The sequence below is a fragment of the Amycolatopsis azurea DSM 43854 genome (assembly GCF_001995215.1).
GTDB lineage: Bacteria > Actinomycetota > Actinomycetes > Mycobacteriales > Pseudonocardiaceae > Amycolatopsis > Amycolatopsis azurea.
In genome coordinates this window covers 1-44,060 of sequence record NZ_MUXN01000032.1, presented here as the reverse complement: position 1 = coordinate 44,060, position 44,060 = coordinate 1, and the positions used below count along the sequence as shown (strand labels likewise).

General features: G+C 69.6%; 38 protein-coding genes. 23 read left to right on the top strand and 15 right to left on the bottom strand.

The genetic code is table 11. The features are described from left to right. A partial coding sequence (locus B0293_RS39865) for a DUF6542 domain-containing protein (RefSeq protein WP_077241503.1) occupies positions 1-679 on the bottom strand: 679 nt, incomplete at its 3' end. 226 nt (positions 680-905) lie between these two features. Next, complete coding sequence (gene rmuC, locus B0293_RS39860; RefSeq protein ID WP_005157320.1) at positions 906-1,820, bottom strand: DNA recombination protein RmuC; 915 nt, start codon at positions 1,818-1,820, stop codon at positions 906-908. 178 nt (positions 1,821-1,998) lie between these two features. On the opposite strand from rmuC, the gene B0293_RS39855 reads away from it, so the two are divergent. Next, positions 1,999-3,150: an exonuclease SbcCD subunit D gene (locus B0293_RS39855; RefSeq protein ID WP_005157319.1), complete on the top strand. Its 1,152-nt coding sequence runs from the start codon at positions 1,999-2,001 to the stop codon at positions 3,148-3,150. Beyond that, entirely contained in the window at positions 3,147-6,098 is a 2,952-nt protein-coding gene (locus B0293_RS39850) for an AAA family ATPase (protein ID WP_005157317.1), read from the top strand. Before B0293_RS39855 ends, B0293_RS39850 begins: the two co-directional genes overlap by 4 nt. Before the next feature lie 5 nt (positions 6,099-6,103). On the opposite strand, the gene B0293_RS39845 is transcribed toward B0293_RS39850, so the two are convergent. Continuing rightward, positions 6,104-6,604, bottom strand: a complete 501-nt coding sequence (locus B0293_RS39845; protein WP_005157315.1) for a methylated-DNA--[protein]-cysteine S-methyltransferase — start codon at positions 6,602-6,604, stop codon at positions 6,104-6,106. Between the two features lie 11 nt (positions 6,605-6,615). Continuing rightward, positions 6,616-8,067, bottom strand: a complete 1,452-nt coding sequence (locus B0293_RS39840; protein WP_039917935.1) for a DNA-3-methyladenine glycosylase 2 family protein — start codon at positions 8,065-8,067, stop codon at positions 6,616-6,618. 105 nt (positions 8,068-8,172) lie between these two features. On the opposite strand from B0293_RS39840, the gene ychF reads away from it, so the two are divergent. Next, positions 8,173-9,255: a redox-regulated ATPase YchF gene (gene ychF, locus B0293_RS39835; protein ID WP_005157311.1), complete on the top strand. Its 1,083-nt coding sequence runs from the start codon at positions 8,173-8,175 to the stop codon at positions 9,253-9,255. A gap of 110 nt (positions 9,256-9,365) precedes the next feature. On the opposite strand, the gene B0293_RS39830 is transcribed toward ychF, so the two are convergent. From B0293_RS39830 to B0293_RS39820, 3 genes are all read right to left on the bottom strand, one after another. Continuing rightward, on the bottom strand, positions 9,366-10,727 hold the full coding sequence (locus B0293_RS39830; RefSeq protein ID WP_005157310.1) for a M28 family peptidase: 1,362 nt from the start codon (positions 10,725-10,727) through the stop codon (positions 9,366-9,368). A 91-nt stretch (positions 10,728-10,818) separates the two neighbouring features. Then, positions 10,819-11,193 (bottom strand): hypothetical protein, encoded by a 375-nt coding sequence (locus B0293_RS39825; RefSeq protein ID WP_005157309.1) that lies wholly within the window; start codon positions 11,191-11,193, stop codon positions 10,819-10,821. A gap of 86 nt (positions 11,194-11,279) precedes the next feature. Continuing rightward, a complete protein-coding gene (locus B0293_RS39820) occupies positions 11,280-11,744 on the bottom strand; it encodes a DUF2716 domain-containing protein (protein ID WP_005157308.1) in 465 nt (154 codons plus the stop codon). Between the two features lie 51 nt (positions 11,745-11,795). Between B0293_RS39820 and B0293_RS39815 the strand changes: the two genes are divergently transcribed. Both B0293_RS39815 and B0293_RS39810 read left to right on the top strand, forming a co-directional pair. Next, positions 11,796-11,999 (top strand): hypothetical protein, encoded by a 204-nt coding sequence (locus B0293_RS39815; protein WP_005157307.1) that lies wholly within the window; start codon positions 11,796-11,798, stop codon positions 11,997-11,999. Further along, positions 11,996-12,370, top strand: a complete 375-nt coding sequence (locus B0293_RS39810) for a type II toxin-antitoxin system death-on-curing family toxin (protein ID WP_005157306.1) — start codon at positions 11,996-11,998, stop codon at positions 12,368-12,370. The genes B0293_RS39815 and B0293_RS39810 overlap by 4 nt, the downstream gene beginning before the upstream one ends. A 389-nt stretch (positions 12,371-12,759) precedes the next feature. Here B0293_RS39810 and B0293_RS39805 read toward each other — a convergent pair whose 3' ends face one another. Continuing rightward, on the bottom strand, positions 12,760-13,050 hold the full coding sequence (locus B0293_RS39805; RefSeq protein WP_005157303.1) for a 4a-hydroxytetrahydrobiopterin dehydratase: 291 nt from the start codon (positions 13,048-13,050) through the stop codon (positions 12,760-12,762). A gap of 75 nt (positions 13,051-13,125) precedes the next feature. Here B0293_RS39805 and B0293_RS39800 point away from each other — a divergent pair, with 75 nt between their 5' ends. The 4 genes from B0293_RS39800 to B0293_RS39785 all read left to right on the top strand — a co-directional run bounded on the left by B0293_RS39800 (position 13,126) and on the right by B0293_RS39785 (position 18,016). Further along, positions 13,126-14,178: a thiamine ABC transporter substrate-binding protein gene (locus tag B0293_RS39800; RefSeq protein ID WP_005157302.1), complete on the top strand. Its 1,053-nt coding sequence runs from the start codon at positions 13,126-13,128 to the stop codon at positions 14,176-14,178. 47 nt (positions 14,179-14,225) lie between these two features. Continuing rightward, positions 14,226-15,803, top strand: coding sequence for an ABC transporter permease (locus tag B0293_RS39795; RefSeq protein WP_005157301.1), 1,578 nt, complete (start codon positions 14,226-14,228; stop codon positions 15,801-15,803). Next, on the top strand, positions 15,803-16,828 hold the full coding sequence (locus B0293_RS39790) for an ABC transporter ATP-binding protein (protein ID WP_005157300.1): 1,026 nt from the start codon (positions 15,803-15,805) through the stop codon (positions 16,826-16,828). The genes B0293_RS39795 and B0293_RS39790 overlap by 1 nt, the downstream gene beginning before the upstream one ends. A gap of 81 nt (positions 16,829-16,909) precedes the next feature. Next, the gene (locus B0293_RS39785; RefSeq protein ID WP_005157299.1) at positions 16,910-18,016 is read left to right on the top strand and encodes a serine hydrolase domain-containing protein; all 1,107 of its coding nucleotides are present in this window, start codon (positions 16,910-16,912) and stop codon (positions 18,014-18,016) included. 385 nt (positions 18,017-18,401) lie between these two features. Here B0293_RS39785 and B0293_RS39780 read toward each other — a convergent pair whose 3' ends face one another. Genes B0293_RS39780 through B0293_RS39770 form a run of 3 tightly spaced genes read right to left on the bottom strand, consistent with a single transcriptional unit; the run spans position 18,402 to position 21,360 of the window. After that, positions 18,402-19,280 carry an ABC transporter permease gene (locus tag B0293_RS39780; RefSeq protein WP_005157297.1) on the bottom strand — a complete coding sequence of 293 codons (879 nt, stop codon included), beginning with the start codon at positions 19,278-19,280 and terminating at the stop codon, positions 18,402-18,404. After that, entirely contained in the window at positions 19,277-20,272 is a 996-nt protein-coding gene (locus B0293_RS39775; protein WP_005157296.1) for an ABC transporter ATP-binding protein, read from the bottom strand. The genes B0293_RS39780 and B0293_RS39775 overlap by 4 nt, the downstream gene beginning before the upstream one ends. Continuing rightward, positions 20,269-21,360: a LolA family protein gene (locus B0293_RS39770; protein ID WP_005157294.1), complete on the bottom strand. Its 1,092-nt coding sequence runs from the start codon at positions 21,358-21,360 to the stop codon at positions 20,269-20,271. The genes B0293_RS39775 and B0293_RS39770 overlap by 4 nt, the downstream gene beginning before the upstream one ends. A gap of 144 nt (positions 21,361-21,504) precedes the next feature. Here B0293_RS39770 and B0293_RS39765 point away from each other — a divergent pair, with 144 nt between their 5' ends. Genes B0293_RS39765 through B0293_RS39755 form a run of 3 tightly spaced genes read left to right on the top strand, consistent with a single transcriptional unit; the run spans position 21,505 to position 23,957 of the window. Next, a complete protein-coding gene (locus B0293_RS39765) occupies positions 21,505-22,233 on the top strand; it encodes a response regulator transcription factor (protein WP_039917931.1) in 729 nt (242 codons plus the stop codon). After that, positions 22,230-23,558 (top strand): ATP-binding protein, encoded by a 1,329-nt coding sequence (locus B0293_RS39760; protein WP_005157292.1) that lies wholly within the window; start codon positions 22,230-22,232, stop codon positions 23,556-23,558. The genes B0293_RS39765 and B0293_RS39760 overlap by 4 nt, the downstream gene beginning before the upstream one ends. A 9-nt stretch (positions 23,559-23,567) precedes the next feature. Then, positions 23,568-23,957 (top strand): (deoxy)nucleoside triphosphate pyrophosphohydrolase, encoded by a 390-nt coding sequence (locus tag B0293_RS39755; RefSeq protein WP_005157288.1) that lies wholly within the window; start codon positions 23,568-23,570, stop codon positions 23,955-23,957. A gap of 65 nt (positions 23,958-24,022) precedes the next feature. Here B0293_RS39755 and trpS read toward each other — a convergent pair whose 3' ends face one another. Continuing rightward, entirely contained in the window at positions 24,023-24,988 is a 966-nt protein-coding gene (gene trpS / locus B0293_RS39750) for a tryptophan--tRNA ligase (protein ID WP_005157287.1), read from the bottom strand. A 335-nt stretch (positions 24,989-25,323) separates the two neighbouring features. Between trpS and B0293_RS39745 the strand changes: the two genes are divergently transcribed. Continuing rightward, positions 25,324-25,623 carry a YciI family protein gene (locus B0293_RS39745; RefSeq protein ID WP_005157286.1) on the top strand — a complete coding sequence of 100 codons (300 nt, stop codon included), beginning with the start codon at positions 25,324-25,326 and terminating at the stop codon, positions 25,621-25,623. Positions 25,624-25,644: 21 nt separating this feature from the next. Here B0293_RS39745 and B0293_RS43840 read toward each other — a convergent pair whose 3' ends face one another. Next, entirely contained in the window at positions 25,645-25,803 is a 159-nt protein-coding gene (locus B0293_RS43840; protein ID WP_007028942.1) for a hypothetical protein, read from the bottom strand. Between the two features lie 194 nt (positions 25,804-25,997). Between B0293_RS43840 and typA the strand changes: the two genes are divergently transcribed. The 5 genes from typA to B0293_RS39720 all read left to right on the top strand — a co-directional run bounded on the left by typA (position 25,998) and on the right by B0293_RS39720 (position 34,439). Then, entirely contained in the window at positions 25,998-27,920 is a 1,923-nt protein-coding gene (gene typA, locus B0293_RS39740; protein ID WP_005157283.1) for a translational GTPase TypA, read from the top strand. A gap of 593 nt (positions 27,921-28,513) precedes the next feature. Beyond that, positions 28,514-30,223: an ABC transporter family substrate-binding protein gene (locus B0293_RS39735; protein WP_052014441.1), complete on the top strand. Its 1,710-nt coding sequence runs from the start codon at positions 28,514-28,516 to the stop codon at positions 30,221-30,223. A 287-nt stretch (positions 30,224-30,510) separates the two neighbouring features. Beyond that, positions 30,511-32,316 (top strand): ABC transporter family substrate-binding protein, encoded by a 1,806-nt coding sequence (locus tag B0293_RS39730; RefSeq protein ID WP_005157281.1) that lies wholly within the window; start codon positions 30,511-30,513, stop codon positions 32,314-32,316. Positions 32,317-32,497: 181 nt separating this feature from the next. After that, on the top strand, positions 32,498-33,514 hold the full coding sequence (locus B0293_RS39725; RefSeq protein WP_039917942.1) for an ABC transporter permease: 1,017 nt from the start codon (positions 32,498-32,500) through the stop codon (positions 33,512-33,514). Further along, entirely contained in the window at positions 33,507-34,439 is a 933-nt protein-coding gene (locus B0293_RS39720) for an ABC transporter permease (protein WP_005157275.1), read from the top strand. The genes B0293_RS39725 and B0293_RS39720 overlap by 8 nt, the downstream gene beginning before the upstream one ends. Positions 34,440-34,844: 405 nt before the next feature. Here B0293_RS39720 and B0293_RS39715 read toward each other — a convergent pair whose 3' ends face one another. Further along, positions 34,845-36,626 carry an ABC transporter ATP-binding protein gene (locus B0293_RS39715; RefSeq protein WP_005157273.1) on the bottom strand — a complete coding sequence of 594 codons (1,782 nt, stop codon included), beginning with the start codon at positions 36,624-36,626 and terminating at the stop codon, positions 34,845-34,847. Between the two features lie 158 nt (positions 36,627-36,784). Here B0293_RS39715 and mshB point away from each other — a divergent pair, with 158 nt between their 5' ends. Genes mshB through B0293_RS39700 form a run of 3 tightly spaced genes read left to right on the top strand, consistent with a single transcriptional unit; the run spans position 36,785 to position 38,839 of the window. Then, positions 36,785-37,627, top strand: a complete 843-nt coding sequence (gene mshB, locus B0293_RS39710) for an N-acetyl-1-D-myo-inositol-2-amino-2-deoxy-alpha-D-glucopyranoside deacetylase (RefSeq protein ID WP_039917920.1) — start codon at positions 36,785-36,787, stop codon at positions 37,625-37,627. Next, the gene (locus B0293_RS39705) at positions 37,624-38,040 is read left to right on the top strand and encodes a hypothetical protein (RefSeq protein ID WP_005157267.1); all 417 of its coding nucleotides are present in this window, start codon (positions 37,624-37,626) and stop codon (positions 38,038-38,040) included. The genes mshB and B0293_RS39705 overlap by 4 nt, the downstream gene beginning before the upstream one ends. Next, complete coding sequence (locus tag B0293_RS39700) at positions 38,033-38,839, top strand: hypothetical protein (RefSeq protein ID WP_005157265.1); 807 nt, start codon at positions 38,033-38,035, stop codon at positions 38,837-38,839. Before B0293_RS39705 ends, B0293_RS39700 begins: the two co-directional genes overlap by 8 nt. Here the strand turns inward: B0293_RS39700 and B0293_RS39695 are convergent. Next, complete coding sequence (locus B0293_RS39695) at positions 38,823-39,584, bottom strand: site-2 protease family protein (RefSeq protein WP_039917918.1); 762 nt, start codon at positions 39,582-39,584, stop codon at positions 38,823-38,825. The genes B0293_RS39700 and B0293_RS39695 overlap by 17 nt on opposite strands. Before the next feature lie 171 nt (positions 39,585-39,755). Between B0293_RS39695 and B0293_RS39690 the strand changes: the two genes are divergently transcribed. Then, complete coding sequence (locus B0293_RS39690) at positions 39,756-40,139, top strand: WhiB family transcriptional regulator (RefSeq protein ID WP_007028952.1); 384 nt, start codon at positions 39,756-39,758, stop codon at positions 40,137-40,139. Between the two features lie 149 nt (positions 40,140-40,288). Next, positions 40,289-43,594 (top strand): glycosyltransferase family 2 protein, encoded by a 3,306-nt coding sequence (locus tag B0293_RS39685; RefSeq protein WP_039917916.1) that lies wholly within the window; start codon positions 40,289-40,291, stop codon positions 43,592-43,594. Positions 43,595-44,060: the final 466 nt, after the last annotated feature.

Below are 44,060 nucleotides of genomic sequence, written 5' to 3'. Positions count from 1 at the left end.
GTCGCTCGTCGTCGACCGGCGGTCGGCGGCGGGGCGGCGCACCGTCGCGCGGCGCGCCGTCCCGGGGACCGCCACGACGGGAAGGCGGGGGCGGAGTCTGACCGGTCCGGGACGCCGGACGGCCACGGCCCGGTGCGGCGGCGGCCGCGGGACGCGACGCGGGCTTGGCGTCGTCGCGGCGTTCCGGCTTGGCACCCGCCTTCACCTTCACCGGGGCGTCGGGGTCGCGTTCGCGGTAGATCCGGAAGAAGCCGATCGCCAAGGTGACACCGGTGGTGATGGCCATCGTCGGGAACCCGTTGATCAACGGGTTGGCGATGTCGAAGGCTCTTTCGAACATGCTCGAGCCGGCGCTGTTGTCCGAGGTCAGGAGGATGACTCCCGGGACGGTCACGGCGAGGACCAGGGGCGGCTGCACCATCGGGCCGAACAGCCCTCTGCGCTGGACGGCGACCACGGCGGCCACCGCGCCGAGCGCGTAGAAGATCTTGAACAGCAGGCCCAGGTCCTTCTGCGTCATCATGTTGATGAAGGCGCCAAGGATGGCGAGCCCGAAGCCCACCAGGACGGCGGCCCACCAGGGCAGCCCGCGCCTGGCGCCGACGAGCGGACGCTCGTCCCAGGCTACGGGAACGTCGTCGGCATCAGGATCGCTCTGGCGATCGCGAATCGCGGTCACAGGCCCCACCGTATATCCAAGCTGCGGACAAACCGCCAACAGGCGGTATGTCTATCGCCTGGTAGTGGTCATTCCGGACCACCCGGACGGACTGTCCGAGTGCTTTCCAGAGGTACTACGTGTAGGGGCGCGACAAGGTTGTCAGGCGGGTCGAAACGGAGCCTCCCATTCCGGAAATCGCAGGTAGGGAACGTCCTGCCGGGGGTGTTGGGACTGTTCCCACCACTCACGAGGCGGGTAGTTCGTCCGCCTTCCTGATCATGGGAACCGGCGCCGGGCTGCCCGACGCGTCGGTCAGCGGGGAGACCGTGCTCCGGAAGCTCTCGAGCGCTTCCAGCTCCCGCCGCCGGGCCGAGATGAAGCGCTGGAGATGGGTGCTCGACAGGTTCAGCGCGTCGACCGCGTTGCCCGCGGCCCGGTGCGCGGCCGCGGCGCCCGCCCGGACCTGCTCGACGTCCTCGACCAGGGCCCGCTCGGTCGCGGCGAACAGCGCGGCGGAGGCCAGCACGGCGAACCCGGTCGGTCCGCAGAGGAAGACCCGCCGGTCCAGCAGCCAGCGCAGCAGTTCCGGGTCGGTGTCCAGCGCGGCGACCACGGCCGCGTCGGACGGGACGAACATGATCGTCCCGTAGATCGCGTCGGCCCAGCGCTGGTAGCCCTTGCCCGCGAGTTCGGCCGCCCGCGACCGGATCTGCCGGACGTGAACGCGCAGCGCGTCGAGCCGCTCTTCGGGGTCGTCGGTCTCGACCGCTTCGGCCCAGCAGGCCATGCTCGCCTTCGCGTCGACAGGGACCGTCCGTCCGCCGCCGACCCGCAGCACCATGTCCGGCTTCGCCGCGCCGCCGCCCGCCAGGTCCGTTTGCAGCGTGAAGTGCAGCTCCTCGCGGAGCCCGAGCGCGCGTGCGGTCTCCAGGAGAACCTGTTCACCCAGTTCACCGCGGCCGCTGATCGAGGCGAAGGCGACCTCGTACCGGCGAAGCGCGAGCTGCTGCTGATCCGCCTTCGCGCGTTCGGCGGCGACCTGTTTCGCCGCCGCGTCCGCGCGCCGCATGCCGTCGTTGTACAGCCGCCACAGCAACGCGACGGCGACGAGCAGCAGGAGCGCGAGCACGACGGCCGCGGTGGTGATCACCGTCGCCACCGGTACCTCCCCTCCGGATCCGAGTCGGGGACATCATGGCGGAACCCACCGACAAAAACCGGACAGCGCGGTCGCGCTGCGTATCTGACCTGCGCCGTCCCCGGCGTGTCGGAAAGCGCAGCGGCTCCAAGGGCGCGCCTCCCCTTCCCGGCCGGTGCGCGGCCCTACCTTGGGCTGCGTGAAGCTCCTGCACACGTCCGACTGGCACATCGGCCGCACCTTCCACGGCGCCGATCTGCTCGCCGAACAGGAAGCCGTGCTCGGCCACGTCGCCGATCTCGCGGCCGCCGAATCGGTCGACGTCGTGCTCGTGTCCGGGGACATCTACGACCGCGCGGTGCCCTCGGCGGAGGCCGTCCGCGTGGCCACCACCGCGCTGGGCCGGATCCGTCAGGCCGGCGCGAAGCTGGTGATGACGCCGGGCAACCACGACTCCGCGCCGCGGCTGGGCGCGTTCGCCGAATTCGCCGCGGCGGGCGGGCTCTACCTGCGCGCCACGATCGACGGGCTCGCCGAACCGGTGCTGCTGCCCGACGAACACGGCGACGTCGCCCTTTACGGCATCCCCTACCTCGAACCGGAGCCCGCGCGCCACGCCCTCGGCGTGCCCGAGGCCCGCGGTCACACCGGCGTCCTCACCGAGGCGATGCGGCGGATCCGCGCGGATCTCGCCGCCCGTCCGTCCGGAACGCGGTCGGTGGTGCTCGCGCACGCCTTCGTCACCGGCGGCGAGCCGACCGAATCCGAGCGGACCATCGCGGTCGGCGGCGTCGAGCAGGTGCCGGGTTCGGTGTTCGACGGCGTCGATTACGTCGCGCTCGGCCACCTGCACGGCCCGCAGACCCTCGCCGAGCACCTGCGCTATTCGGGCAGTCCGCTGGCGTATTCGTTTTCCGAGACGCGCCAACGGAAATCGGTATGGCTGGTGGATCTCGGCGCGGACGGGCTCGCCGAGGTCCGGCGCCACGAACTGCCGGTCCCGCGGCACCTCGCGATGTTGCGCGGAGAGCTGGCGGAACTCCTTGAGGATCCGGAGCACGACGGGCTGACCGAACATTTCCTCTCCTTCACGGTCACCGACCGGGTCCGTCCGATCGATGCCATGCGCAAGCTGCGCGAGCGGTTCCCGTACGCCGTGCACATGGACTGGCAGCCGGAAGGCGGGCACGACGGCGCCGCGCTGAAGTACGCCGAGGCCGTCCGAGGGCGATCCGACGTCGAGATCACCCGCAGTTTCCTTGAGGACTGCCGCGGTTCCGCGCCGTCCGAAAGTGAGGAGCGGCTGGTGCTGGCGGCGCTGGGCGCGGCGGGCAGGGAGCGCGAAGTATGAGGCTGCACCGGTTGGAGGTCGCCGCTTTCGGTCCGTACGCGGGCCGTGAGGTGGTGGACTTCGACGTCCTCGGCGCCGACGGCTTGTTCCTGCTGCACGGCGACACCGGCGCGGGGAAGACGACGCTGCTCGACGCGATCGCGTTCGCGTTGTTCGGCACGGTCCCCGGCGCTCGCGGCGAGGTCAAGCGGCTGCGCTGCGATCTCGCCGAGCCCGACCAGGTCACCGAGGTCGTCCTCGAACTGACCGTCCAGGGCCAGCGGATGCGCATCGCGCGCAATCCCGAATACCAGCGGCCCAAGCGCCGGGGCGAGGGGATGACCCTCCAGCAGGCCAAGGCGGTGCTGAGCTGGGTCGGCACGGTGCCCGCCGGGCACGTGGCCGAAGGCATCACGCGGATCGACGAGGTCGCGCGCACGGTCGAGCGGCTCATCGGCATGACGCACGAGCAGTTCTTCCAGGTGGTCCTGCTGCCGCAGGGCGAGTTCGCGCGGTTCCTGCGGGCGAACACCGCCGAGCGCGAGGAACTGCTGGAGCGGCTGTTCGGCACCGAGCGGTTCTCCGATGTCGAGAACTGGTTCGCGAATCTGCGAGCCGAACGCGGCCGCGAGTTGCAGGCGAGGCAGCAGTCACTGCGGGAATGGGTCGCGCGGTTCGCGCAGGTCGCCCGGCAGGAAGCGCCCGAAGAAGGGCAGTCCGAGTGGGTCGAGGCGGTGCTCGCCGAGTCGGCCGAGCGCGTCGGCCAGGCTCAGGAACGGGACGCGAAGGCGCGCGCGGCGGCCGAGAAGGCCGAGGCCGTCTGGCAGGAGAACCGGTCCACCGCGGAGCGGATCCGCCGCGTGCGCACCGCGTACACGCGGCTCTCGGCGATCGCCGAGCAGGCGGATCAGCGCGCGGAGTGGGCGGACGAGGTCGAGGCGGCGCACCGGGCGGCCGGTGTGGTCGCGGAAGCGGATCTTCTCGAGCGCAGGCTGGATCAGCTCGCGGAGGCCGAAGCCACGGAGGCGCTCCGTGCGCAAGAAGTGCCTGACGCCGCCGACAATTCCGCCGCCGAGCTTCGCGCCCGCGCCCGCGGACTGCATGAAGAGGCGGGCGCGCTCGCCGAACTCGTGGCGGAAAGCGAGCAGCAGCAACGGGATCTGGTTCGCCGCGAGCAGCTGAGCACCGCCGCCGAGGAGGCGGAGAAGCAGTCCGAGGAGTTCGCCGCCGAACTCGAATCCACGCCGGAGAAGATCACGGCGTCGCGGGCCGAGGTGCTCGCGGCCGCCGAAGCCGAGGCGAAACTCGAAGGTGCCCGCACCCGGTTCGAAGAGTTGACGGCGCTGGTCCGGGACGCCGACGAGGTGCCTCGGGCGGAGCAGGCCGTCGAACAGGCGCGGGGACTGGTCCGCGACGCCGTCGACGTCCATCAGCAGGCGCGGCAGCATCGCTTGGACCTCCGTGAGCGCCGCCTCGACGGGATGGCGGCCGAACTCGCCGCCGGACTGGCCGCGGGTGAGGACTGCCCGGTCTGCGGGGCGACCGAGCATCCGGCGCCCGCCACGCACACCGGCGGTCTCGTCGATCCCGAGGACGAACGCCGCGCCGAAGCCGCCGAGCAGCAGGCCGACAAGCGACGGGAGAAGGCGCAGGCTTCGCTGCTGGAAGCCGAAGGACGGCTGAAGGTACTGGTCGAGCGGTTGCGCGGGCGCACCGCCGAGGCGCTGCGGGCCGAACTCGGCGAGGCGCGGGAGCTGGGCACGTCGCTGTCGGGAACGGCTCGTCGCAAGCCCGCCCTGGAGAAGCGGCTCCTCGAACTGGAACGCAAGGCCGAGCAGCTGGCCGAACGCCGTCGCGTGTCGGGGCAGCGGGCGGCCGAGGCCGCCACCGAGGTCCGAGGCCTCACGGAACGGCTGGCGGAACGGGAACGGCGGCTGGAGGCCGCGCGCGGCGAGTTCGCCGACGTCGCCGCTCGGCGGCAGCATCTGCTCGGCTTCGCGACCCGCTTGGACGTGCTCGCCGAAGCGCGGCTCGGCGTCGCGGGTGCTCGTGAGCGCCGTGACGAGCAGGCGAAACTGGTCAAGGAAGCGCTGCGGGCCAAGGGTTTCGCGGATCTCGACGAGATGCGCGCCGCGTCGCGGCCGGACGAGCAGATCACGAAACTGGAAGCGAGCATCGCCGACGCGAAGGTGATGGAGCAGGCCGCCCGACAGGAACTCGCTCAGCCCGAGTTGTTCGGCATTTCGCCGGAGGACGAGATCGACGTCGCGGCCTCCGAGGAAGCGGCGCGCGACACCCGTGGCGAGGCGGAACAGGCGCTCGTCGCCCTGCGGACGGCCACTTCGCGGCACAACGACCTGGCGAAAGTGGCCGACCGGATGACGTCCTTGTTGGCGGACCTTGCGCCGGTCGAAGAGCGGTACAACGAACTGAAGGCCTTGGCCGAGGTGGTCAACGGACGCGGGCAGAACGCGCGGAAGATGTCGCTGCGCTCGTACGTCCTGGCCGCGAGGCTGGAGGAGGTCGCGGTCGCGGCGACCGCCCGCCTTCGGACGATGAGCCAGGGCCGCTACTCCTTCGTGCACTCGGACGCGGCAGGCGCCCGGGGCACTCGCGGCGGGCTCGGTCTCGACGTGCTCGACGACTACTCCGGCACCGTGAGGCCCGCGAAGACGCTTTCGGGCGGCGAGTCCTTCCTCGCGTCGCTCTCACTGGCGCTGGGGCTCGCCGACGTCGTCGCCGCCGAGACCGGCGGAGCGCTGCTGGACACCCTGTTCATCGACGAAGGCTTCGGCACCCTGGACGCCGAGACGCTCGACATCGTCATGAACATCCTCGACGAGCTTCGCGCCGGTGGCCGGGTGGTCGGGCTGGTCTCACACGTGGAGGAACTGCGGCAGCGGATCCCGACCCGGCTTCGGATCCGAAAGGCGCGTACGGGCTCTTCGGTCGAGATCCACGCCGCCTGACTGGCTTAGGCTGTTTCGTGGCTCAGCAGCCACTGCTTCGCCGGTACACCCCACCGGAAGTTCCCCACGCCTCCGCCGGTCCGCACCACCCGGTGGCACGGCACGAACAGGGCCGCCGCGTTCTTCGCGCAGGCCGACGCGGCCGCCCGCACCGCCGACGGATTCCCCGCCAGCGCCGCGTATTCCGCGTAGCTCACCGGCTCGCCGGCGGGCACCTTCCGCAGGATTTCCCAAGCGTGCTCCCGGAAAGCGCCGGACCGCTGCCGTACCTCGATGTCGGCGACGGCGGCCAGATCGCCGTCGTGGTACCGGCGGATAGCGGTGCTCACCGGCCCCAGGTCCCGTCGCTGCTTCACCTCGCCGGGAAGCAGCGACGGCGAGATCAGCGGCGTCAGCTCGCCGACGTCGCCCGTCCAGCCCGAGGCGAGCACGGCCCCGTCACCCGCCACCACGGCGGTGAACGGGCCGATCTTCGTGTCCATTGTGGACCAATACGCGATGCTCATTTCTCTCCCTTTCAAGCGCGCCACAGGTACATGCCGGCGTACGAGGACCAGGGTTGCCAGGCCCGCCCTCGTTCGGCCAGCGTCTTTTCGTCGTCGGCGATGCCGAGCGCGGCCGCTCCCCGGCGCAGCGCGGGATCGCCGGTCAGCAGGACGTCCGGCGCGCCCAGGACGCGCATCAGGACGTAGTCCGCGGTCCGGGGGTCGATTCCCGGGAGTTCCAGCAGTTCCGCCCGCAACTCCGCGGGATCGCGGCCGACGTGGACCGAAACCCCGTCCGCCAGCGCGCGAGCCACCGCGGCCACTCGTTCCGGACCGTGTCCGGCGACCCGCTCCGCCGTCGGGAACAGCGTGGTCAACCCTTCGAGTGACTCGTCGCAGCTGGGCACGCGCTCGCCGAGGGCGTCGGCGAGCGACGCCGTCTCGGCGGGGGACAGCAACGCGCGCAGCACGAGTTCGTCGCCGTCGACAGCGCCGGGCACCCGGATGCCCGGGATCGCCTCGACCAGCGGCGCGAGCGCCGGGGCGGCCCCGAGCACCCGCGTGACCGCCTCGGGGTCGGCGTCGAGGTCGAGCAGCCGCCGCACCCTGGCCACCGCGCTGCTCAGGTCGCGCAGGTCGGTGAGCCGCAGGTCGCAGCGGACGTGGTCGTCCTTCGCGGTCAGCCACACCACGCCCGCGCCGTGCGCGAGCCGCAGCGTGCGTCCGTAGCCGGTCACGCCGGAATCGTCTCGCGTCACGTGCTCGACGCCCGGGACGGCCCGGTCGGCCAGGAAGTTCAGCACCCCGTCCGCGTCGAACGGTTTGCGGAACGGCAGCCGCAGGCTCAGCCGGGTCCCGGTCGGCGTCTCCTCGGCCTTCCGACGCCCGCGACGCAGGCTCGCCGCGCGAAGCTGCGAAGGCGTCGTCGCGAACACCTCGCGGATCGTCTCGTTGAACTGGCGGACGCTGGAGAAACCCGCCGCGAACGCGACGTCGGTCAGCGGGAGCCCGGACATCTCGATCAGCAGCCGCGCGGAGTGCGCCCGGTGCGCTCTGGCCAGCGCCAGCGGCCCCGCGCCGAGTTCGGCGGTGAGGACGCGCCCGAGCTGGCGTTCGGAATAGCCGAGCCGGCGCGCGAGCCCCGGGACGCCGTCGCGTTCGACGGTCCCGTCCGAGATGAGCCTCATCGCCCGCGCGGCGAGGTCGGCCCGGATGTCCCAGTCGGGCGAGCCGGGGACGGCGTCGGGGAGGCAGCGTCGGCAGGCGCGGAAGCCGTTGGCCTGCGCGGCCGCCGACGTCGGGTAGAAACGGACGTTCTGCTGCTTCGGCGTCGACGCGGGGCAGGACGGACGGCAGTAGATCCCGGTGGTGGCGACGGCCATGATGAACTGGCCGTCGAACCGGGAATCACGGGCGGCGACGGCGCGGTAACACCGTTCGGTGTCGCGCCACACGGCCCGTTCGGCCAGGGTCTGCTCGGTCATGACGTCGATCGTGCCACCAGGTCGAGGGCGCGGCTGGCGGAAATCCGACACGGCGATCAAGGCCTCGGCGGATGCGGTGGCGGGCGGCACGTAGACTTCTGGCCCGTGAGTCTCACCCTCGGCATCGTCGGCCTGCCCAACGTCGGCAAGTCCACCCTGTTCAACGCGCTGACCCGCAACGACGTGCTCGCGGCGAACTACCCGTTCGCGACGATCGAGCCCAACGTCGGCGTCGTCCCGCTGCCGGACCCGCGGCTGGACGAACTCGCCAAGGTGTTCGGCTCCGAGCGGACCGTGCCCGCCGTCGTGTCCTTTGTGGACATCGCGGGCATCGTGAAGGGTGCCTCCGAGGGGGCGGGGCTCGGCAACAAGTTCCTCGCGAACATCCGCGAGGCGAACGCGATCTGCCAGGTCGTCCGTGTCTTCGACGACCCGGACGTGATCCACGTCGACGACCGGATCGACCCGGCGAGCGACATCGAGACGATCAACACCGAGCTGATCCTCGCCGACCTGCAGACGCTCGACAAGGCGCTGCACCGGCTCGAGAAGGAGGCGCGGACCAAGAAGGAAGCCAAGCCCGCCCTCGACAACGCGGTCAAGGCCAAGGAGATCCTCGACGGCGGCCGGACCCTGTTCCAGGCGCAGAAGGAGGTCGACTTCGAAGCGCTGCGCGAGCTGAGCCTGCTCACCACGAAGCCGTTCCTCTACGTCTTCAACGCCGACGAGGGCATCCTCACCGACGAGTCCCGTCGCGAAGAGCTGGCCAAGATGGTCGCCCCCGCGGACGCGGTGTTCCTCGACGCGAAGGTCGAATTCGAGCTGCTCGAACTGGACGACGAGGAGTCCGTGCGCGAGCTGCTGGAGTCCGTCGGCCAGCACGAGCCCGGCCTCTACTCGCTGGCGCGCGCCGGCTTCCACACCCTCGGCCTCCAGACGTACCTGACCGCGGGCCCCAAGGAGTCGCGCGCCTGGACGATCCCGCAGGGCGCGACCGCCCCGCAGGCCGCGGGCGTCATCCACACCGACTTCGAGCGCGGCTTCATCAAGGCCGAGGTCGTCTCGTACGACGACCTGATCGAGAACGGCTCCATGGCCGCCGCCCGGTCCGCCGGGAAGGTGCGGATGGAGGGCAAGGACTACATCATGGCGGACGGCGACGTGGTGGAGTTCCGCTTCAACGTCTGAGCCGGCCAAGAAGGTGTTTGGCATTCGGGCGTCCCCAATGCCGCATTGGAGACGCTGAGTGTCCCCAATGCCGCATTGGGGACACTCAGCGACCGAGCCTTACGAGCGCGCTACTTCCGCAGCAGGTTGTAAGCGGCGGATCCGATCAGCTCAAGCGAAACCTGAAGCCGCTCAAGGGAAACGTTGTCCTTGATGGTGTCTTCAGGCGTGTGGTAGGTCGGCTCCAGCAGCGCCGGGCCGCCCTCGCCGCGCCAACTGAAGTTGCCCGAAGCGATGCCGCGCTCGAAGAACGGCACGTGGTCGCTCGAACCGCGTGCGACCGGGCCCTTCACCTGCGGGTCGTAGCCGAGCCGTTTGGCGGCGGCGTTGACGGCCGCGGTCGTGGCGTTGTCGGCGCCGTCGACCGAAAGCAGCCAGTAGATGTTCGCCGGGTCGTAGCTGGTGGCGACCATGTCGTTCTGGAAGCAGCCCGCGATCCGCTTCGCTTCCGGGTCGGACAGGTTCGAGACGTAGTGCCGCGAGCCGATCAGCCCGTACTCCTCCGAACCCCACAGCGCGAACCGCAGCGCCTTGTTCGTCGGCAGGTACCGCAGGACTCGCGCGAGTTCGAGGCACAGCACGGTGCCGCTGCCGTCGTCGTTGGCGCCCGGCGACCCGGGGACGCTGTCGTAGTGCGCGGTCACCATGACCACGCCGTTGTCCTTGCCGGGGAAGGTGGCGGGCCGCTCGGCGATGACGTTGTACGACGTCAGGTTCTTGTGGTGGGTCGCCGTGACCTTCGCGGTGACCGAGCCCTTGGCGAGCCGTTCGCGCAAGCGCTCCACCTGCACCTGCGCCAGGCCGAGCACCGGCACGGTGACCGGGGTGGCGAGCGTCGGGGAGAACGCGGACAGCTTCCGCGCCGGGTCCGCGCTCACCCGGCCGATCAGCACGGCGTCCGCTCCGCGCTGCGCTGCCGTGAGGTACGCGTCGGCCTTGTTCGTCACGGCGGCGATCAGCACGATCTTGCCGGTGAGGTCGTCGGGCAGTGTGTTCCCGTCACCGGCGTCGACGACGACGGCCTCGCGCGTGACGTCCTGCGCGCCCTGCGGCGAGGAGCCGGTCTGCCAGCTGTCGCGGCCGATCGACAGCCCGCCCAGGAACTTGTCGGCGATCGGGAACGGCTGCAGGGTGACCTGGTAGCGCAGTTCGCGCAGCACCTTCGCGATGTAGTCCTTGGCCCGCAGTTCGCCTTCGGTTCCGGCGATCCGGGGGCCGATCTTGTCGCTGAGCACCCGCAGGTGCTCCAGCGCCCGCCGCGACCGGACCCGCGCGATCACGGGGTAATCGCCGAAGTCCAGCGACGGCGGGAACTGCGCGCCCGGACGTTGCTGCGTGGCCGCGGCGGCGGTGCCGGGGTTCAACCCGATCGTCGCCGCGCCCGCCAGTGCCACCGCGCCCGCGAGCACCTCACGTCTGCGCAGACCTGCCATGGAACACCCCTCACTTCTCGGAGAACCTCGTTCGAGTAGCTAAGAGTCGGAAAGCCGCCGGAACAACCTCCGATCGTCCCCTTTTTCCGGTTCAGCGCACGGCGACCCGGTGGTAGGCCTGCGAGACGGCGACGACTCCGCTGATCGCCGCCGCGATCACCCCTCCGATCAGCAGGACGGTCCCCACGAACGGCCCGAAGTCGCCGACGTCGGCGAGCCGTCCCCAGAACGAGCCTTCGAGCAACGCGCCGACGAGGATGAACACCGGCGCGACGATGCCGAGGAAGAGGATCCAGCGGAACCGGGCGGACAACGTCAGGACGAGGATCCCGGTGATGCCGAGGATGAACGGGCCGGGCGGGATGTCCGGGAATCCGGGGACGCCCGACGCGATCTGGATGATCAGGCCGGCGACGCCCGCGAACAGGAAGAAGGCGTTGGCGACGGCCGCGGTGGAACGGTTCATGGCGGAACTCCTCACTGGATCGGATGACCACTGAAGAGTCCTCTTCGCGGACGCGGAGGGCGTCGGCCCGGAAGCGGCAATCGGGCCTACGCGGACCTGCGTAGGGGTTCGCCGAGGACCTCGGTGACCTCCGCCGAAATCGCCGTCACCAGCGCTTCGCCGAACACGCAGAGCGTGTACTCCCACGGATGCCCGAACGTGCCCAGCCGGAAGTCCGGCGTCAGGTACACGTAGTAGTCGCCGTCCGGGAACGGGCTGAGCGGCCAGTCCTTCGCGGACGTCGGGAACCGGTACGACTCGTGATGCCAGTCGAGCGCGTACAACTCGTCGGCGCAGGAGGCGAGGCCTCGCTGGATCACGGCGACCATCCGGTCCAGCAGGAGGTACCCAGGGTCGTCGTCGAGGGCGGACAGGCTCCAGGTCGCCGATCCCGCGGGCTCGTCGATCCCCGGCCACTCGAACCGGTCGGTGCTCGGCCGGAAGGCGAACTCCGCGTAGAAGCGGCTCCACACTTGCCGGTACTCGGCGTCCCCCAGCGTTTCGATGCTCACGCCGGGAAAATACGCGCCACAGGAGTGATACCAGAGTGGTATCATCGACGCATGGCCATGACCTTGAGGTTGAACGACGAGCAGGAGCGCGCTCTCGCCCTGCTGGCGGAGGCCGACGGTGTGAGCAAGCACGAAGCCACGGTCCGCGCCATCACCGAGACCGCCGCGCGTCGCGTCCGTGACGATCGTGTCCGGGCGCTGTCCCACGACGGCAGGGAGCGTTACGCCGCTCTGCTCGACCGTCTCGCCCAGTGATCGAGTACCTCACCGTCGAAGACCTCTTGGCGCTCGCGGAGGACCTCCGTGTGCCCAAGATCCGTGATCTCGGGCTGCTCGATTCCGCCGCGCATCGCCCGCAGGCTTCCCTGATGGGCAGGGACGCGTATCCGACGCTGCACGAGAAGGCGGCGGTGCTGCTGGAGTCGGTCGTCCGCAACCATCCGCTCATCGACGGCAACAAGCGCCTCGCCTGGATGGCGACGTTCGTCTTCTACGGGCTCAACGGGCACGACCTCGACGCGCCGGAGGACGACGCGTACGACCTGGTGATCGCGATGTCCATCGGATCGCGCACCTACCAGGACGCCGCGGTCGAGTTGGCCGTGTGGGCGAAGCCGCTCGGGTAGCTGCGAGCCGCTAGCCGAGAAGGCCGAGCACGACGATCGTCAGCAGCGTGATGGCGGCGGCGAAGGTGGTCACCCAGGCGCGCTGGGCGGCGGTGATGGAGGCGTTGTTCACGGCGGCTCTCCGGGGCGAGAAGCGACAGGTCCGCCGGGAACAGCGCGTTGATCAGGCTCCGCGTTACCTGTGAAACGTGAGTGTGATCAAGCTCACTGATCGTGCTGATGATGCCGATCGCGCGCCGTGTACCAGAGCACTCCGGCAGCGGCCGCCACCATCGCGCCGAATGCGGAGAAACCCACCACGATCGCCTGCGTCATCATTCGTCCTTTTCTCTTCGGTCGTATCCGGGAGACGTCCGAGAAGCGGTGTCGTGGCGCGGTCGTTGCGGACGTCACACAGCGTCGAGTACCCCGTCGATCTGCGACGCAAGCGCGAAGTCCTTCTCCGTCAGCCCTCCGGCGGAGTGCGTGCTGAGCCGGAACGTCACAGTCCGCCAGCGGATGTCGATGTCGGGATGGTGGTCGGCCGCCTCCGCCAGTTCGGCCACCTTGTCCACCGCTTCGATGGCCTTCGGGAAGCTCGGCAGCTTCGCCGTCCGCTCGATCGTGACGCCGTCACGCGTCCAGCCGGAGAGTTTGGTCACGGCCTCGTCGGCCTGCTTGTCGTTCAAGATTTCCGCCATGACTCCATGGTGGTACGCCGTCGGCTACGCTGCACGTTTGCCACGGGTCCCCCCTTGAAAACAGCAGGAGGCTAGATGAAACGCGCCCTCCGCACGGTCGTTGCGGCAGGCACGGTGGCCGCCCTCGTCGCGGGCTGCTCGCTCTCCGGGAACACGGGGAACGACCCGCAGGCGCCGTCGACGGTCACCCTCGTCACCCACGACTCGTGGCTCGCCCCGCAGGAGGTCCTCGACGCGTTCGAGCGGCAGTCCGGGATCAAGATCTCCGTGCTCAAGCAGGGTGACGCGGGCGCGCTGACCAACAAACTGGTGCTGACCAAGGCGAACCCGATCGGGGACGTCGCGTACGGCATCGACTCGACGTTCGCCTCCCGCGCGCTCGCCGAGGGCGTTTTCGAGCAGTACACCAGCCCCGAAGCCGATCGCGGCCCGCAGCGGTACTCGGTCGACCCCGAGCACCGGCTCTCCGCCGTCGACCTCGGCGACGTCTGCGTCAACGTCGACAGCCGGTACTTCGTGGACAAGGGGATCCCGGAGCCGAAGTCGTTCGCGGACCTGACCGACGCCAAGTACAAGGACCTGATGGTCGCCGAGAGCCCCGCGACGTCGTCGCCGGGCCTGGCGTTCCTGCTCGGCACCGTCGCCCAGTTCGGCGAGCAGGGCTGGCAGGCGTACTGGACGCAGCTGAAGGCGAACGGTCTCAAGACGGTCAGTGGCTGGGAAGAGGCCTACACCAAGGAATTCTCCGGTTCTTCGGGCAAGGGCCCGCGTCCGATCGTCGTTTCCTACGCTTCGTCGCCCGCCGCCGAACTCGGTGACGACGGCAAGCCGCGGACGAAGGCACTGCTGGACACCTGTTACCGCCAGGTCGAGTACGCGGGCGTGCTCGCGGGCGGCAAGCAGGTCGAGAAGGCCCGCAAGGTCGTGGACTTCCTGCTGTCCCAGCAGTTCCAGGTGACCGTGGCGAGCAACATGTACGTGTACCCGGCCCGTCAGGGCGTCGAGCTCCCGCAGGGCTGGGCGCAGGCCGCACCGCTGCCGCAGCAGCCGAAGACGCTCGAACCGGCCAAGATCCAGGCCGGGCGCGAGCAGTGGATCGCCCAGTGGCGCACGCTACTCGAAGGCTGAGCACGCCGAGGCTGACTTTCCGAGGAGCCGGGCTGGCCGCACTCGCCGTGCTGCCGCTCGGTTTCCTCGTGCTCTTCTTCGCCTGGCCGGTCGCGGCGATCATCGGCCGGGGCTTCGGTTCCGGCGGCGTCGGCACGGCCATCGGCGACCCGCTGACCTGGAAGCTCGCGGGATTCACCGTGGCGAGCGCCGGGGTTTCGACGATCGTCGCGGTGCTCGCGGGCCTGCCGGTCGCGTTCCTGCTCGCGCGGGTGAAGCTGCCGGGGGTCTCGCTGGTCCGGACGCTCGTGCTGGTGCCGTTCGTGCTGCCCACCGTCGTGGTCGGCCTGGCGTTCCGCGCGCTCTGGCCCGACGGGGGACTGCTGCCGCTGGTACTGGCCAACGCCTTCTTCAATGTCGCCGTCGTCGCGCGCACGGTTTCCGGGCTGTGGAGTCATCTCGACCCGCGCACCGTGGACGCGGCGCGGGCACTCGGCGCGTCACCGTGGCGGGCCTTCCGTACGGTGACGCTGCCCGCGCTCGCGCCCGCCATCGCGTCGTCGGCGGCGGTGGTGTTCCTGTTCTGCGCCACCAGTTTCGGGGTCGTGCTCATTCTCGGCGGGGCGAAGTACCGCACCCTGGAGACCGAGATCTACCTGCGCACGGTCGAACTGCTCGACCTCTCCGGCGCGGCGGCGCTGTCCCTGGTGCAGTTCGCCGCTGTTGTCGCCGCGCTCGTCGTCGGGGCGTTCGCGAGGCGGCGCCGGGAAAACGCGGTACGCCTGCGTTCGGGCAGCGAGACCGCGAGGCGGCCGAGGGGCGGCGAGTGGTGGGCCGCGGGCGCCGGGCTCGCGGTGATCGCGCTCCTGATGACGCCGATCGTGGCGCTGCTCGTGGAGTCCGTGTCCACTTCGGACGGTTGGAGCCTCGCCGGGTACGAAGCGCTCGCGGGCCGGGGATCCCGTGGCGCGCTCCAGGTCTCGGGCTGGGACGCGGCGTCGATGTCGCTGCGGACGGCGTTCGACGCGACGACGCTCGCGATGATCATCGGCGTGCTGGCCTCGGTCGTGCTGGTCGCGTTGCGCCGCACGCCGGGCAGGCTCGCGCGGGGCATGGGCGAGACGATGGACGCGGCACTGATGCTCCCGCTGGGGGTGTCCGCGGTGACCGTCGGTTTCGGCTACCTCGTCACGCTCGACGCGCTGCCGGGCGACCTGCGGACGTCGCCGCTGCTGGTGCCGCTCGCGCAGGCGCTGGTGATCATCCCGCTGATCGTGCGGATGGTGCTGCCGGTGCTGCGGTCGGTCGACGTCCGGCTGCGGCAGGCCGCGTCGACCCTCGGCGCGAGCCCCGGCCGGGTGTGGCGGGAGATCGATCTCCCGCTGACGGCGCGTTCGCTGGTCGCGGCCGCCGGTTTCGGTTACGTGGTCGCGCTCGGCGAGTTCGGCGCGACGAGCTTCCTGGCCAGGCCGGACGCGCCGACGCTGCCGGTCGCCGTTGCGACGCTGATCTCGCGGCCGGGGGAGCTGAACAACCAGATGGCCTACGCGGCCTGCGCGCTGCTCATGATCGTGACCGTGGTGGCGGTGGTGCTGATCGACCGGTTCGGCGCGGTCCGCGGGCAGAATTCGGTAGGGGAGTTCTAGTGTCGCTGTCGGTACGGGATCTGACCGTCCACTATGGATCCTTCGCGGCGGTGAAGGACGCGCGGCTGGACATCGCCGACGGCGAGGTGCTGGCGCTGCTCGGCCCTTCCGGTTCGGGGAAGTCGACGCTGCTGCGGGCGATCACCGGACTGGAACCGCTGACTTCGGGCACCGTGCGGTGGGACGGCGAGGACCTGTCCGGCGTCCCGGTGCACCGGCGGGAGTTCGGGCTGGTCTTCCAGGACGGGCAACTGTTCCCGCACAAGGACGTCGCCTCGAACATCGCCTTCGGCCTGCGGATGCACGACGTCCCCCGCACCGAGCACGCCGAGCGGGTCCGGGCGCTGCTGGAGCTGGTCGGGCTGAGCGGCTACGAGCGGCGCAGGGTCACCGAGTTGTCCGGCGGGCAGGCGCAGCGGGTGGCGCTGGCCCGCGCGCTGGCGCCGGAACCGCGGTTGCTGCTGCTGGACGAGCCACTGTCCGGTTTGGACGCCGGACTGCGGGAACAGCTGGCGATCGACCTCGCGGCACTGCTGCGGCGCAGCAAGATCACCGCGCTCCTGGTCACGCACGACCAGGAGGAGGCGTTCACCCTCGCCGACCGGGTCGCCGTGCTCGACGACGGCGAGATCCGGCAGGAAGGCGCGGTGCGCCGCGTCTGGCGGCAGCCGGTGGACGAGGACGTGGCGCGGTTCCTCGGCGTGACCACGTTCGTCGACGGCGAGGCGTCCGGCGGCGTGGTGCGGACGCCGCTCGGCGAGGTCACGCTGCCCGACGTCGAGGACGGCGCGGTGCAGCTGGGACTGCGGCCGCACGGGCTGCGGGTGTCCCAGGACGGCGTCGAAGGCGAGGTCACCGCCGTGGTGCACCGGCGGGAACACGTCCGGCTCGTGGTGGCGCCCGGCGGCGATCTGGCTGGAGTGTCCACTGTGGACGCCGTCGCGCCGGTGACCGCCGATCTGCGCCCGGGGGACACCGTGCGGCTCGCACTGGACCCCGACGGCGTCGCCCAGCTCCGCGATTAGTCCTCTGAATGCGGTAGTCCGGTCCGAACCTTGCGGTTTACCCCAGGGTTCGCCGGGCTCGCCCGCCATACCGTCGTCACCATGCTCCTGAAGACGATCTTGTCCCTCGTTCTCGCCGTCGGTCCGGTCGCCGCACCGGCCACGCCGGACATCCCGGCCGCCGAACTGCACTCCCGGCTGGCCGCCCTCGCCGCCGGCCGCGACATCACGGCCGGGCTGATCCACGTCCGGAACGGCCGCGGCCAGTGGTCGGACGCGGTGGGCGTACGTGACCTGTCGTCCGGGGCGCCGGCCGCCGCCGACGGCCATTTCCGGATCGGCAGCGTCACCAAGACCTTCGCGGCCACGGTGCTCCTGCAGCTGGTCGACGAGCGACGGCTGGCACTCGACGATCCGATCGAGCGCCACCTGCCCGGTGTCGTGCCCGACGGCGGGCGCGTCACCGTCCGGCACGTCCTGCAGCACACCAGCGGCCTGCACGACTACATGAGCGAACCGGGCTACTCGACCAACCGCTGGCGGGCCGATGCCCGCTTCGACGACTACACGCCTTCGCAACTGCTGAAGGTGGCGTTCGCGAAAGGCCCGGACTTCGAGAACCCGGGCGAGTCCTGGCACTACTCGAACACCAACTACGTCGTGGCCGGCCTGCTGGTCGAGAAGCTGACCGGACATTCGTACGGCGAGGAGGTCTCGCGGCGAATCCTGCGTCCGCTCGACCTCAGGAACACCAGCGTGCCCGGCCACCGTCCCTCCCTGCCCGCCCCGCACGCCCGTGGCTACGAACCGCTGCCCACGACCCCCGCGACGATCGTGGACGCCACCGACATGGATCCGTCGCTGGACTGGGCGGCAGGCGAGATGATCTCCACCACGCGCGACCTGACCACGTTCGTCACCGCTCTGCTTCAGGGCAGGCTGACGAGCAAGCAGAGCCTCGCGGAGATGCGGCGGATGCGGGACGCGGTCCCGTTGTTCCGCTACGGCCTGGGTTTGCAGGAGTTCGCGATCCCCTGCGCGGACGGCCCCAAGCCGGTGTGGGGGCACACCGGACAGCTGATCGGCTATGTCACCGTCGCCTTCACCGACGGGAAGGGCAAGTCGCTGACCCTGTCCCTCAATCCGTACGAGCAGGACCCGCCCACCGAAGCCGTGGTCTCCATGGCGGCGGCGGTCTTCTGCCGCTGAAGGGGACTTTCCCCTCAGCTCACGCGACGAAGGGGCCCTTCACCGCGTCGCATGCGGTGAAGGGCCCCCTCGGCCCCCTGTCGAGCGAGTCAGCCGTCCCGTGTGGTCAGGCGCGAGTAAGCGGGACCCGCGTGCTCGGAGGCGGATCTCGCGTGCTTGGAGGCGTGACTCACGTGATTGAAGGCGGAACTCACGTGACTGGGCGCCGAACTCGGGTGTGCGGCGTCTGATCACGCGAGTTTCGCTTCCAAGCACGCGAGTTCGGTCTCTGATCACGCGAGTTCCGCCTTCGAGCACGTCACGCGAAACCGTCCGGCAGCAGGTCCTCGGAAACATCGGCTCTGGCCCGAGTCGCCACTCACGGCCGTGTCGGCCCAGGTCAGGGTCAGCCGTCTCGGGTGGTCAGGCGCGAGTAGGCGATCGAGAGCCCGATGACGATGTAGCAGGCGGCCCGCAGGGCGCCTTCGCCGAGCAGCGTGGTGTCCAGCGGATCCATCAGCACCGAGGCCGGCGCCATCGACCAGTCCTTGTTGAGCAGGAAGGGATGCAGCCACGAGACCGCGTCCAGGAAGCCCAGGATGGTGAACACGATCGTCCCGGCCAGCACCGAGGCGACCACCAGCATCGGATGCTCGGTGAACGACGAGATCGCGAGCGCGACCGCGCCGACCGCCCACAGCTGCAGCGTGATCCACAGGGCCACGATCAGGAGCCTGCCCAGCGCGTCCCACACGCTCAGCGTCGAGCCGGTGAGGGTGAACATCGAGTCGGTGCCGCTGATGATCAGCCCGGTGACGAACCCGGTGAACGTCATGGCCAGCACCGCGAGCACCGACACCGTCGCGACGCCGAACGCCTTGATCGCGAGCAGCTTGCCCCGCCCGACCGGCGCGATCAGCCAGCCCCGCAGGGTGCCGTGCGCGGCCTCGCCGGCGATCGCGTCCGCCCCGGCCATCGCCGAAGCGAGCGGCAGGAGCAGTGCCAGCGTCATGGTCAGCGCCGCGACCGGCAGGATGAACCCGTTGTTCATCGCGGACGCCAGTAGCGCGCCGTCTCCTCCGCCGCCACCGCCGTTCGCCTCCGCCGGGTCGACCAGCGTCAGCGCGACCCCGATCACGATCGGGATCAGCGCGAGCAGCCCCAGCACGGCCAGCGTGCGGGGCCGCCGGAAGATCCAGCGCAGTTCGGCGCGGTACAACCGGAGCAGGCCGACACTGTCCTGGCCGGTCCGTGCCGCGGGTGCCGCGGCCAGAGCGTGGGTCACGACTCCCCCTCACCGTCTACAGTGGACTCCGGCTGGGTCAGCCGGGCGAACAGGTCCTCCAGCCCGGTCCGGGCCCGTGACGCCTCGTGCACGGCCACCCCGGCCGTCACCAGATGACGCAGCACGTCGGGGGCCTCGGCGGCGGTGAGGTCCACGCGGACGCCGTCCGGCGTGAGCCTGCTGCCGATCCTGTTCTCCCGCAAGGTCTCCACCGCGAGTTCGGCGTCCGGCGTCCGCACCAGCAGGGCCGCGTTCCCCGACTCCAGCAGTTCCGTGAGCTCGCCCTGGGCGATCACGTTCCCCGACTGGAGCACCGCGACGTGCGTGCAGGTCGCCTCGACCTCGGCCAGCAGATGCGACGACACCAGCACGGTGACGCCGTCCGCGTGCAGTTCGGCGATGATCCGGCGGATCTCCCTGGTACCGGCCGGATCGAGACCGTTGGTCGGCTCGTCGAGCACGATCATCCGCCGCGGCACGAGCAGCGCGCTCGCCAGCCCCATCCGCTGCTTCATGCCCAGCGAATACCCCTTGTAGCGCCGGGTCGCGGCGTCGCTCAGGCCGACGCGCTCGAGCGCGGCGTCGACCGCGCCCGGGATCCCGGCCGAGGCCAGCCTCGGTTCGGCCGCGGCCACGCGCAGCAGGTTCTCCCGCCCGGAGAGAAAAGGGTGGAAGCCCGGCCCTTCGACCAGCGCGCCGACGTCGGGCAGCGCGTGCGCCGCCTCGTCGGGCATCTTCTTGCCGAAGAGTTCGACCTCGCCCTCGGTGGGCCGCACGAGTCCGAGCAGCATCCGGATGGTCGTCGTCTTGCCCGAACCGTTGGGGCCGAGCATCCCCAGCACGGCGCCTTCGGGGACGTCGAGATCGACGTGGTCCACGGCCACCGTGCGGCCGTAGACCTTGCGCAGGCCCCTGGTGCGGGCCGCCATGGGTACCGCCGGAGCGGACGCCTCCAGGGAGGCGTCCGTCCCGGCTTCGAAAGTGGTGGTCACTTCGCGGCCAAAGCCTCGAAGAGGACCTGCTCCGGCACCGCGCCGACGGCGAAGCGGCCGTCGTCGGTCAGCACGCCGCTGCCGACCTTGGTGGTCACCAGCCAGCCGCTGCCCCAGGCACCGCTGACCGGCTTGGCGAACCGCGAAAGCATCGCCTTCGGGTCGACCTGGCGGCCTTCCTCGTCCTTCGCGCTACCGGCCTTGGCCAGCGCGTCGGCCGGGATCTTCCCGGTGATCGCGGTGTCCCAGCCGTCGCCGACGACCTTGACGTCGGACTTCGCCTGCTCGGCGAGTTCACGGTTCTTCGGGTCGACCTCGGCGGTCTTCTCGGTCACCTTCGCGCCCTTCGGCGGGGTGAACTCGAAGTTCGACGCGGGCTGGTCCGCGAAGGTGATCTCGCTGAAGGAGACCTCGAGCGCCGGGGAGGCGGTGCCGTTGGCCAGCACCGTCAGCCGCAGCGGCATCCGGGTCTGCTCGTCGATCGCGACGCGGATCTCGCGCAGCAGCGTCCGCTCGGTCGGCTTCGGGGTCAGCACCAGTTCGTACGCCGAACGGTTCGCCACCGAGGACGTCCCGTCGACGGCGATCGTGCTGCTCTCGCGCACCTTGCCGAGCAGCTCCGACGCGACGGTGGCCGGGTCGACGGCCTGGCCCTCGGTCTTGTTCTGGTGCTCCTTGGCCAGGTCGTCCGGGATGGTGACCTTGGTCGCGGAGTTGTCCTTGGAGTCGTACTCCCAGACGGTCTGGCCGTTGCGGACGATGGTGTGCTGGCTGGAGCCCTCGGTGAGCGACACCTTGCTCTTGCCCGCGCCGTCGGTGGAGATCTGCGCCGAGTCGACGTTGAGCGCGGCCGCGCCGGGCAGCGTGCTGCCGATCTGCGGCAGGCCGAGGTCGTTGTCGACCTTGACCTTCCCCTCGAACGCCGCCGGCTTCGCGTTGAGCGTGGACTGAACCAGCTCCTCGGCGCTGATCTGCGGCAGCACCGGGGCGTCACCCGCGCTGGCGGGCATCGCGACGACGGCGAGCCCGCCGACGCCCAGTGCCGTCCCCACCACCGCCGCGGTGATGGCCTTCCTCTTCGGATCCATGCTGTCTCTCCCTGTTTCCCCGAACCCCAGTGTGCTCGGGTCTTGGCGACAACGCTTCCCCGGAAACGCTGAGATACCACTCAGACTCCGCCGCCTGAGCTGAGATGGCGCTGAGAGCTCGCGCGTGAGCTGGTGAAAGCGTGAATGATGAGGGACGTGAAACCTCGAGTACTGGTGGTCGACGACGAGCCCGGCGTCCGCAAGGCGTTGCAGCGGGGGCTGCGCGCCGAGGACATGGACGTGGTCACGGCGGCCGACGGGCCCAGCGGCCTGCGGCTCGCGCAGACGGGTTCGTTCGACGTCGTCCTGCTCGACATCATGCTTCCGGGTCTCTCCGGCTACCGCGTGCTCGAACGGCTGCGGGCCCTCGGCGTCACCACGCCGGTGCTGATGATCTCGGCGAAGGACGGCGAGGTCGACCAGGCGGACGGTCTCGACCTCGGCGCCGACGGCTACCTCGTGAAGCCGTTCTCGTTCGTCGTCCTGGTCGCGCAGGTGCGCGCGGTGCTCCGGCGGGCGTCGCCGGACGCGATCCGCGGGCCGCTGCGGATCGGCGCGCTCGAAGTCGACCGGAGCCTGCGCCAGGTCCGCTACGACGGCGTCGACGTGGCGTTCAGTCCCCGCGAGTTCGCGCTGCTGGAGGTGCTGGCCGGCCGCGCGGGCACGGTGGTCACCAAGGACGAGCTGCTGCGCGCCGTCTGGGGTGACGAACAGGCCGCGACCCGCAACGTCGTCGAGGTCTACGTCGGCTACGTGCGCCGCAAACTCGACGCGGTCGGTGCGGGCGCGCTGGTCCGGACCGTGCGCGGGCACGGCTACCTGGCCTCGGACCCGCAGCTCGACGAAGTGATCGCCCCGGCGGGACAGGGGTGATCGGCTCACCGTCGTGGTGGCGCCGCCGTTCGCTCCAGGTCCGGATCACCCTGCTCACGGCCGCGGTCACGCTCGGCTTCCTGCTCGGCCTGGCGGCGGTCGCCGGGGACAACCTCCAGCCGCTGCTCATCGGCTCGGTCGACGACGAACTCGGCGCCCAGCTGGAGATCGCGAAGGCCGACGTCGCCGCCGGGCGGCCACCGACGGCCTCGGCGGTCACCGTCCGCGTCCTCGACACCGGCGGAAGCCCGGTGGACGGCCTGCCCGCCGCGAACCTCGGCCCTGCTGAGGTCCGCGCGCTGAAGGCGGGCGAATCGGTCACGACCGGTGGCGAGCACAGCTGGCGCTGGGTGGGCACCGTGATCACCGCGCCGGACGGCCAGCAACGGCTGGTCGCCGCTGGAGCCGGTCTGGTCGGCTTCGCCACCGCCGTGCACTCCGGTGGGCTGTGGCTGTTCGTCGTCGCGTCGGTCGGCGCGGTGGGCGCCGGGATCGCGACGTGGCTGCTGGTCCGGTTCGCGCTGCGGCCGGTGTCGCGGATGCGCGGGTCGGTGCGGGCCCTCCCCCCGGGCGCGCGGCTGCCGCTGCCGGATTCGCACGACGAACTCCGCGCGCTCGCGGAGGAGTTCAACGCGCTGCTGGCCCGGCAGGAGGAGGGCGCCGACCGGCTGCGGCGGTTCACCGGGGACGCCGCGCACGAGCTCCGGTCACCGGTCGCGTCGATCCGGGTGCAGGCCGAGGTCGCCGTCACCAATCCCGATCCCGACCTCTCCCAGGAGACGCTCTCCGACATCCTGGAGGAGTCGGAACGGCTTTCCGCGCTGCTCGACGGGCTGCTGGCGCTGGCGAGGTCGGACGCGGGGGAGGTGCCGCCCGCGGAACCGGTCGAGCTGGTGAGCGAGGTGCGGGCCGCGGTCGCGCGGATGCCCGCCGACGCGCCGGAGGTCCGGGTGACCGGCACGGTCGGGACGGCGTGGGCGCTGGCCACGCACGCCGAGGTCGAACTGGTGCTGAGCAATCTGCTGCGCAACGCCTGCCGGTACGCGCGCGGCGAGATCGTGGTGTCGGTGCTCGCGTCGCGGTCTTCGGTGCGGGTGGTGGTCGACGACGACGGGCCGGGTATCGCGCCGGAGCACCGGGAACGGGTCTTCGACCGCTTCTACCGCGTTTCCGATTCGCGGGCGCGGTCCTCCGGCGGTACCGGGCTGGGACTGGCGATGGTCGCGGAGGCCGTCCGGCGGCGCGGGGGCCGGGTCCGCGTCGGTGAGTCACCCGACGGCGGGGCGCGCTTCCAGATCGTCTGGCAGGCGGCCCGGCCTGGTTAAGGTGGCGGCGTGGTGATCGTGGGCGCCGCCATCGTGCGGAACGGACGGCTGCTGGCGCAGCAGCGGGCTTGGCCCGCCGACCACGCCGGGCAATGGGAACTGCCGGGCGGGCGGGTCGAAGACGGCGAAAGCGACGAGGCCGCCTTGGCGCGTGAGTGCCTGGAGGAGCTGGACGTCGCCGTGACGGTCGGCGGCAGGGTCGGTGACGACGTCCCGCTGCCGAAGGGGAAGGTGCTGCGGATCTACGCCGCTTCGCTGGTCAGCGCGGGGGATGAGCCGCGGGCGGTGGAGCACGAGGACGTCCGGTGGATCTCCGCGCGCGACCTCGACGACCTCGACTGGCTCCCCGCCGACCGCGTCCTCCTCCCGGCCCTGCACACCCTGCTCGCAAGTCCGTGAAGGACTCCTTGAGGGACTCTGGGTCCCTCAAGGAGTCCTTCACGGAACTTCAACCGGCACCTCTTTCAACCAGCGCCGATGAGGCGAAGGGCGGACTGCAGCCGGTGCTCACCGCGTTCCGCCGCCCGGACGGCACCCGCCTTGCGGACCCGCTCCAGCTCGCCGGGATCGGCCAGCAGCGCCAGGGCACGCTCCCGGACCGGCCGCAGCTCCTCGATGAGCGCTTCGGCGACGGCCTCTTTGACCTGGCCGTAGGAGTCGAACTCCTCGGCGAGGTCTTCGGGCTTCTCCCTGGTGCACGCCGCGAGGATGTCGAGCAGGTTCGCCATCCCCGGCCGGGTTTCCGGCGCGTAGGCGGGCTTCGACCCGCCATCGGTCTTCGCGCGTCTGATCTTGCGCCTGACCTGGTCGGCCTCGTCGAGGATGAAGACGACGCCCGCCTCGTCCCGGGTCGACTTCGACATCTTCCGCGTCGGCTCGGCGAGGTCCATCACCCGCGCCCCGGCGGGCGGCAGCACCGCCTTCGGCATGGTGAACACGTCGCCGTAGGTGGAGTTGAACCGCTTGGCCAGCGTTCTCGCCAGTTCGACGTGCTGCCGCTGGTCCTCGCCGACCGGGACCTCGTCCGCGCCCTGGAGCAGGATGTCCGCCGCCATCAGCACCGGATAGGTCAGCAGGGAGAGCCGGACCCCGGCCTGGCCCTTCGACTTCTCCTTGAACTGGATCATCCTGGCGGCCTCGCCGTAGTTGCAGGTGCATTCGAGGACCCAGTTGAGGGCGCCCAGTTCGCGGGCTATATCGGATTGCACGAACACGCGGTCCGGCTCGATCCCGGCCGCGATCAGCACGGCCAGCTGTTCCGACGCCATCGAACGCAGCTTCGCCGGATTGTGCGAGTTCGTCATGGCGTGCAGGTCGGAGACGAAGTACAGGTCGTCCGGCCCGCCCTCGTCCGCCCAGCGCCGAATGGCCCCCAGGTGGTTCCCGACGTGGACGTGGCCGGACGGGGTGATCCCGGACAACCTGATCATCTGCCTTCTTCCTTCCGGATTCGGGCCGCCCCAGGGTCCGGGCACGAAAAGGCCGCCCGGTGGGGCGGCCTCGGTGGTGCGCTCGGCTGGTTCAGCGCAGGACTCGGGGGCCGCCGGAGGGCGGCCACCACTGGGCGTTCTGCGCGCGCATGCCCACCATCCTAACCACGTCCCCGCGAGTAGTCCTCCGGACGCGGTAGTTCGGCGTCGAACTTTCGCATCCAGAGGACGAAATGCGGGATGATTTCACTCATTCCGGGCACGGAGCGTCAACACTTCATATCGGCTGATCCAGTACGCCTGTCACATTGGAGATCCGGGTCTACCTTCATCTCATGTATGTCGTCCTGTTGACCTACACCGCCCCTATCGAAGAAATCGACTATGTGCTCCCGGATCACGCCGACTGGCTGACCAAGCAGTACGAGCACGGCAATTTCCTCGCCTCCGGCAGGCGCAACCCGCGCATCGGCGGCGTCATCATCACCAGGCCCATGGCCAGGGGAAAGCTGGACGCGATCCTCGCGACGGACCCCTTCTCGGTCAAGCACATGGCCGCCTACGAGGTGATCGAGTTCTCGCCGACCCGAACCGCGCCGGAACTGCGGTCGGTCAACGAGGCGGTGGTGCACTGACGATCATTGCCGACGGCGCGGTCAAGCCGCTTTCGCGATCTTCGTTTTCGCCTTTTTGAGGGCGAGAACGGGGCATTTCCCGCATCGCGACTTCGAGCGGCAGCATTTCTTCTTGACCTTGCCGGACTTCATCCATTTACGCACGAGCTTGTGCGGGTCGTCGGGTAGTTTCTTGCCCACTCGCGCTCCTTGCCGGACTGTGTCGGCGACGTACCCACGTTAGGTGAGGCTAACCGATCTTGGGGCGTGGGGCTGCTCACAGTTCGGCTACAGGTACGCTGGTGTGGTCCGCGTATGGCCAAAGTCGGCCGGTCGTGTCTCGAACGCGCGAGCGCGGGCACCACACCCGAACTTGAAACCTTTGGAGCTCTCGCGTGCCCGCAGCCAGCGCCACCGCAGTCGATGCCGGCCGCTCGTCCGGCAAGACCCGGCCCGACCTGCGCAACGTCGCCATCGTCGCCCACGTCGACCACGGCAAGACGACCCTCGTCGACGCCATGCTCCGACAGTCCGGCGCGTTCGAGGAACGCGCCGAACTCGTCGACCGCGTGATGGACTCCGGAGAGCTCGAGCGGGAAAAGGGCATCACCATCCTCGCGAAGAACACCTCCATCCATCGCGAGACCGAGAACGGCCCGGTGACGATCAACGTCATCGACACCCCCGGCCACGCCGACTTCGGCGGCGAGGTCGAACGCGGCCTCGCCATGGTCGACGGCGTCGTCCTGCTGGTGGACGCCAGCGAGGGCCCGCTCCCGCAGACCCGGTTCGTGCTCCGCAAGACCCTCGAAGCCGGTCTGCCGGTGATCCTGGTCGTCAACAAGACCGACCGCCCCGACGCCCGGATCTCCGAGGTCGTCGAGGAGACCCACGACCTGCTGCTCGACCTGGCCGGTGACATCGAGGACGCCGACCTCGACGCGATCCTCGACCTCCCGGTCGTCTTCGCCTCCGCCCGGTCCGGCAAGGCGAGCCTCGAGCAGCCCGCGGACGGCGCCGTGCCCGAGAGCGAGAACCTCGACCCGCTGTTCGAGACCCTGCTGCGTCACGTGCCGCCGCCCTTCGCGGACAAGGAAGGCCCGCTGCGCGCGCTGGTCACCAACCTCGACGCGTCGAACTTCCTCGGCCGGATCGCGCTGATCCGCATCCACTCCGGCAACCTGCGCAAGGGCCAGACCGTGGCCTGGATGCGCGAGGACGGCAGCATCCAGAACGTCCGGATCTCCGAGCTGCTGGTCACCGAGGCGCTCACCCGCGTCCCGGCGACCGAGGCCAGCGCGGGCGAACTGGTCGCCATCGCCGGCATCCCGGACATCACCATCGGCGACACCCTCGCCGACGTCGAAAACCCGGAGGCGCTGCCCCGGATCGCCGTCGACGAACCCGCCATCTCGATGACCATCGGTGTCAACACCTCGCCGCTGGCCGGCCGCAGCGGTGGCGACAAGGTCACCGCCCGCCTGGTCAAGGCCCGGCTGGACCAGGAGCTGATCGGTAACGTCAGCATCAAGGTGCTGCCGACCGAGCGCCCCGACACCTGGGAGGTCCAGGGCCGTGGCGAGCTGGCGCTGGCGATCCTCGTCGAGCAGATGCGCCGTGAGGGCTTCGAGCTGACCGTCGGCAAGCCGCAGGTGGTCACCAAGATGATCGACGGCAAGCTGCACGAGCCGTTCGAGCGCCTGTCGATCGACGCCCCGGAGGAGCACCTCGGCGGCATCACGCAGCTGCTGGCCGCCCGCAAGGGCCGCATGGAGCACATGGGCGGGCACGGCTCCGGCCGGATCAAGCTCGACTACGTCCTCCCGGCGCGTGGCCTGATCGGCTTCCGCACCGACTTCCTCACCGAGACCCGCGGCACCGGTATCGCGAACCACGTGTTCGAGGGGTACTTCCCGTGGGCGGGCGAGATCCGCACCCGCCACTCCGGTTCCCTGGTCGCCGACCGCTCGGGCCCCATCACCGCGTACGCGATGATCCAGCTCGCCGACCGCGGCACCTTCTTCGTGGAGCCGGGCGCCGAGGTGTACGAGGGCATGGTCGTCGGTGAGAACCCGCGTGCCGAGGACCTCGACATCAACATCACGAAAGAGAAGAAGCTGACCAACATGCGTCAGTCCTCCGCCGACGTGATGGAGACGCTGGCCCGCCCGCGCAAGATGGGCCTGGAAGAGGCGCTGGAGTTCTGCTCCGTCGACGAGTGCGTCGAGGTCGCCCCCGACGTCGTCCGGATCCGCAAGGTCACGCTGGACGTCAACCAGCGCGCCAAGGAGCGCAACAAGATGAAGAACCGCGGCTGATCCGCTCAACGCAACGCCGAAGGGCGTCTGCTCACTCACTGTGAGTAGGCGCCCTTCGGCGTTTTCGGCGGCAAAAGCGATCACGCACCGTATTCGATCGGGTGTTCCTCGTGAGAACAAGTCCTTTCCCGACAATTCCGCCGGGAAAGCGATCTCCATTTTGGACGGTGTTCACAGCGCCGGAACGCACTTCGCGGCACGGCGAGAAGTGCGGTGCGCCGAGAACGCGGATCAGGCGCGGCGCGAAACAAAAGATCCTAAATGCGTCCGGACGGTACTCGCGAGCACATCGTTTACTTCGATCAATCGTCCGGTGGCGAACATTCCGGCGGGCCGTTCCGGAATGTTCCGGGTCGCGGAACCCATTGCCGATCGAGCCCGTTTGGGCGGGTCCCGAAAAGTGTCGGCCGGGCAGGAACCCCGGCGGCCTCCCGGACGTCCACCGGAGGAGGGCGGTATCCGGTCGGGCGACGGCCGGGCCGATATGGGAATCTCGCTGCCGAGGCCATGTCCGGCGTGATAGCTCTATGGCGACGGGGCGAGGGACAAACCAGGAGGATCCAGGCGTGCGGTCATCGACCACTGCGGCACCCATGCTGGCGTGCGCGGCCGTGCTCCTCGCCGCCTGCAGCAACACACCGCCCCCGCCCGTGGTCAGCTCGTCGGCCTCGCCGGTGAGCACGTCGACCACGAAGACGCCTTCGCAGGTCGTCGTGGGTGTCGACGACGTCCTCGGCGGCTACAACCCGCACAACCTCGCCGACGCCTCCCAGGTGACGTCGGCGCTTTCGCAGCTCCTGCTCCCGTCGGTGTTCCGCCCGAAGGACGACGGCAGCTTCGAGCTGGACAAGAGCCTGATGAAGTCCGCCGAGGTCGTCTCGCAGCAGCCGTTCACGGTCGCGTACACGATCCGGCCGGACGCCTCCTGGTCCGACAGCGCGCCGATCGCCGCCGAGGACTTCGCCTACCTCCGCGAGGCGATGCGCGACCAGCCCGGCGTCATCGGCGCCGCGGGCTACCGGCTGATCTCGGACATCCAGTCGCGTGAAGGCGGCAAACGCGTCGAGGTCACCTTCTCGAAGCCGTACCCGGGCTGGCAGACGCTCTTCGGCAACCTCCTGCCCGCCCATCTGCTCAAGGACGCCCCGAGCGGCTGGCAGGGCGCGCTGGCGACGGCGTTCCCGGCCGTCGGCGGCCCGTACTCCATCAAGGGCCTCGACACGGCGCGCGGAGAGGTCGTCCTGGAGCGCAACGAGCGCTATTGGGAGAAACCCTCCGCCCTCGACCGGATCGTGCTCCGTGCGGCCGATGAGGACGGCACACTGGCCGCTCTGCGCAGCGGCAACGACCAGTTCGCGATGACGAGGACCGGTGGCACCGGTCTCAAGCGCCTCGGCGAGCTCGGCTCGGCCGTCCAGCTGCACACGGTCGCCCGGCCCACGGTCGCGCAGATCCTCCTGCGGCCGGTGAGCGCGACGCTTTCGGATCCCAAGGTGCGCGAAGGCGTCACCGCGCTGATCGACCGCGGGAAGCTGATCACCGAGGCGGCGAAGGGCGGCCCGTCGGACAAGCTCCGCGCCGACGCCCAGGTCCGCGTCCCGTCGGCCCCGGGCTTCCAGCCGACGATCCCGGCCCCGGGCCCGCCGTCGGCGGCGGATCCGGTCAAGGGCGAGGAACTGCTCAAAACCGCCGGGTACACCAAGGAAGCCGGGACCTGGCGCAAGAACGGGAAGAACCTTTCGCTGGTCGTCGCCTCGCCCGCCAAGCAGGAGCCGTACGCGACGATCGCGAAGGAGCTGACGGCGCAACTGGTGGCCGCGGGGATCGAGGTCAACGCGATCGCGCCGCAGCCGAGGGAGCTGTTCTCGACGCTGCTGGCCATGCCGGTGCTCAACGGGGTCCAGCAGACGACCCCGGAAGGCGCGGGCAACGTCGGCATCGACATCGCGGTGATCGGCCAGGTCACCGGCGGTGCGGACGTCGCGTCGGCGCTGGCGTCCACGTTCGGCTGCCGCCCCGATCAGCTCACCGAGAAGACCAAGGCCGTCGTCCCGGGGAACCCGCTGGGCTTCTGCGACCCGGCGCTGCAGCCGTCGATCGACGCGGCCCTGACCGGCACCACCCCGGTCGCCGACACGCTTTCGACCCTGGAACCGGAATTGTGGCGTCGGAATGTTGCGATTCCGTTGTTCCAGCTGGCCGATACCCTGGCCATCGGCTCTGGTATTTCCGGAGTAACCGCAGGTCCTCCTATGGTGGGCCCTTTCGGGTCGGCGGTGAACTGGACGAGGGGTCCGAAGTAGCCGTTTCGAGTCCGAGTCCACCCCTGGAGGGTGACCTTTCCCGGCACGTTCGAGTGGCTGACCGATTCCTCAAGGTAACCGGTGTATTTCTTGATGTCAGCCGCAAGTTACCCTTTGGTCACGATCGCCCCGGAACTGGTGACTGTTCGTGCATTTCCTTTCTAGCGTGCACCCGCAGTGCGCCAAATGAGTGTCGCTTGGCGTGTCATAGGCTCCGGGCCATCTCACCGGAGCGGTGTGGGGTCCTGTTCCGATCTCAGGAGCCCAGTGCTAGGAGGGCACACTTCATGAGGAAGTCCAAGGCAGTCTCCGCCTGGTCGCTGGTCGCGGCCTCCGCGCTTGTGCTGAGCGCATGCAGCGGTGGCGACAGCGGCAGTACCGACCAGAACGGGTCGTCGACCGATATCAAGAGCATGGCGACCGGCAAGGCGCAGAACGGTGAGAACTTCAAGCTCGCGGACACCAAGGGCTACGAAGGCACCGTCACGGTGGGCATCGACGACGGGTACTCGGGCTACAACAACGACACGCCCGACACCAACACGTCGTACAACACCTACATCCTGACCGCCGTGCTCGCCGGCGCCGATGTGCTCGACGGCAACAACAAGGTGCTGCTGAACAACGACGTGTTCGACTCCTGGGAGGTCACCTCCAAGGCGCCGCAGACCGTCGTCTACAAGATTAAGCCGAACGTCAAGTGGTCGGACAACGAGGCGTTCGACTGCGACGACATGTACCTGTCGTGGCTGGCGCACTCCGGCAAGGCGAAGACCTCCGACGGCAAGCAGGCCTTCCTCGCCGCTTCGACGACCGGCTACCAGCTGATCAACGAGGCGACCTGTAAGGACGACCTGACCTTCGAGACCAAGTACACCGAGCCGTACCTGGACTACAAGGGTCTGTTCAACTCGACCGCGATCATGCCGGCGCACATCGTCGAGAAGCGGTCGAACGTCCCCGACATCACCAAGCTGACCCCGACCAGCGACGCCGCGCAGCTCAAGGCCGCCGGTGAGTTCTGGACCAACGGCTTCAAGGCCTTCAAGGCCGAGGACATGCCGGCTTCGGGTCCGTACAAGATCACCGCGTTCGACGCCAACCAGAAGGCCGTCACGCTCGAGAAGAACCCGAACTGGATCGGTGGCAAGGGTGGCCCCTCCAAGATCGTCGTGAAGGCGATGGAGGACACCAAGGCCATGGCGACCGCGCTGCAGAACGGCGAGATCGACATCGCCGCTTCGACCCAGCCCGACGCCACCGCCGCCGGCACCATGAAGAGCCTCGCCGCTCAGGGTGTCACCTACGGTTCGGCCTCGCAGCTGACCTTCGAGCACATCGACCTGAACTACAAGCGCATGTTCAAGGACAAGAACCTGCGCAAGGCGTTCTTCGAGGTCGTCAACCGCCAGGAGATCACCGACAAGCTGCTGAAGGAGGTCCAGGCCGACGCGACCCCGCTGAACAGCATCGTGTTCATGCCGGGCGAGCAGGGCTTCAAGGACCTGTACAGCAGCAAGGCCGGTCTGGGCGCCGAGGCCGCGGCCAAGACGCTGACCGACGCCGGCTGGGTCAAGGGTGGCGACGGCATCTTCGCCAAGGACGGCCAGCGCGCGTCGTTCAAGATCTCGCACAACCAGAACACCCGCCGTCAGCAGACCGTCGAGATCATCATCTCGCAGGCCAAGGCCGCCGGCATCGAGATCACGGACGACCAGGACGCCAACTTCCTGAAGGGTGGCCGTCTCGCGGCCAGCGACTACGACGCCGCGCTCTTCGGCTGGTCCGCCGCTCCGTTCAAGGCCGAGCAGAAGTCGATCTACATCACCCGTGTCGACGACAGCAGCCAGAACTACCAGGGTCTGTCGAACCCGACGATCGACTCCTCCTTCGAGGCGGCCGTGAAGGCCACCGACGAGGCGGTCCAGCTGGAGAGCTACCAGAAGGCCGACCAGGCGATCGCGGACGAGTACGCGACCCTGCCGCTGTTCCAGACCCCGTCCATGTGGGCGTTCAAGGGCATCGACCGCACTTACATGCAGTCGTACAACGGTGTCCTGTGGAACGTCGGTGAGTGGGAGCAGAAGAAGTAGGGCTTCCGCCCGCTTTTTCACCACTCGCTTACGCGATCCTGGTGGTAGGGGGGCCCGGCCACAAGCCGGGCCCCCGTACCCGCCGGAAGTAGCTGTTGACCGTAGGGTTACCGCCACTACGGTGGACAACCGGGCAGCGGTCCAGCACTTCGGCGACCAGGCCCGGATGAGGAGCAGTTCGTTGAACCTGGTGATCTACATTCTTCGCCGTCTGGCGATATCGATTCCCGTCCTGTTGGTCGGGACTTTCCTGTGTTTCGTCATGGTCGCCGGCACCGGTGACCCGCTCGCCGAGATGAAGAGCAATCCGGCCATGAGCAAGGAAGCCATCGCGCAGATGGCCTCGCAGCTCGGGCTGGACCAGAGCATCGTGCCCCGGTACTTCACTTGGCTCGGCAACTTCGTCACCGGCGACTGGGGCGTTTCCATCGCACAGGGCAACGCGCAGGCCCCGGTGTTCCCGAAGGTCATGGCCGCGTTCGAGGTCACCTTGAAGCTCGTCGTCGGAGCCGAGATCCTCGCGCTCGTCCTCGGCGTCCTCGTCGGTGTGGTCGCGGCGGTCAAGCAGTACTCGATCATCGACTACATCGCCACCACGCTGGCCTTCCTGCTGTTCTCGATGCCGATCTTCTGTGTCGCCATCGTGCTCAAGCGGTACGCGATCGAGTTCAACGGCTGGGTGCGGGACCTGGGACTGTCCGATGTGCTCGGTAACCCCTGGATCCGGACGACGAGCCCGGAATCGCTGAATTTGGACGGTCCAGGCGGTTTCCTGGCGAGTTATATCGGCGCCTATCTGCTGCCGACGTTGTCCATCATGGCGATCAGCTTCGCCGCGTACAGCCGGTTCCAGCGCGCTTCGATGCTGGAGACGCTGAACGCGGACTACGTGCGGACCGCGCGGGCGAAGGGCCTCGGCAACGGCCGGGTCATCTTCCGCCACGCCTTCCGGAACGCGCTCATCCCGGTGACCACCCTGTTCTCCGTCAACTTCGGTGCCGTGCTCTCGGGCGCGATCATCACCGAGACGGTGTTCAACTGGAATGGCATGGGCAAGCTGCTCGTCGAAGCCGTGACCAAGAGCGATACGCAGGTGATGATGGGCTGGCTGGTGCTCATCGCCAGCAGCATCATCGTCGCCAACCTGATCGCCGACCTGATGTACGGCATCCTGGACCCGAGGATTCGCGTTGGCTGACTTGAATTCCCTTATCTCGGCGGAAGACTCCAAGTCCGCCGACGGCACGCTTCCGGCAGAGGCCCTGCCCGAACCACGGAGCCAGGGCAAGCTGGTCCTGCGCAAGTTCCTGCGGCACAAGCTGGCGATGATCTGTACGGCGGTGCTCCTGCTCCTGGTACTGACCGTGCTGATCATGCCGATCTTCTGGCCGCACAGCTACGAGGACAGCTCCTTCCCGTCCTTCGCGAGGCCCAGCGCGGACTATCCGCTCGGGACGACGCAGGTCGGCAAGGAGATGGTGTCGCAGATCCTGCGCGGCACCCAGTACTCGCTGCTGATCGCGCTGGTGGTGTCGATCATCGCCACCACCATCGGCACCGTCTTCGGTGCGATGGCGGGCTACCTGCGCGGCTTCACCGACTCCGCGATCTCGCGCGTGACGGACCTGTTCCTGATCGTCCCGCAGATCGCCGCCGCCGCCATCCTGGCGAAGGTGTTCGGTGGCGGCAGCTGGTACATCGTCGCGATGGTGCTGGCGGCGTTCGGCTGGATGCCGATCGCGCGGATCGCCAGGGCCGAGGCGATGTCCTTGTCCCAGCGGGAGTTCGTGGACGCCGCCCGCGCGTCCGGCGCCGGGACCTTCCACATCGTGTTCAAGCACCTGGTGCCGAACATGGTCGGCCTGATCACGGTCAACGCCACCCTCGCGGTCGCGCAGGCCGTGCTGATCGAGGCGGCGCTGTCCTTCATCGGGCTGGGGGTGCAGCTGCCGGACACCTCGCTCGGCCGCGTCATCCTCGAGAACTACGCGCAGCTGCAGAACCGGCCGGCGCTGTTCTTCGGCCCGTTCATCGTGCTGGTGCTGATCTCGCTGACGATCAACTTCATCGGTGACGGCCTGCGGGACGCTTTCGACCCGCGGCAGCGGAAGATGAAGGCGTAAGGCTCTCTTAGCGCGTGAAGGCCCCCTTCCCTCGGCTCACCCGAGGGAAGGGGGCCTTCACGCGTTTCAGGGCTTGTGAGGATGTCCCGAGCCGGGGCTGTCGTGTGACTGAGTGGACGACGCGTGTGATCAGACGGACGACACGCGTGACTGGCTGGACGACACGCTCGTCGCCGGGGTCCCACTCCGTGTCGTCCGCCCCGTCACACGTGTCGTCCGCTCAGTCACACGTGTCGTCCATCTGATCACGCGAGACCGCGCGACCGTAGGTACCTGAGACACGCTTGGTTCTGACCCGAATCGCCACTCACGACCCACGCCCACTGCGCTTCCGGGTCCAAGTACAGGAAGGCCCCCTTGCTTGCGCCAGGCGCAAGCAAGGGGGCCTTCACGTACCTCTGAGGGTCAGTCGGCCACCGGGGCGAGCTTGCCCGCCTCCCAGGCCGCACGCCGCTCGGCCTGCAGCACCGGGTCCGCGACCGGGGCGGCCGAGAGCAGACGGCGCGTGTAGTCCTCGCGCGGCGAGTGCAGCACCTGGTCACGGGTGCCGACCTCGACCAGCTTGCCGTACTGCATCACCGCGACGCGGTCGGCCAGCAGGTCGACGACGGCGAGGTCGTGGCTGATGAACAGGCAGGCGAACTGCAGCGAGCGCTGCAGGTCCAGGAACAGGTCCAGCACGCGAGCCTGCACCGACACGTCCAGCGCCGAGGTGGGCTCGTCCGCGATCAGCAGCGCCGGGTCGAGCGAGAGCGCCCGCGCGATGGCGACGCGCTGGCGCTGGCCGCCGGACAGCTCGTGCGGGTACCGGTTGCGGTAGTGGCCGCCGAGCTCGACCTTGTCCAAAAGGGACGTCACGCGCTCGTTCAGGGCCTTGCCCGACAGGAACTTGTGCAGCACCATCGGCTCGGCGATCGACTCGCCGATGGTCATCTTCGGGTCCAGTGTGGACGCCGGGTCCTGGAACACGATCGAGAAGTAGCGGCGCAGCGGGCGCAGCTCCTTGTTCGACATGTTCGTGATGTCCTTGCCCGCGATGGACACGGTGCCTTCGGTCGGGGTCAGCAGGCGGATCGCGCAGCGGCCGACGGTCGACTTGCCGGAACCGGACTCGCCGACCAGGCCGACGATCTCGCCCTTGGCGATGCTCAGCGAGACGTCGTCCACCGCGCGGTTCTTCGCCTGGCCGCGGCGGCCGGGGTACTCCAGCACGAGGTTCTTGATCTCCAGCGCGGGCGCGCTCTCCTCGATCACGGCGGCGAGCTCGGAGTCTTCGAGCCGGATCTCCTCGGCGATCTTCGTGGCCTCGTCGCTGTCGGCGGAGATGCCCTCGTCGTCGAGCAGCCGCCGGCCTTCGGGACGCTGGCCGAGCACGGGCACCGCGGCGAGCAGCTTGCGGGTGTACTCCTGCGACGGCGAGGCGAACAGGTCGCGCACCGGCGCCTCTTCGACGATGTTGCCCTGGTACATCACGACCACGCGGTCGGCGAGGTCGGCGACGACGCCCATGTCGTGCGTGATCAGCACGATCGCGGTGTTGAGGGTGTCGCGCAGCTTGCGCAGCAGGCCGAGGATCTCCGCCTGCACGGTGACGTCGAGCGCCGTGGTCGGCTCGTCGGCGATGATCACCTTCGGGTCGCACGAGATCGCCATCGCGATGACGACGCGCTGGCGCAGACCGCCCGAGAGCTGGTGCGGGTACTGCTTGAAGCGCAGCGGCGGGTTCGGGATGCCGACCATCTCCAGCAGCTCGATGGCGCGCTTGTCGGCGGCTTCCTTCGAGATGTCCTGGTGCGAGCGGAGCGCCTCGCGCAGCTGCCAGCCGACGGTGTAGACCGGGTTCAGCGCGGTCATCGGCTCCTGGAAGATCATCGCGACCTGGTTGCCGCGGATCTTCTGGAGGTCCTTCTCCTTGAGGTCGGCGAGGTTGCGGTCGCCGAGGCGGAGCTCGCCGGCGATCCGGCTGGTCTTCGGGAGCAGCCCGAGCACCGACATCGAGGTCACCGACTTGCCGGAACCGGACTCGCCGACCACCGCGACGATCTCACCCGGCTTGACGTCGAATCCGATGCCCTTGACGGCGTCTACCACGCCTTCGTCGGTCGGGAAGGAGACGCTCAGGTCGGAGATGGACAGAACCGAACCCGACACGCCGCCGAGGTCCGACGATGCTGCTTCAGTGCTCACCAAGATGCCCTTCGTGGGGGTACATATGGTCACGAGGCAATGCCCATGACTCGCGCGAGGATAACCGAGAGTCGCCCGACTAAGGTCGGTGCTCTCCGGCTTCCGTTCCCGACACCCTATAAAGGAAAGCGCGCCGTGTTCGAATTAGTCTTCAAGCCGTGATCTCAGATCGGCCCAAATTGCTCCTCGTGCACGCCCATCCGGACGACGAGAGCATCACCACCGGCGGCACCATCGCGCGCTACGCCTCCGAAGGGGCGGACGTGACCGTTGTCACGTGCACTCTCGGTGAGGAAGGCGAGATCATCCCGCCGCCCCTCGACGGGCTCGGTTCGTGGGCCTCGGACCAGCTCGGCGGCTACCGCGCGGGCGAACTGGCATCGGCCTGCGCCGCGCTGGGCGTCACCCGGCACCGCTATCTCGGCGGCATCGGCCGCTGGCGTGACTCGGGGATGGCCGGGACGCCGTCGGCGGCCCATCCGCGCGCGTTCTCCGGCGGCGACCTCGACGAGCAGGCGGCCCAGCTCGCGGAGATCCTGGACGAGGTCCGCCCCCAGGTCGTCGTCACCTATGACGCTTTCGGGGGTTACGGGCACCCCGACCACATCCGTGCGCACGAGATCACCATGGCCGCGGCGCCGAAGGCCGCGTCGGTCGAACGGGTCTTCCATACTGTTTCTTCTCGCGACGCCGTCACTGCCGGGCTGGCCGCGCTGCGCGGGCGTTCGGCGTTCCGGGTTCCCGAAGACGGCGAACTGCCGGTGACGCCGGACGAGACCATCACGACCGTCCTCGACGTCGGCGCGCACGTTCCGGCCAAGGCCGCCGCGCTGCGTGCGCACGAGACCCAGGTCAGCGTGCCCGCCCCGCCGCATCTCGCGGACCACTTCGCGCTGAGCAACGACGTCGCGCAGCCGATCACCCCGAACGAGTACTTCGTGCTCGCCCACGGGCCGGCCGAGGGTGCCGGATCCGACCTGTTCGGGGGACTCGCGAAGTGACCGAGCCGCTCACCGCGCGGCAGCGGTTGCTGCTGGCCCTGCTGTGCTTCGACGCGCTGTTGCTCGGGCTGCTCGAACTGTTCTTCCTGCCGCTCCGGCTCGACGGCATCGTGCTGCCGAAGCTCGGCGACTTCCCCATGCCGGTGACCGTGGTGCTCGCGGTGATCACGACTCCGCTGCTGGTGCGGACGACCGCGAAAGTGGTCCGGCCCTCCTTTTCGGTGATTCCGCTGCTCGTCTGGGTACTCGTCGTACTCGGGATGGGGGTGACCGGACCCGGCAATGATCTGGTGCTGATACAGGACTGGCGGGCACTGCTGCTGATCGGCGGCGGTGCCCTGCCGGGAGCGCTGGCGCTGGGTGGCGGCTTGGGCATGGCGGCGAAGGCCGCGAAGGGAGACAGCGGTGGGTGAAGCGATTTCGGACCGCCAGGTCGTGGCGGTGCTGCGGCCGTTCGTCCGCGCCTGCGGGCCGATGGTCGACGCGCTGCGGGACGCGGATCCGTTCGGCCTCCAGGCGCGGGGACGCCGCCACGAGGATCTGGACGACGTCGAACCGGGACTGAAGGACAAGCTGCTCGACGGGATCACCTCGGTCAAGGTGCCCGGCACCGCCGCGTGGGCGGAGATGTCGAACTACCAGCGGACGCATTGGTGGGTGAACCGGGTCGGCCGGGTCACCGCGCTCGTCACCGCGATCCCCGGGATCGGCGGCGCGCTCGCCGACCGGCTGCCCGTGCAGGACGCGCTCGGCTCGGCGGCCCAAGGGGTGCTGCTGTGCGCGATCGCGGGGGAGTACGGCGTGACCGACGTCGGCGCCCGGGTCCGGCTGATCGCGTGGGTGCTCTTCGAACGCGACATCGACCCGGTGATCGCGGCGGGCAAGCATGCCGAACATGACAAGGCCGCCGAAGACGACGAAGCGGCGAAGCTCACCGAAGAACTCGACGACGCGAAGAAGAAACACGGCAAGGTCACCTTGAAAGCCGCGGCGGGCACGCTGTGGCGACTCGGCAGGGGACTGCTGGGCATCGTCGAAGAACTGGAGAAGCGGCCGCGCGGCCGGCTTTTCCACCGGGCGCTCGGGAAACTGCCGGTGGTCGGCATGGCGGGCGACTACCTCGGCGAGCGGTCCGGTCTCAAACGCGTCTGGAAGCGGGCGCACGAGTGGTTCACCGCACATTCCGAAGGCGAAGTCACTTCCAGAACATGAACGCGTCTTGTCCGTACATGGCGGCGAGCCTGAAACCACCGACGGTGTCGAAGATCGAGTAGGACACCTTCCAGAGCAACGGGCTGGCTCCCGGCACGGCGAACAGGATGGCGAACAGCACCAGCGGTGCCCACGGCCGGGCCTTCGCGCCGAACTCCCGCGCGCCGGGCGAAAGGTACGGCTCGATCGCGCCCCAGCCGTCGAGACCGGGGATCGGCAGGATGTTCAAGAGGAACGTGACGATCTGGAGCAGTGCCAGGAACGAGAGCCCGATCACGAGTCCGTTCGCCATCGGCACCAGCGCGACGACGAGCGTCAGCGCGACGCCGACGCCGAGGTTGCTCAGCGGTCCGGCGAGCGAGACCCACGACTGGACACCGCGTGAGCGCAGGCGCCCGTGCTCGATCCACACCGCGCCACCCGGCAGCGGGATGCCGCCGATGATGAGGAACACCAACGGCAGGACGATGGACAGCACCGGATCCGTGTATTTCCGGACGTCCATGGACAGGTAACCCTTGTGGGCGACGCTGTGGTCGCCACCGCGGAACGCCACGACCGCGTGGCCGAACTCGTGCAGCGTCAGCGACGCGACCCAGCCGCCCGCGACGAGCAGGACGACGCCGGTGATGATGAGCGGGTCGTACTTCTGGCTGTAAATCGTGGTCGCGTCACCGAAAGCCGCCAGGACACCGCCCAGGACGGTGGCCGCGAGGATGCCGAGGAAGATCGGGCTTGGCCGCACTGCTGATCTCTGCACTCCACCAGTCTTCCGTATGCCCGATGTGAAGTTCTCGGCGTGTCCCCTTGCGCGATCGAGCGCGAGTATCCCCCGAACTCGCTACTCCGCTTGACCTGACCGCACTACACGGGTGTAATCACAGTGATGTCATTCGTCGCTGGAAGGGGGCGGCGGATGGTGTTTCAACACCGCCAGCCTGGGGAGTGCGTGGACAGCGAGGAGGCGGACGTGCGGTTGGAAGCAGATGGAAGGGAATGGGGGCAAGTCGTGGGTTGGGGTGAGGTCCCGGAGCAGCAACTGGGCGATCTCACCGAGCTTTTCGACGATGCCTCCGCGGAAGAGCAGGACTGGCAGGAACGGGCCCTCTGCGCGCAGACGGACCCGGAGGCGTTCTTCCCCGAGAAGGGCGGCTCCACCCGTGAAGCCAAGCGGATCTGCCTCGGTTGCGAGGTCAAGGACGAGTGCCTCGAGTACGCCCTCGCGCATGACGAGCGGTTCGGTATTTGGGGCGGGCTCTCCGAACGCGAGCGTAGGAAACTGAAAAAGCGAGCTGTGTGACGGCGATCTCCGGCACCCCCAGTGCGCCGGAGATCGCTTCCTGCCCGCGTTCCACGGTCTCGGTTCCATACAGTGGGGCCACCAACGGGTGACAGGGTCGCGTCGTAGGGTGGCGGCACTCGACTTCGCCGCCACATCTGGAGTGCCCGTTGTCTCGCACTGTCGCGTCACCTGTGCTGCGCACGGCCCCCGTTCTGGCCATTGTGGTCTGTCACAACGGCGAGAACTGGTTGCCACTGGCGCTTTCCGCGCTGCGGCGCAGCGGTGTCCGGCCGCGGCACGTGTTGGCCGTCGACACCGGATCCACCGACCGGACGGCGAAGATCCTCGCCGACGCGGCGGCCCCCGAAGGCGTCGCTGGCGAAGCCCCGGTCCTTGACGGAATTCTCACGCTTTCGAGTGAAGTCGGCTTCGGTGCCGCCGTCGGTGAGGCCGTCGAATACGCCGTCGACCGCTGGGGTGACCCCGGCGGCTGGCTCTGGCTGCTGCACGACGACTGCGCGCCGGAACCCGATTGTCTCGAAAACCTGTTGGCAGCCGCCGAAAACGAGGCCGCGGCGACGGTGCTCGGTCCGCTCGCGGTGGACTGGAGCGACCCGCGGCTCATCGTCGAAGCCGGGTTGTCGACCGACGCCATCGGCCACCGTCAGCAGGTCTCACCCGAGGAGAACGACACCGCGGTGCTCGCCGTGCCGAGCGCCGGATCACTGGTGCGGAGGGAAGTCTGGCACGACCTCGGCGGCTACGACCCCGGATTTCCCTTGCTGCGCGAGGATCTCGACTTCGGCTGGCGCGCCAACGCGGCGGGCGGCAAGGTGCTCTCGGTGCCGTCGGCCCGGCTCCGGCACGCCCGCGCGCTCAGCACCGGGCAGCGGGAACCGGCCGCGCTCGGCCTTTCCCTGGCGGCGGCGAACCGCGCGCACGGGCTCCGGGTGTTCCTCGTCAACTGCTCCCCACTGTCCTTTTGGTTCGGTCTTTTTCGAATCCCGGTCTTCGCGGCGCTGCGGGCGCTCGCCTTCCTCCTGCTGCGGCGCACCGGCGAAGCGGGCGCGGAACTCGCGGCGACCTGGTACCTGCTGCGCGGTCGCGGCGGGCTGCGCGCGGCCCGCGCCGAACGCCGGAAGACCGGCAGGCCGGGTGCTGTCCGCGGGTTGTTCACGGGACGGCTGACCCGGGTGCGCAACGCGGTCCGCGCCGGCGTCGTCGGCCTCGTCCGGCGTGGTGTCGAACGGGACTTCGCCCTCGGGACCGTGCCGGAGAGCGCGGATCAGGAAGGGGCCTGGATCCCGCCGGAGGCGTTGAAGGCCGGGCAGGATCGTCCCGTCGGTCCCGGGGCGCTGCCCGCGGGGGCGATGCGCGGGGTCGGCTCACGCGGGACCGGTTTGCGGCGGCCCAGCGCGGTCGTCGCGGTCGCGGTCCCCGAGAAGCCCGTCGAGAAGCCCGTCGCGGGCGGACCGAAACCGTCGCCGGTGCCGCGGGACGGCGGGCGGCGGCCGGAACCGGAACTCGTGTTCGTCGAGGTCGACCGGAAGCGGGTGCTCGCCGCGACCGTGTTCGCCCCGCCGGTGATCGTGCTCGTCGTCCTGACGGCGCTGGCTTTCGTGGTCAACGGTTCCCGGCTCGGGCTCGACCTCGTCGGCGGGAAACTGCTCCCGGTCGGCGGGCTCGGCGAGATCTGGTCGTCGTATCTCGCGCCGTGGCACGCGATCGCGGGCGGGACGGCGAGTCCCGCGCCCGCGACGCTGCCGGTGCTCGGCACCCTCGGCGCGCTCTTCACGCCGATCGGCGGGCCCGCGGCGCTGGTCGCGATCCTGCTGATCGGCGACATCCCGCTCGCCGCCCTGAGCGCGTACGCGGCCACTCGACGGCTTCGCGTGCGTCGCTGGGTTCGTGCCGTCGTCGCGGCGGGGTACGGCGTGCTCCCGGCGGCGACCGCTTCGGTCGCGCAGGGACGGCTCGACGTCGTCGTCGTGCACCTGCTGCTGCCGCCGGTGATCGCGGGCATCGTGGGGCTGCTGGTCCGCGCGGACTCGCGGTGGCTGCACGTTTCCGCGCTGAGCGCGATCGGGCTGGCGCTGATCGGCGCCTTCTCGCCGCTGGCGCACGCGCTGGCGGTGGTCGGGCTGGTGATCGGGTTCGTGGTGCTGCCGTCGCCGACCGGGCTCGCGCGGCGGATCGCGTCGGTCGGGATCGTGGTCTTCCTGCCGCTGGCGTTGCTGCTGCCGTGGCCGAGTGTGCTGCTGCGGCATCCGGAACTGTTGCTGCACGGGCTCGGCGGCGGTGTCACGGCCGCGTCCGGCGCCGACCTCGCCGGGCTGGACCCGGGCGGGCCCGGCGCGTGGCCGATCGGGGTGGCGCTGGTCGCGGCCGCGATCGTCGCGCTGGTGGTGCGGCCGACGAAGAGCGCGGGCGGCGGTGTCGCGGTCGTCGTCCTGGGCGTGCTGGGACTCGTGGCGGTGCGGTTCGTGGCGGTGACGCCGATGTCGGGCGGCGCGCACGCGACCGGGTACGCCGGGGTGCCGCTGCTGGTGATCGGCGCGGGGCTGCTGTGGACGGTGCTGGCGACCTGGCAGCGCGGCGGGAGCGGTGTCGATCCCGCGCCGTGGCTGGCGAAGGTCACGGCCGTGGCCGGGGTGCTCGTGCTGCTGGCGCTGGCGACCGGTGCGGTCGTCGCCGGACGGGAAGGCCCGCTGCGGTCGGGCGCGCGCCCGTCGCTGGCCCCGGAGATCTCGGCGGAACTGGCCGCGACCGGTCGTTCGGTGCTGGTGGTGGGTTCTTCGGTGGAGCCGGTGCGGCAGACCGGTGGGCGGTTGCCGCTTTACGGCGACGACGAACTCGCGCCGACGCCCGGCAGCGCCGACCGGCTGGCTTCGTGGCGACGGGACCTTCTCCAGGGCTCGCCGGACGCGGTGAAGCAGGCCTTCGCGTCGGCTCTGGCTTCGGGGGCGCTGTACGTCGTGTTGCCCAGCGGTGCCGATGGCGGCGCTTTCGTCGAACTCGCGCGAGATCTGGTCGGCCCGGCGGCGCCGACCTCCGACGGGCGGCCGGTGCTCCGTCTGCTGCCCGCCGGTGGGCAGGTGGCGTTGATCTCTCCGGAGCTGTCGCAGGCGGCCGTGACCGGGAAGGGCGCGCCGGGGGCGTCACCCGGGGTGGCGCCGGTGCAGGCCGGGCTGCCGGACGTGCGGGTGCGCGTCTCGGAGGGGCCGACCGGGCGGCTGCTCGTGGTGGCGGCGGAGTTCGAAGCGGGCTGGCAGGCGAGCGTGGACGGGAAAGCCGTGCCGATCGTGCGGGCCTGGGGGCATCAGGTGGCCGTCTCGGTGCCACCCGCGCCTTCGGAGGTGGTCGTGGAGCATCAGGGGACGACGCGGAATCTCTTGCTGCTGGCTCAGGTGGCCGCGGTGCTGTTCACGCTGCTGACCGCTGTGCCCACGCGGCGGCGACCTTCACTCTCTTGAGCGCTTTCGGCTTGGACTGAGTTCCGGGGGTGTCCCCAATGCGGCATTGGGGACCTTCGCCACGCGTGCGCTTGGGCGACTGCCGCCTGTCTCACCTGAGCCTCGTGTCCCGAGCGCCACGCTGGGGACGTTGAGCGTCCCTTGCGTGGCGCTCGGGACTTCCGGGGCCTCGCCGGGAACTCTCACGCAGAGGTGCCGCCCGGCCCTCTGCGCCCGGTCCCTCTGCCGCCCGATGCCCCCAATGTGGCGTTGGGGTCTTTGAGCGTCCCCAATGCCACATTGGGGACATCCGAGTCGGGCCCTGAACACCCGGTCCCGAGTTGTCCACAGCCCGATCCCCTTGTGGGCAACTCCGCCCTCCAGGGCCGTTTCCGCAGGTCCCGTCGGTCACCCGCGATACGCTGGGCTGGGGACGCCCCCCGGGGAAGGGCGGGGGCTGGGGTGGGGCGGGCTGGGGTGGGAGAGG

Coding starts and splice junctions, on each gene's coding strand:
- B0293_RS39850 (WP_005157317.1), top strand. CDS start 3,147: ATGAGGCTGCACCGGTTGGAGGTCGCCGCTTTCGGTCCGTACGCGGGC.
- B0293_RS39845 (WP_005157315.1), bottom strand. CDS start 6,604: ATGAGCATCGCGTATTGGTCCACAATGGACACGAAGATCGGCCCGTTC.
- B0293_RS39840 (WP_039917935.1), bottom strand. CDS start 8,067: ATGACCGAGCAGACCCTGGCCGAACGGGCCGTGTGGCGCGACACCGAA.
- B0293_RS39830 (WP_005157310.1), bottom strand. CDS start 10,727: ATGGCAGGTCTGCGCAGACGTGAGGTGCTCGCGGGCGCGGTGGCACTG.
- B0293_RS39825 (WP_005157309.1), bottom strand. CDS start 11,193: ATGAACCGTTCCACCGCGGCCGTCGCCAACGCCTTCTTCCTGTTCGCG.
- B0293_RS39815 (WP_005157307.1), top strand. CDS start 11,796: ATGGCCATGACCTTGAGGTTGAACGACGAGCAGGAGCGCGCTCTCGCC.
- B0293_RS39805 (WP_005157303.1), bottom strand. CDS start 13,050: ATGGCGGAAATCTTGAACGACAAGCAGGCCGACGAGGCCGTGACCAAA.
- B0293_RS39800 (WP_005157302.1), top strand. CDS start 13,126: ATGAAACGCGCCCTCCGCACGGTCGTTGCGGCAGGCACGGTGGCCGCC.
- B0293_RS39785 (WP_005157299.1), top strand. CDS start 16,910: ATGCTCCTGAAGACGATCTTGTCCCTCGTTCTCGCCGTCGGTCCGGTC.
- B0293_RS39770 (WP_005157294.1), bottom strand. CDS start 21,360: ATGGATCCGAAGAGGAAGGCCATCACCGCGGCGGTGGTGGGGACGGCA.
- B0293_RS39765 (WP_039917931.1), top strand. CDS start 21,505: ATGATGAGGGACGTGAAACCTCGAGTACTGGTGGTCGACGACGAGCCC.
- trpS (WP_005157287.1), bottom strand. CDS start 24,988: ATGATCAGGTTGTCCGGGATCACCCCGTCCGGCCACGTCCACGTCGGG.
- B0293_RS39745 (WP_005157286.1), top strand. CDS start 25,324: ATGTATGTCGTCCTGTTGACCTACACCGCCCCTATCGAAGAAATCGAC.
- B0293_RS39735 (WP_052014441.1), top strand. CDS start 28,514: ATGCTGGCGTGCGCGGCCGTGCTCCTCGCCGCCTGCAGCAACACACCG.
- B0293_RS39730 (WP_005157281.1), top strand. CDS start 30,511: ATGAGGAAGTCCAAGGCAGTCTCCGCCTGGTCGCTGGTCGCGGCCTCC.
- B0293_RS39690 (WP_007028952.1), top strand. CDS start 39,756: ATGGTGTTTCAACACCGCCAGCCTGGGGAGTGCGTGGACAGCGAGGAG.